Annotated in this window: 53 protein-coding genes, 2 pseudogenes and 1 riboswitch (2 of these 56 only partly in view); of the genes and pseudogenes, 23 read left to right on the plus strand and 32 right to left on the minus strand. The window is 61.0% G+C overall.

Annotated features, from left to right (window positions below; translation table 11 throughout):
• Together QA644_RS09545 and QA644_RS09550 are read left to right on the plus strand one after the other, a co-directional pair.
• Positions 1-354 carry the end of a TIGR01620 family protein gene (locus QA644_RS09545; protein ID WP_194729812.1) on the plus strand. It extends 729 nt beyond the left edge of the window, so the window shows 354 of its 1,083 coding nt (coding positions 730-1,083); its start codon lies beyond the left edge, outside the window; it ends in the stop codon at positions 352-354.
• 202 nt (positions 355-556) lie between these two features.
• Positions 557-1,108, plus strand: coding sequence for a hypothetical protein (locus tag QA644_RS09550; RefSeq protein WP_074068381.1), 552 nt, complete (start codon positions 557-559; stop codon positions 1,106-1,108).
• A 17-nt stretch (positions 1,109-1,125) separates the two neighbouring features.
• Here the strand turns inward: QA644_RS09550 and folK are convergent, their stop codons facing one another.
• From folK to folP, 3 genes are read right to left on the minus strand one after another with little or no spacing between them, the layout of a single operon-like run.
• Positions 1,126-1,611 carry a 2-amino-4-hydroxy-6-hydroxymethyldihydropteridine diphosphokinase gene (folK, locus tag QA644_RS09555; protein WP_237361835.1) on the minus strand — a complete coding sequence of 162 codons (486 nt, stop codon included), beginning with the start codon at positions 1,609-1,611 and terminating at the stop codon, positions 1,126-1,128.
• A 58-nt stretch (positions 1,612-1,669) separates the two neighbouring features.
• Positions 1,670-2,041 carry a dihydroneopterin aldolase gene (gene folB / locus QA644_RS09560; RefSeq protein WP_194729814.1) on the minus strand — a complete coding sequence of 124 codons (372 nt, stop codon included), beginning with the start codon at positions 2,039-2,041 and terminating at the stop codon, positions 1,670-1,672.
• Entirely contained in the window at positions 2,041-2,904 is an 864-nt protein-coding gene (folP, locus tag QA644_RS09565; protein ID WP_194729815.1) for a dihydropteroate synthase, read from the minus strand. The genes folB and folP overlap by 1 nt, the downstream gene beginning before the upstream one ends.
• Before the next feature lie 103 nt (positions 2,905-3,007).
• Here folP and QA644_RS09570 point away from each other — a divergent pair, with 103 nt between their 5' ends.
• On the plus strand, positions 3,008-3,634 hold the full coding sequence (locus tag QA644_RS09570; protein WP_194729816.1) for a DUF922 domain-containing protein: 627 nt from the start codon (positions 3,008-3,010) through the stop codon (positions 3,632-3,634).
• A gap of 282 nt (positions 3,635-3,916) precedes the next feature.
• Here QA644_RS09570 and QA644_RS09575 read toward each other — a convergent pair whose 3' ends face one another.
• Both QA644_RS09575 and QA644_RS09580 read right to left on the minus strand, forming a co-directional pair.
• The gene (locus QA644_RS09575; protein WP_022715198.1) at positions 3,917-4,237 is read right to left on the minus strand and encodes a 2Fe-2S iron-sulfur cluster-binding protein; all 321 of its coding nucleotides are present in this window, start codon (positions 4,235-4,237) and stop codon (positions 3,917-3,919) included.
• A 203-nt stretch (positions 4,238-4,440) separates the two neighbouring features.
• The gene (locus QA644_RS09580) at positions 4,441-4,809 is read right to left on the minus strand and encodes an Hpt domain-containing protein (protein ID WP_283072160.1); all 369 of its coding nucleotides are present in this window, start codon (positions 4,807-4,809) and stop codon (positions 4,441-4,443) included.
• A gap of 463 nt (positions 4,810-5,272) precedes the next feature.
• Between QA644_RS09580 and QA644_RS09585 the strand changes: the two genes are divergently transcribed.
• Together QA644_RS09585 and QA644_RS09590 are read left to right on the plus strand one after the other, a co-directional pair.
• Complete coding sequence (locus tag QA644_RS09585) at positions 5,273-11,434, plus strand: hypothetical protein (RefSeq protein ID WP_283072161.1); 6,162 nt, start codon at positions 5,273-5,275, stop codon at positions 11,432-11,434.
• 160 nt (positions 11,435-11,594) lie between these two features.
• Positions 11,595-11,855, plus strand: coding sequence for a hypothetical protein (locus QA644_RS09590; RefSeq protein ID WP_074068397.1), 261 nt, complete (start codon positions 11,595-11,597; stop codon positions 11,853-11,855).
• A gap of 164 nt (positions 11,856-12,019) precedes the next feature.
• Here QA644_RS09590 and QA644_RS09595 read toward each other — a convergent pair whose 3' ends face one another.
• The 5 genes from QA644_RS09595 to QA644_RS09615 all read right to left on the minus strand — a co-directional run bounded on the left by QA644_RS09595 (position 12,020) and on the right by QA644_RS09615 (position 16,767).
• Complete coding sequence (locus QA644_RS09595) at positions 12,020-12,475, minus strand: transposase (RefSeq protein ID WP_283072163.1); 456 nt, start codon at positions 12,473-12,475, stop codon at positions 12,020-12,022.
• A gap of 240 nt (positions 12,476-12,715) precedes the next feature.
• Positions 12,716-13,330, minus strand: coding sequence for an ABC-type transport auxiliary lipoprotein family protein (locus tag QA644_RS09600; protein WP_239598576.1), 615 nt, complete (start codon positions 13,328-13,330; stop codon positions 12,716-12,718).
• 32 nt (positions 13,331-13,362) lie between these two features.
• Positions 13,363-14,733 (minus strand): MlaD family protein, encoded by a 1,371-nt coding sequence (locus tag QA644_RS09605; protein ID WP_283072166.1) that lies wholly within the window; start codon positions 14,731-14,733, stop codon positions 13,363-13,365.
• Positions 14,734-14,742: 9 nt separating this feature from the next.
• The gene (locus tag QA644_RS09610; RefSeq protein WP_194729820.1) at positions 14,743-15,591 is read right to left on the minus strand and encodes an ABC transporter ATP-binding protein; all 849 of its coding nucleotides are present in this window, start codon (positions 15,589-15,591) and stop codon (positions 14,743-14,745) included.
• Positions 15,592-15,600: 9 nt separating this feature from the next.
• Complete coding sequence (locus QA644_RS09615; RefSeq protein WP_283072356.1) at positions 15,601-16,767, minus strand: MlaE family lipid ABC transporter permease subunit; 1,167 nt, start codon at positions 16,765-16,767, stop codon at positions 15,601-15,603.
• 100 nt (positions 16,768-16,867) lie between these two features.
• Here QA644_RS09615 and dgcA point away from each other — a divergent pair, with 100 nt between their 5' ends.
• Entirely contained in the window at positions 16,868-17,851 is a 984-nt protein-coding gene (gene dgcA / locus QA644_RS09620) for an N-acetyl-D-Glu racemase DgcA (protein ID WP_283072168.1), read from the plus strand.
• On the opposite strand, the gene QA644_RS09625 is transcribed toward dgcA, so the two are convergent.
• Positions 17,803-19,023: an MFS transporter gene (locus QA644_RS09625; protein WP_239598571.1), complete on the minus strand. Its 1,221-nt coding sequence runs from the start codon at positions 19,021-19,023 to the stop codon at positions 17,803-17,805. The genes dgcA and QA644_RS09625 overlap by 49 nt on opposite strands.
• Positions 19,024-19,267: 244 nt before the next feature.
• Here QA644_RS09625 and QA644_RS09630 point away from each other — a divergent pair, with 244 nt between their 5' ends.
• Positions 19,268-19,774 carry a GNAT family N-acetyltransferase gene (locus tag QA644_RS09630; RefSeq protein ID WP_283072170.1) on the plus strand — a complete coding sequence of 169 codons (507 nt, stop codon included), beginning with the start codon at positions 19,268-19,270 and terminating at the stop codon, positions 19,772-19,774.
• A 73-nt stretch (positions 19,775-19,847) separates the two neighbouring features.
• Here the strand turns inward: QA644_RS09630 and QA644_RS09635 are convergent, their stop codons facing one another.
• Entirely contained in the window at positions 19,848-20,672 is an 825-nt protein-coding gene (locus QA644_RS09635; protein WP_283072171.1) for a UDP-2,3-diacylglucosamine diphosphatase, read from the minus strand.
• 193 nt (positions 20,673-20,865) lie between these two features.
• Here QA644_RS09635 and QA644_RS09640 point away from each other — a divergent pair, with 193 nt between their 5' ends.
• Complete coding sequence (locus QA644_RS09640) at positions 20,866-23,178, plus strand: NADP-dependent malic enzyme (protein WP_074068414.1); 2,313 nt, start codon at positions 20,866-20,868, stop codon at positions 23,176-23,178.
• 126 nt (positions 23,179-23,304) lie between these two features.
• On the plus strand, positions 23,305-24,390 hold the full coding sequence (locus QA644_RS09645; RefSeq protein WP_283072172.1) for a DUF2865 domain-containing protein: 1,086 nt from the start codon (positions 23,305-23,307) through the stop codon (positions 24,388-24,390).
• Positions 24,391-24,397: 7 nt separating this feature from the next.
• On the opposite strand, the gene bluB is transcribed toward QA644_RS09645, so the two are convergent.
• From bluB to QA644_RS09660, 3 genes are all read right to left on the minus strand, one after another.
• Complete coding sequence (gene bluB / locus QA644_RS09650) at positions 24,398-25,084, minus strand: 5,6-dimethylbenzimidazole synthase (protein WP_283072173.1); 687 nt, start codon at positions 25,082-25,084, stop codon at positions 24,398-24,400.
• A 75-nt stretch (positions 25,085-25,159) separates the two neighbouring features.
• A riboswitch (cobalamin riboswitch) is annotated at positions 25,160-25,344 on the minus strand.
• An 18-nt stretch (positions 25,345-25,362) separates the two neighbouring features.
• Positions 25,363-26,193 carry a hypothetical protein gene (locus tag QA644_RS09655; RefSeq protein ID WP_283072174.1) on the minus strand — a complete coding sequence of 277 codons (831 nt, stop codon included), beginning with the start codon at positions 26,191-26,193 and terminating at the stop codon, positions 25,363-25,365.
• Between the two features lie 20 nt (positions 26,194-26,213).
• A complete protein-coding gene (locus tag QA644_RS09660; RefSeq protein WP_074070288.1) occupies positions 26,214-27,893 on the minus strand; it encodes an NAD+ synthase in 1,680 nt (559 codons plus the stop codon).
• A 179-nt stretch (positions 27,894-28,072) separates the two neighbouring features.
• On the opposite strand from QA644_RS09660, the gene QA644_RS09665 reads away from it, so the two are divergent.
• The 3 genes and pseudogenes from QA644_RS09665 to QA644_RS09675 all read left to right on the plus strand — a co-directional run bounded on the left by QA644_RS09665 (position 28,073) and on the right by QA644_RS09675 (position 31,100).
• Positions 28,073-30,007, plus strand: coding sequence for an LTA synthase family protein (locus tag QA644_RS09665; RefSeq protein ID WP_283072176.1), 1,935 nt, complete (start codon positions 28,073-28,075; stop codon positions 30,005-30,007).
• Positions 30,008-30,120: 113 nt separating this feature from the next.
• Positions 30,121-30,485 (plus strand): annotated as a pseudogene (locus QA644_RS09670) (type II toxin-antitoxin system VapC family toxin).
• 81 nt (positions 30,486-30,566) lie between these two features.
• Positions 30,567-31,100: a DUF1003 domain-containing protein gene (locus QA644_RS09675; RefSeq protein ID WP_283072177.1), complete on the plus strand. Its 534-nt coding sequence runs from the start codon at positions 30,567-30,569 to the stop codon at positions 31,098-31,100.
• On the opposite strand, the gene QA644_RS09680 is transcribed toward QA644_RS09675, so the two are convergent.
• Together QA644_RS09680 and QA644_RS09685 are read right to left on the minus strand one after the other, a co-directional pair.
• Complete coding sequence (locus QA644_RS09680) at positions 31,097-31,492, minus strand: GFA family protein (protein ID WP_283072178.1); 396 nt, start codon at positions 31,490-31,492, stop codon at positions 31,097-31,099. The genes QA644_RS09675 and QA644_RS09680 overlap by 4 nt on opposite strands.
• Before the next feature lie 191 nt (positions 31,493-31,683).
• Positions 31,684-33,057 carry a 3-deoxy-7-phosphoheptulonate synthase class II gene (locus QA644_RS09685; protein ID WP_133939814.1) on the minus strand — a complete coding sequence of 458 codons (1,374 nt, stop codon included), beginning with the start codon at positions 33,055-33,057 and terminating at the stop codon, positions 31,684-31,686.
• Positions 33,058-33,363: 306 nt separating this feature from the next.
• Here QA644_RS09685 and QA644_RS09690 point away from each other — a divergent pair, with 306 nt between their 5' ends.
• A complete protein-coding gene (locus QA644_RS09690; RefSeq protein WP_283072179.1) occupies positions 33,364-34,692 on the plus strand; it encodes a pilus assembly protein TadG-related protein in 1,329 nt (442 codons plus the stop codon).
• Between the two features lie 28 nt (positions 34,693-34,720).
• On the opposite strand, the gene gor is transcribed toward QA644_RS09690, so the two are convergent.
• From gor to rpiA, 3 genes are all read right to left on the minus strand, one after another.
• Positions 34,721-36,106, minus strand: coding sequence for a glutathione-disulfide reductase (gene gor / locus QA644_RS09695; RefSeq protein ID WP_283072180.1), 1,386 nt, complete (start codon positions 36,104-36,106; stop codon positions 34,721-34,723).
• A 111-nt stretch (positions 36,107-36,217) separates the two neighbouring features.
• Positions 36,218-36,793, minus strand: a complete 576-nt coding sequence (locus tag QA644_RS09700; RefSeq protein WP_283072181.1) for a DUF2059 domain-containing protein — start codon at positions 36,791-36,793, stop codon at positions 36,218-36,220.
• Positions 36,794-36,810: 17 nt separating this feature from the next.
• Positions 36,811-37,509, minus strand: coding sequence for a ribose-5-phosphate isomerase RpiA (gene rpiA / locus QA644_RS09705; RefSeq protein ID WP_194729834.1), 699 nt, complete (start codon positions 37,507-37,509; stop codon positions 36,811-36,813).
• A gap of 143 nt (positions 37,510-37,652) precedes the next feature.
• On the opposite strand from rpiA, the gene QA644_RS09710 reads away from it, so the two are divergent.
• The gene (locus QA644_RS09710) at positions 37,653-38,411 is read left to right on the plus strand and encodes an HAD family hydrolase (RefSeq protein WP_239598543.1); all 759 of its coding nucleotides are present in this window, start codon (positions 37,653-37,655) and stop codon (positions 38,409-38,411) included.
• Between the two features lie 359 nt (positions 38,412-38,770).
• Here the strand turns inward: QA644_RS09710 and QA644_RS09715 are convergent, their stop codons facing one another.
• A complete protein-coding gene (locus QA644_RS09715) occupies positions 38,771-40,633 on the minus strand; it encodes a murein L,D-transpeptidase (RefSeq protein WP_283072183.1) in 1,863 nt (620 codons plus the stop codon).
• Positions 40,634-41,040: 407 nt separating this feature from the next.
• On the opposite strand from QA644_RS09715, the gene fumC reads away from it, so the two are divergent.
• On the plus strand, positions 41,041-42,432 hold the full coding sequence (fumC, locus tag QA644_RS09720) for a class II fumarate hydratase (protein WP_283072185.1): 1,392 nt from the start codon (positions 41,041-41,043) through the stop codon (positions 42,430-42,432).
• Between the two features lie 740 nt (positions 42,433-43,172).
• Positions 43,173-44,780: a fumarate hydratase gene (locus tag QA644_RS09725; RefSeq protein ID WP_283072187.1), complete on the plus strand. Its 1,608-nt coding sequence runs from the start codon at positions 43,173-43,175 to the stop codon at positions 44,778-44,780.
• Positions 44,781-44,786: 6 nt separating this feature from the next.
• Here the strand turns inward: QA644_RS09725 and QA644_RS09730 are convergent, their stop codons facing one another.
• From QA644_RS09730 to QA644_RS09740, 3 genes are read right to left on the minus strand one after another with little or no spacing between them, the layout of a single operon-like run.
• Entirely contained in the window at positions 44,787-44,945 is a 159-nt protein-coding gene (locus QA644_RS09730; protein ID WP_283072189.1) for a hypothetical protein, read from the minus strand.
• A 37-nt stretch (positions 44,946-44,982) separates the two neighbouring features.
• Positions 44,983-45,906, minus strand: coding sequence for a transposase (locus QA644_RS09735; protein WP_283072191.1), 924 nt, complete (start codon positions 45,904-45,906; stop codon positions 44,983-44,985).
• Positions 45,903-46,232, minus strand: a complete 330-nt coding sequence (locus QA644_RS09740; protein ID WP_283072193.1) for a helix-turn-helix domain-containing protein — start codon at positions 46,230-46,232, stop codon at positions 45,903-45,905. The genes QA644_RS09735 and QA644_RS09740 overlap by 4 nt, the downstream gene beginning before the upstream one ends.
• A 66-nt stretch (positions 46,233-46,298) precedes the next feature.
• Between QA644_RS09740 and tnpA the strand changes: the two are divergent.
• Together tnpA and QA644_RS09750 are read left to right on the plus strand one after the other, a co-directional pair.
• Positions 46,299-46,635, plus strand: a pseudogene (gene tnpA / locus QA644_RS09745) (IS200/IS605 family transposase); the annotation flags it as partial.
• A 446-nt stretch (positions 46,636-47,081) separates the two neighbouring features.
• Positions 47,082-48,149 carry a GGDEF domain-containing protein gene (locus QA644_RS09750; RefSeq protein WP_283072195.1) on the plus strand — a complete coding sequence of 356 codons (1,068 nt, stop codon included), beginning with the start codon at positions 47,082-47,084 and terminating at the stop codon, positions 48,147-48,149.
• A gap of 24 nt (positions 48,150-48,173) precedes the next feature.
• Here the strand turns inward: QA644_RS09750 and QA644_RS09755 are convergent, their stop codons facing one another.
• Positions 48,174-48,785: a pyridoxamine 5'-phosphate oxidase family protein gene (locus QA644_RS09755; protein ID WP_283072197.1), complete on the minus strand. Its 612-nt coding sequence runs from the start codon at positions 48,783-48,785 to the stop codon at positions 48,174-48,176.
• 50 nt (positions 48,786-48,835) lie between these two features.
• Positions 48,836-49,789: an alpha/beta hydrolase gene (locus tag QA644_RS09760; RefSeq protein WP_283072198.1), complete on the minus strand. Its 954-nt coding sequence runs from the start codon at positions 49,787-49,789 to the stop codon at positions 48,836-48,838.
• A gap of 45 nt (positions 49,790-49,834) precedes the next feature.
• Here QA644_RS09760 and QA644_RS09765 point away from each other — a divergent pair, with 45 nt between their 5' ends.
• Entirely contained in the window at positions 49,835-50,302 is a 468-nt protein-coding gene (locus tag QA644_RS09765) for a MarR family transcriptional regulator (protein ID WP_283072200.1), read from the plus strand.
• 2 nt (positions 50,303-50,304) lie between these two features.
• Here QA644_RS09765 and QA644_RS09770 read toward each other — a convergent pair whose 3' ends face one another.
• Positions 50,305-51,495, minus strand: coding sequence for a low temperature requirement protein A (locus QA644_RS09770; RefSeq protein WP_283072202.1), 1,191 nt, complete (start codon positions 51,493-51,495; stop codon positions 50,305-50,307).
• Positions 51,496-51,522: 27 nt separating this feature from the next.
• Entirely contained in the window at positions 51,523-51,897 is a 375-nt protein-coding gene (locus QA644_RS09775) for a DUF971 domain-containing protein (RefSeq protein WP_239598525.1), read from the minus strand.
• Between the two features lie 133 nt (positions 51,898-52,030).
• Between QA644_RS09775 and moaA the strand changes: the two genes are divergently transcribed.
• Positions 52,031-53,077 (plus strand): GTP 3',8-cyclase MoaA, encoded by a 1,047-nt coding sequence (gene moaA / locus QA644_RS09780; protein ID WP_283072204.1) that lies wholly within the window; start codon positions 52,031-52,033, stop codon positions 53,075-53,077.
• Between the two features lie 19 nt (positions 53,078-53,096).
• Here moaA and QA644_RS09785 read toward each other — a convergent pair whose 3' ends face one another.
• The 4 genes from QA644_RS09785 to QA644_RS09800 form a co-directional block, all read right to left on the minus strand.
• A complete protein-coding gene (locus QA644_RS09785; protein ID WP_283072206.1) occupies positions 53,097-53,288 on the minus strand; it encodes a hypothetical protein in 192 nt (63 codons plus the stop codon).
• A gap of 50 nt (positions 53,289-53,338) precedes the next feature.
• The gene (locus QA644_RS09790; protein ID WP_022715159.1) at positions 53,339-53,545 is read right to left on the minus strand and encodes a CsbD family protein; all 207 of its coding nucleotides are present in this window, start codon (positions 53,543-53,545) and stop codon (positions 53,339-53,341) included.
• Between the two features lie 79 nt (positions 53,546-53,624).
• Positions 53,625-54,395 carry an SDR family oxidoreductase gene (locus tag QA644_RS09795; protein ID WP_283072209.1) on the minus strand — a complete coding sequence of 257 codons (771 nt, stop codon included), beginning with the start codon at positions 54,393-54,395 and terminating at the stop codon, positions 53,625-53,627.
• 146 nt (positions 54,396-54,541) lie between these two features.
• Complete coding sequence (locus QA644_RS09800; RefSeq protein WP_283072465.1) at positions 54,542-54,925, minus strand: hypothetical protein; 384 nt, start codon at positions 54,923-54,925, stop codon at positions 54,542-54,544.
• On the opposite strand from QA644_RS09800, the gene QA644_RS09805 reads away from it, so the two are divergent.
• The 3 genes in view from QA644_RS09805 to mobB are tightly spaced (at most 8 nt apart) and all read left to right on the plus strand, a layout consistent with a single transcriptional unit that may run on beyond the window.
• Complete coding sequence (locus QA644_RS09805; RefSeq protein WP_194729847.1) at positions 54,876-55,784, plus strand: DMT family transporter; 909 nt, start codon at positions 54,876-54,878, stop codon at positions 55,782-55,784. The genes QA644_RS09800 and QA644_RS09805 overlap by 50 nt on opposite strands.
• A gap of 8 nt (positions 55,785-55,792) precedes the next feature.
• Complete coding sequence (mobA, locus tag QA644_RS09810; protein ID WP_283072211.1) at positions 55,793-56,422, plus strand: molybdenum cofactor guanylyltransferase MobA; 630 nt, start codon at positions 55,793-55,795, stop codon at positions 56,420-56,422.
• A protein-coding gene (gene mobB, locus QA644_RS09815; RefSeq protein WP_022715154.1) for a molybdopterin-guanine dinucleotide biosynthesis protein B crosses the window boundary here: on the plus strand, positions 56,419-56,815 show its 5' portion. Its footprint extends 125 nt past the window's final position; the window shows 397 of its 522 coding nt (coding positions 1-397); its start codon is at positions 56,419-56,421; its stop codon lies beyond the right edge, outside the window. The genes mobA and mobB overlap by 4 nt, the downstream gene beginning before the upstream one ends.

Consider the following 56,815-nt stretch of genomic DNA (forward strand, 5'->3'; position numbering starts at 1 on the left):
GTGCTTTTCGAAGCCTCGCGCCTGATCCGCGCAATGGCCGAGCTTTATGGCGGCAGGCCCGGCACGCTTGGGATGATTCGCCTGATGCGGGATGTTCTGGCGCATCTCGCCGTCACCGGCTCGATCGCCGTCGGCGACAGCCTCGTGCAACAGGTCCTGGGCCACGGCCTTGCCTCCAAGCTCTCGGCCAGGTTCGGCGAAGGCATTATCAACGGGTTGATGACAGCCCGTATCGGCATAGCTGCGATGGATCTGTGCCGTCCGCTTGCGTTCCGCGCATTGAAGCGGCCGGGAATCGGCGACTTCATCGGCGATCTGGCGCCCTCCGTAGTGCCGCGCACCGGTCGCAAATAAACATTTTCGCACCTGGCGCCTTCCGTAACGGAGGGAATTGCAAAACGCAGGAAATTCATGGCACTGGCAATATGAATTGAATTTGCCGAGCCTTTGGAAAGCCCTTCGTTTCCGTGCATTTCGGCGCATTGGAAACCAAGCATTAACCATTATTCGGCAAAACTCCAGGCTAGTAACGGGTGGTGTTTGCCAAGGAAAATCCATGTATTCGCGCAAAGTTCTCTTCGTATGCGGGCTCGTCGCCGCGGCATTGTCTCCGGCGGCCGATATTGCCCCTGCTGCCACCGCCGCCACACGCGACAAGGCTTTCTTCGAGTCTGTTGCGGGCAACTGGAGAGGTCCGGGCGAAATCGTCGCCGGCAAATACAAGGGCACGAAATTTAGCTGCAACCTCATCGGTTCTGCCGTGAGCGACGGCGGCGCCGGCATCAAGCTCGACGGCTCTTGCCGCGTTGGCGTGTTCAAACAGCCGATGTCCGCCGTCATCACCCAGTCGCGCGGCGGCTATAAGGGCAAATTCCTTGATGGCGCCGCCGGTAAGGGTCTCGATGTCGTCTCGGGCACCGTCACACAGGACACCGTCGTCGTCGGCCTGAACCGCGCCAAGCTGAACGGCGCGATGATCGCCCGCGTCCGCGACGACAAGACGATGAACGTCACCGTGTCGGTAAAGGTCGAGGATCGCATGGTCCCGGTGATCGGCCTCACCCTGACCCGCCAGATCGATGAAATGACGGTCGGCTCCGTCGAGTAAGAGCTGTACGATAGCAGTCACCCAAGCGGCGGATTTTCCGCCGCTTTTTCATTTGAGGCGCTGCGCCACCACTCGCGATCGGCATCGGCGATCTCGATGCCTTGGATATCTGCTCGCGAAAGCCAATCCGCGACGGTGCGGCCCTTGACGATGAGGTCCGCGGCAAAATCTGCAAGCGGCATCAGAACGAAGCCCCGCTCGGTCATGCGCGGATGCGGCAGTTCCAGCCTCGGCGCCCCCTGTTCAATATCGTCGAATGTCAGCAGATCGATGTCGAGCGTTCGCGGTCCCCAACGCTCGATGCGCTCGCGTTTCATGTCGCGCTCGATGCCGAGACAGACGTCGAGCAACGCCTCCGGTTCGAGCAACGTATGGAGTGCCGCGCATGCATTGAAGAAGAAGGATTGGTCCGTCTTGCCCCAGGGCGGCGTGCGGTAGAGCCGCGACACGGCGGTGAGCCGGCAATCGTCACGCCCGTCGAGCTTCCGCAGCGCGGCAGCCATCGATTTCACGGGGTCACCGAGATTGCCGCCGAGACCGAGCGTGGCGGGTCTGAAACGATCAGCCGGCAAAGTGTTCAACGCTCACCTGTACGAAATCGAGAACGCCGGGCACTGGCGCATTCGGCTTGCGCACCGTGATCTTGGCGCGCCTGATCTGATGAAACTTTTCGCAGAGACCCTTGGCGATATCGAGCGCCAGCGCTTCGATCAGGTTGCGGCGCCTGCCGGTGACGATCTCCTCGATCACGGTGAAGGCAATCCCGTAGTTCACGGTATCGTCGATCGAGTCGCTTTCGAGCGCACCCGCCGCGACGACGTCGAGCTCGGCATCGACGAAGAACCGCTGGCCGAGGAACTCCTCTTCGTCGTGAACCCCGTGACGCGCAAAGAACGCGCAATTCTGCAGCGTGATTGTATATTTCGTGCCCATCAGCCTTCTCTTTGCTCGAAATCCCGGCGCGCCGCCAGCATAGCATCCGCGACCGCGAGCGCATCCCTGTTGATTGCGACATTGTGCACCCGGAAAACCGCAGCACCCTGAAGCCTGAGCAGTGCGCTGCTCGCCGCCGTTGCAACGTCGCGCTCAGCCGCATCCCGTCCTGTGACCGCACCGACGAAGCGCTTTCGCGACGTGCCCGCCAGCAGCGGCAATCCGAAACGCTGCAATTCGGCAAACCTCGCCATCAGCTCGAGGTTCTCGTCGGCATCCTTGGCAAAGCCGAATCCCGGATCAAGCACGATCCGCTCGCGCATGACGCCTGCTTCCGCGGCGATCTCCAGGGAGCGGACCAAGAAATGATATTGATCCGCAATCACGTCCGGAAGCTTCTCGCGTTCGCGGCCCGTATGCATGAGGCAGAGTCCGGCGCCGGTATCGGTCGAAACCCTCGCGATCTCCGCCTCCTTCTGCAATCCGAAGACGTCGTTGATGATATGCGCGCCGGCCCCGACGGCGAGCCGCGCCGTCTCCGCCCGGTAGGTGTCGATCGAAATCAGCGCATCGCTCCTGCCGCGCAGAGCCTCGATCACCGGCAGCACGCGGGACTGCTCTTCCGCAGGGCTGACTTCGGCAGCACCCGGGCGTGTCGACTCCCCGCCGATGTCGATGATCGCGGCTCCCTCGCTGACGGACTGAAGGGCATGCTCGACGGCGGCATCCACGCTTTCGTAGCGTCCGCCATCCGAAAAGGAATCCGGCGTCACATTGATGATCGCCATGATTACGCCGCGCGGCCCGAGTTCTATTTCGCGGCCATGCGCCACGCGCCAGAAACTGCTTCGAAGCTGTAGCATCGGGGTTTATCCCATTGATAATAAAAAAAGCCGACGCCCTGTATTGCGCTCGCGGTGGCTATGCCCCAAGCTCCGCCGAACTTCAACACGGGTAGCGTCAAGAATGCCTTCCGCATCGCGTTATATGCGTTTCGTACTTGCTTTTTCCACGACGGTTGCCCTCTGCATTCCCGCCTCGGCTCAAGTCGTTGCGACCAAAAGCTACTCCTATTTCGACATCCGAGGAAAGAGTGCCGGCGAGCTCGATGAGGAACTGAGCCGCCGCGGGCCGACGGCGAGTGGCTCCTCCGCGCGCCACCCCGGCGCCACGAAAATCCGCTTCGGCGGCGAGGCGACCTACGTGCAGAGCAACGGCCGCTGCCGCATCACCAGCGCAAAGGTGACCGTTCACACGCAGATCATCCTGCCGCGCTGGCGAAACCGCAACGGCGCCAGCAAACAGCTGTCGACGATCTGGGATGCACTCTCGAGCGACATCAAAAGGCATGAGGAGCGACACGCGGAAATCGCCCGCACACAAGCGCGTCTCATGGAGCGACGGATCCTCGCGCTGCCCGCCCAGCGCAGCTGCGGAGCCATGCAGGAGCTTGTCACGGAAGAATCTAATCGCGGAATAGAAGAACACGACAGGTTGCAGGCGCGTTTCGACCGCATCGAGGCAGTCAACTTTCAGAGCAGGATGATGCGCTTGCTCAACAAGCGAATCAGTTCGTCCGGCAGCGAAAAATAACCCAATTTTCGCAATAAGCACGCGATATCGTTAGCTGAGCAACGAAACTTGTGCGAAGCTTTCCTCCTCCAAAGCCTGTTAATGATGAAAATTAGCGATATGCGACTCAACCCGCACGCGCTAATATGAACACATTCGGAAGTTCAGGTGGGATTGACCTGATCTTCTGTTACTGGGTTCTCCTGGCGCGTTCTAAGCCGCGGGCGGTCCTCCCTCGCCCGACGGTTATGCGCCCGCCTCGCCTCGCACGTCATCCGGCGCGCGAGGCTTTTTTTGCACAGATCAGGCCTGGCGCTCGGGCACCTGGACGATAAGTCCGTCGAGCGCCGCCTTCATTCTGATCTGGCAGGAAAGCCGCGAAGTCGGGCGGACATCGAAGGCGAAGTCGAGCATGTCTTCTTCCATCGCTTCCGGCGGGCCGACGCGCTCGGCCCATTCTTCGTCGACATAGACATGACAGGTCGCACAGGCGCATGCGCCGCCGCACTCGGCTTCTATGCCTGGCACCGAGTTGCGCACGGCATTCTCCATCACTGTGGAACCTTGATCGACATCCAGATCGAAGCGCGTGCCGTCGAAGGCAACGATAGTCAGTTTGGGCATGATGCTTTCCGGTATTACATGAAGAGGGAGGATCGAAATTTTTCTTCCAACAAATCCGATGGGCAGTCAACATCGACCGCCTTCACGGTTTCATTCCATATTTAAAAGCGACGGGCTTTTCCATTTGCGTCATACCGCTGGCCACAAAAAGACCCGCTGTTCCGGAATGGAGCAGCGGGCCGAGTGGCTTAAAATGCTCGGCTCTAGCGGCTGAGCTTGAGAATGAAATTTTCGGCTTCGACGACGGCGGCTGCGACCGCGGCCATGCACGCTGCATCGCCGCAATTGTTCTCGAGCATGTCTGCCGCTTCGGATACCTGGAAGGCCCCAACCGCGCTCGCCGCCCCTTTCAGCCGGTGGGCAGCGGCTTGCATCTTCTTTGCATCGCCCGACGAAACCTCCTGCAGGCAGGCGCGTGCCTGGCGCGCAAATATCTTCAGGACCTCGACTTCAAGCGCCTTGTCGCCCATCGTCTGCTTTGCCAGATGAACAAGGTCGATCGGGCGACCCTTTGAGGGGCAAGGCCTGTTTGAATTATCCGGCGCCTCGAACGCAATACTGACTGCTGCCATGTGCCAATTCTCCCGTCTTTACCCCGCAGGTGGATTCACACTGCGGTTTGAGAGTGGCGATCGCGTTAAATTCTGGCACATTGAGGGCGGAATTCTACCGCTATGGTTAACAACCGCTTAACGCCCCTAAATTATTGGTTTTTCGACGTCCGCCTGCGTTAAATTATGTTAACAACGGATTAATGGACGGTGATTAGCAAGGCTTCATTAATTGTCTCGGAAGCCCGGATGTGTCACTACGATACTATTAGACTAGGTTTATGGTACGCGCCTTTGCTGGCCAAGTGGATAGTGGTAATGTTTTGATACCGTCCGTTTGAAAAAGCGGCTATCTACTCTGAAATGACATGCTTATCCGTCCGTCGGCTCGGATGGGAAGGTCAGAGGCAAAGGTTGGAATCCGGACGCGGCACTGTCCGGGAAATGCGGCTGAACCGGCTGAGATGTAACGAGGCGTAACCGAATGGCGAACAACAAGTACAGCGAGTCGATCGAGGACAAGGCGTTCAAAGCATTGGACGAAGCTCTCCAGATCGACTTCAGCCAGCAGAAGGCGCCGTCTCGCGGCGCTAAAACGCCTGACGCCCCGGAGGCCAAAGTGTCCGACACGCCATCTGCCCGCAGCAATCAGCAGGACCAGGATGAGAGCCAGCGCCGCCGCGGCCGCGGCTCCAGGGCGGAGCAGGTGGCTCGCGCGCCGGCGCTGGCCGCGGCGAACGATGCAAACCGCATGACGGCCGCCTCCATTCTGAAATCGCTAGACGGCGGCTCGACGCGTTCGGCCGTGCGCAACGCCACGCTCTTCTCGCTGCTGTGGATCGTCGGCGGCGTCGGCCTGATGGCCCTGCTCTACTCGCCGCAGATCTGGCAGATCCGTTCCGTTACCGATCTCGCGGCCCTCCCCGGCGTCATTGCCGGCATCATCGGCATCATCGTGCCGGTGCTTCTGTTCTATGCCTTTGCAATCATGATCTCGCGCGCTCAGGACATGCGCAACGCCGCCCGCTCCATGGCGGAAGTGGCACTGCGTCTCTCCGAACCGGAAACGATCGCATCCGAACGCATCATGACGGTCGGCCAAGCCGTTCGCCGTGAAGTCTCCGCCATGAACGAAGGCATCGAGCGCACGATCGCGCGCGCTTCCGAGCTTGAAACCCTGGTTCACTCCGAAGTTAACGCGCTTGAACGCAGCTATGCCGATAATGAACTGCGCGTGCGCGGCCTGGTTCATGAACTCGGCTCCGAGCGCGAAGCGATCGTCAATCACGCGGAGCGCATCCGCAGCTCGATCGTCGGCGTCCATGACCAGCTGAAGGAAGACCTTTCGCTCGCGACGGAAGAGATCGCCGTACGCCTTGCGACGTCAGGCGAAGCCTTCGCATCGATGATCGACACCCGGGCTGCGACGCTGACGGAAAAATCGGAAACGGCGATCCAGTCGCTCGGCTCGCTTCTCGCAGCCAAGACCGACTCGCTGCTGCAGACACTGACCTCCTCCGGTTTTGCGCTGGCACACGAATTCGACACGCGCCTGGAGTCGCTCACCTCCAACCTCAATGATCGCGGTGAGCAGTTGCTCAGCCAGTTCGAAACGCGTGCCTCCACTATGGACAGCAGCGCCGAGAAGCTGAATGCGGCGCTGAACGACCGCGCCCGCCAGCTGAACGAAATCCTGATTGCCCGCACCCGCGAAATCAACGAAAGTCTGACCGGTGGCGAACGCGAAATCACCGGCACGCTCGACGACGTGCTTGCCAAGCTCAACGCGTCGCTCGACGATAAGAGCGCAAGCTTCCGTCAAAGCCTGCAGTCCAGCGCCGACGACGCCATCATGGACCTCGACCTGCGCTCCGGCTTCTTCGACGAGCGCCTGCAGGCAACCGTCGCCCAGATGTCGACCGCGTTCGACGAGCGCGTGGCGGAATTCACAAACGCCTTCGACAAGCGCGCTGGTTCGCTCGACACCAAGCTGATGGAAAGCCTCGCGCGCATCAACGAGACGCTGGCCGGCGGCTCGGAATCGATCGACGGCATCCTCAATTCCAGCATCGAGCGCCTTGGCGCCTCGATGACCGACCAGTCCTTCGCGCTGGCGACTGCGCTGAGTACGGGTCAGGAAGTTCTCGAAAGCTCTCTCGGCAGCAAGGTCGACGAAATCTCCAACGCCCTTTCGGCCCGCACCAGCGAGATCACCTCTGCCCTGCAGTCTGCGAGCGGCGGGATTTCCGAGGCGCTCGCCTCCAGCGTTTCCGAGCTGCATGGCAGCCTTTCGGCCCGCAGCAGCGAGATCACTTCTGCCTTGCAGTCCGCAAGCGGCGAGATTTCTGAGGTGCTCGCCTCGGGCGTCTCCGATCTGCATGGCAGCCTTTCAGGCCGCACGAGCGAGCTCACCTTCGCGCTGCAGAGCGCAAAGGATGAAATTTCTGAGACGCTGGCGTCCGGCACCACCGATCTGCGGACGAACCTTTCGAGCCACACCGGCAAACTGACCTCCGCGCTCAAAAATGCTAAAAGCGAGCTTTCCGAGGCTCTCACATCCGGCACTTCTGAGCTGCAGGCGAATCTTTCGGGCCGGACCAGCGAATTGGCATCTGCTCTGCAGAACGCCACCGGTGAAATTTCGCTAGCGCTCGCAACCGGCACGTCCGAACTCCACAACAATCTCGCGGCGCGTTCGACGGAATTCCGCGAGACGCTGCTGTCGACCACGTCCGACCTCACGGCTGCCGTCTCCGCCGGCACGGAGCAGATAACCTCCGCATTCGGCCGCGCCGACGAGCTCAACAACGTAATCTCCCAGCGTGCCGCGGCGATCACCCAGGCCCTGGATTCCGCCCATGAACGCATCGACGGTGTCATGGCGGAGCGCAGCAGCGCACTCGTCAGCGCGCTCTCGAGCAATCACGACCGCCTGGCCGACGCCCTCGACGAAAAAACGATGGCGCTCGCCATATCGCTCGACGATAGCCAGAGCCGCTTCGACAGCGCACTTGAAGCCCGCACCAACGCACTCCTCGATACCGTTGCAGGTGCTGAGGCCCGGGTTGCCGGCGCCTTCACCGACAAGGCAGAGGGAATCCGCAGCGCTTATACCGACAACCAGGAACGGCTCGAACGGTCGCTCGGCGAACACGTCGCAGCGCTCTCCTCGACACTCTCCAGCAGCAACAACCGCCTTGAGTCGCTGACGGGCGAAGCAGCCGCACGCATGGAATCGCTTACCAGCGAAGCTGCCGCCCGCATCGACGGCAGCCTTGCCTCCGCCCATGATCGCATCCGCGCAACGCTGGACGACCGTGCGAACGCGATCAGCCTTTCGCTCAGCGACGCCCATGCGCAGCTCAGCGATACGCTGTCCGAGCAGACGACGACCATCGGCGCCTCGGTCGCCGCAAGCGCCAGCATGCTCGAAATGTCGCTGGAAGATCATGAAGCCTCCATCCGCCAGACGATCGACGGCAGCGCCAGGTCGCTCGAAGAGCGCCTGCGTGAAGGCGCCGGCCAGATCGCCGGCCGCTTCCAGGATGCGGCAAGCGAAATCTCGCGCTCGGCCGAAACTTTCTCCATGCACCTCGATCAGTCGATAGACGGTATGACCGGCCGTTTTGCTGAAACCGGTTCGCGCGTCGAAGCGGGCCTTGCCGCTCTCGAAAACCGCATCCGCGACGGAGTCGGCGGTGTCGCAACGCAGGTGGATGCCGCAGGCAGCCGGCTTGCGGAAACACTTAACGACAGCATTTCGCAACTGCGCGAACTCGGCGACGATGCCGCCTTGCGCGTTACGACTGTCCTGGAAAGCACGAGCGATACGCTTACCGGCGCGATCGATGAGCGCACGGCAAGCCTCGCCGGCGCCATCGATGAGCGCACAGCAAGTCTCGCAGCTGCGATTGGCGAGCGGACTTCGGCTCTGACTGCCGCTGTCGATGAACGCGCTGCAAATCTCACGATGACGATCGACGATCGTGCCGCAAATCTCGCAACGTCCATCGACGACCGCACGGCAAACCTTGCGCAGGCGATGCATCGCGGCAGCGAGCATATCGACGAACGCCTGTCCACCATGGATCGGGCGCTCACTCTTGGCCTCAACGCCGTCAATCAGACGATCGAAGGCAAGGCCGCCGGCCTCGCCTCGACGCTGCGCAGCGCCGTCGCCGATGCTGCCCAGGGCATGGATGCCGAAGCCGCACGCACGGCCGAACTGATGGCCCGCACCGGCCAGCAGTTCACCGAAGGCCTCGACCAGAAGAGCGGCGAGTTCGCGCGTGCCATGGACGAGCGCTCCGAACAGATCGTCGGCCGCGTTTCCGAGGCGCAGAACCGCCTCGCGAGCCAGGCAGCCGCCGTCGCCCAGACCTTCTCCGAGGCCGGCAATGCGATCGTCAACAAGGTCGCCGAAGCCGAAACGCTCGTCAGCGGCCAGGTGAATGCCATTTCGCAGGCTCTCTCCGAGGCCCAATCCTCGCTGGAGAACCGCGGCGACGCAATCCGCTCGACGATCGCAAGCGCCAGCGAAGGCATCGCCACGACCATGTCGAACGTCGACAGGGCTCTCGAAGCCCGCAGCAGCGCGATCCGCTCCGGTCTAGAAGAGCGCGCACGCGAAATTGATGCGACCTTGACCGATGTCGAAAAGGCACTCGAAGCCCGCGGCCATACGATCCGCTCGACGCTCGACGAGCGCACCCGCGAGCTCAACTCCATGCTCGCCGGCCGTTCTTCCGAGCTCTCGCGCCTGATCGACGAAACCGCGCATCCGATAATCGAGCGCTACACGGAAGCGGGCAAGGAGGCCGCGGCCCGCATCGCCGCCGCAGCCGAACAGAGTGCGGACCGCCTGCGCGCCGAAAACGCAGTCCTGGCGAATGCGATCGCGGCCCGCACCGAGAGCGCTTCCACGGCGGTCAATGCTATTGAAACGAGCCTGCTTGCCAACGTCAACGCACTCATCGAGCGCCTGTCCGAAAACAGTGCCTCGATGGCGATGATGATGAACAGTGCGGCCGAAGATCTTGCCACTGTCGACGGCCGCCTCGGCGAGACCACCTCGCGCTTCACCGACTCGGCGTCGAAGGCGGCGGAGATGGTTTCCGCCTCGACCCGTCTTCTCGAAGGCAAGGTCGACCGACTCTCCGACATATCGGGCCAAACGCTGGCGCAGGTCGGCGGCATCATCGGCCGCTTCGACGAGCACTCGAAGGTCCTAAGCCAGGCTTCAAACCTGCTCGCGGCTGCGCAGTCGAATCTCGTCTCGACACTCGAGGAACGCGAAGGCGCCCTGCAGAGCCTCTCCGTCGGCCTCGTCCAACGTTCCGAAGAGATTGAAAAGACGATGCGTGCCCTCTCCGGCATGGTCGAGAATGCCTTCGAGCGTGCCGAGCAGCGCTCCAACCAGGTCACCGGCAATCTGCGCCAGGGCGTGCAATCCTCCTTCGCCGATATCGGCCGCGTGCTTTCGGAGACGGAAAAGCGCGCCGAGGAAGCCGCCGAAGCGATGCGCAGCTCGATCGTCAAGGCTGGCGAAGAAGCGAGCGCAACGATCGAAGGCACCTTCGACAATGCCGAACGTCGCTCGAACGATCTGGTGAACCGCCTACGCGGCGGGCTGACCGCGTCGCTTTCGGATGTCGAGCGAATGCTCGGCGAGGCAGGCCGCGCATCGGACGGTGCTGCCCAGCAGCTCCGCGAATCGCTTCGCGAAGCCGTCGAGGAAGCGGTTGCCCGCTTCTCCGGCGCCACTGACGAAATCCGCCGTTCGGCCGGCGATATCCGCAAGGAACTCGACATGACGCGCAGCGAATTGAAGCGCGGCGCATTCGACCTTCCGGAAGAAGCCAAGGAGAGTGCGGCCGCCATGCGCCGTGCCGTTGCCGAGCAGATCAAGGCGCTGCAGGATATTTCGCAGATCGTCAGCCGTTCCACGCAGCAGCTTGAAGTCTCCGAGCCGGTCGCCCGCGCCGCCGCACAGGCCCAACCCGCTCCGCGCCCGGCGCCTGCGGCCCAGCAGCCTGGCCCGGCGCCCGCCCGCCAGCCCGTCGTCGAAGACGGCGTTGCGCTCCGCGGCACGATCGCTCCGCCGGCGGCCCCTGCGCCGCAGCGGGCCGCGCCTGTACCGGCCACGCCTGCCCGTCAGGAAACCGGCGGCTGGATCAGCGACCTGCTGCGCGGCGCCTCGCGCGATGAAGCCGCCGAGGAGGCGCCCGCTGCACGCACGGCAGCCCCGAGCGCCCAGCCCGCGCCGGCACAGCAGCGCAGCGCCGATACCCGCAATCCGCGCCACGTCGTCGAATCGCTGAATTCGCTCTCGGTCGATATCGCCCGCGCGATCGATCACGACGCCTCGGTCGATCTGTGGCGCCGTTATCAGCGCGGTGAACGCGACGTCTTCACCCGCCGCCTCTACACGTTGAAGGGCCAGCAGACCTTCGACGAGATCAAGCGCAAATACGATCGCGAACCGGAATTCCGCACCGCCGTCGACCGCTACATCGCCGATTTCGAGAAATTGCTTGCCGACGTCGCCCGCACTGACCGCGACCGGACGATTACGCAATCGTACCTGACGTCGGATACTGGCAAGGTCTACACGATGCTGGCCCACGCCGCAGGCCGCCTGAGCTAACGGAAGCAAAGCTGACGATTGCTACAGGAAGGGTCGCCCAAAGGCGGCCCTTTTCATGTGCTTTTTACGGGACGGCCGTTCTGTAGCAAAGCGGATAACGGATCGTCCAACCACACCCTGGCCTGATGGCTGAGTGTGATGGCCATGGAAGGAGAGATCTATGCGCGTCCAACTCGTCATATTTGCCGCCGCCGCGATGACAACCAGCATGGCGGAGGCAGGAAGCCAATCGTCGAACACAAGCTCGAACAGGTCATCCAACAGCGGCGTCGTGCGCGAGCGGATTGTCGATACCTACTGCGAAGACGGCTTTTGCCAGCGCTACGTCCGGCACCGTGTATATCGCGACGACTGGCAGAGTGGCCATGAACGCGAACGGCGCCGCTATCGCGACCCCTATTATGAAGATGATGACGATTGAGCTCACTGCAGACTCGAACTCATCCGTTCGATCCAGCGTATTTTCGACCGTAGTTCATGGACGCAATGTACAAAGTTTCCGGGCCGCCGATTGGTGAATCAAATGCTGGATGGATGAAGAACGAGCAGGCGAAGCCCGACACCTCCTCTTCGCAATTGTTGCCATTAACATCTTCCCCCGCTTGCAAGCGGGGGATTTCCGAGGGGGCGCGAAGCTCCGCCGATCGTTATCGCTTCAACGGAGAGCCGCTGCCCTTCCTCCACGATCATAGACGCCGTGTTCCGACGCAGGATGTTGATTGCAGCATTGTGGTCGGCATGGGCGCGCAAGCCGCATTGGCAACAGCGGAAAGACGCTTGGCTTTCGCGGCTTTCCCTGTCCACGGCTGCGCAGGCCGAACAGGTCTGCGAGGTGTGGCGGGGATCGACCTTGCACAGGTATCCGCCCCGTTCTTCGAGCTTGTAGGCCAACACGGTTTCAAAGCCGTGCCAGCCTTGTTCGAGGATCGCCCGGTTCAGGCCCGCCTTCTGGCAGACGTTGGTTCCGGGCGCGTCCATGGTTCCCCTGGCGCTGCGCGTCATGTTGCGCGTGGCGAGGTCTTCCAGGGCTGAGAACAGCATGACGGTTCCAGGCGAGCACATCCATGCTTCCGAGGTGAAGATCGATGGCGCTCAGCAAGGATATTCCGCAATCTTCACTAGCTCGGCGAACTCATCTCCAGCCTTGAGAAGATCAATGGCCTCATGCAGGTCGAGAATATGTCGCCCCAAGCAGCGACATATGATGGAGAGGTCGACCACGACATTGGAGCGTCTTCGCCGAATCGAAGGCCAATTGAACGGCCCCGAAAACCGGCTCGCTCAGATCGATCGCAGCGTCCAATCGACGATTTCGCCAGTCACCGCTGCAAATGCGCGGTCGAGCGCCTTGACGTAGCCCTGGCTCGATCCGCCGGCGGCGGGAACGGCCGCGCGAAAAACCTTCTGGGCGCGGACCGTACCATTGCGATCGTTGAGGATATTCGCGGAGATTTCGACGACCGCCTGGCCGCCGGCGCTGTTGTCAATCTCGAAGGAGCGGATGTCGGTCACGACCTGGTAGTCGATCGCAAGGCCCTGCCCCGGCTTGCCGACGCCACCGAGCTTGCCGGAGTTTTCGAAGGCCTCGACCAGCTTCGACTGCACGATGCGGGGCAGCCTGTCGCTCCATTGCGAACGCGACAGATACTGGATTTCGGAGGGCGAAACGCGGACAACGATCTGTTCGCTGTCCAGCGCCTTCAGCGCCGTCGGCGCTGGCACGAGGATCTGGCGGCGCTTGGCAGCCGGCCCATCAATGCTGACGGAGGCGGAAAGATCAAAAGTATCGTTCTTGGGCGCCGTGCCGCAGCCGGTCACTGCCAGCGCCATAAGCGGCAAAAGGAACGCCGTCCTTGCCAGCAATGAACGGCGCGCCAACACATGCGATACGGCCATATTATATTACCCCTGCTTCTCAAATATCCATGTCAACGGCGCGTCCGGCCGTCATATTGTTTCACCGTATCGCCACCAAAAATCAGCCGCTGCGGATTCTGATCGAAATTGCTGATCGCACTGTTGAGATTCTGCATGGTCTGGCGGGCATCGTCGACGAGCGACTGCACGTCGCGCAAGCCGCCGCTCGAGAATCGCTGCAGATTGTCCGCGATCGGACCGATCCGGGCGTTGAGGTTGTCCGCCATCTTCTTGAAAGATTCGAGCGTCGCGCGCGCTTCGGTAAAGAGCGACTGCGAATTGTCGGTGCCGAACAGCGCGTCGAGCTTGATCAGGATGCCATCGACGCGCGTCGAAGCCGAGTTCAGTTTGTTCGCCATCTGCGAGACGTCCTGGATCGTCTGGTCGATATCCTTCTGGCGCGCCGAAACCGTATTGGCCACGTCCCGAATGGAGGCGACCGCGACGCGCGCATCCTTCGTCGCCTGCGCAATATCGTCGACCGACCCCTTCACCTTGGCGGGATCGATCTGCGCCACCAGCGTGTCGACGCGATCGAGCGTCGTCTGCGCCTTCTTGCCGAAATCGTTGAAAGTCGTCGCCGTGTCGTTGAATCTCTGGATCGCACCCTTCAGGTCGCCGGAGGCATTCGCGATATCGCGGCTCACCTTTTCGGCATTGCTGAGGATCGTATCGATCTTCTTCGCATCCACCGCACGCACCAGCGCCTCGACGGCCTCCAGCGTAGAATCGACCTTGCCGGAAACGTTGCGCACTGTTTCGGAAAGCTGGCCGACGCTCTGTAGGAAGGAATCGATGTTCCCGGAGTTCTTCGCCAGCGCGTCGGAGAAGGTCTCGGCATTCTGCAGCGTCTTCGTCAGCGGTCCGCGCGCGTCGCGGACAAAACCCTGAACCTCTCCCACCGCATCGTTCGCCCGTTCGAGGATCCTGTCGGCCGTCGCCAGGAGGTTCGTCACGCTCGATTGATCTGCGACGATGACCGCGCGCTTGCCGGTCTCGATGGCCTTCTGCAGGATGTTCTCCTCACCCACCTTACCGCCCGAAAGCTCGATATAGGCCGCACCAGTCAGGCCCTGGATTTCAAGGATGGCCCTGGTGGAAGGATAGATCGGCGCATCGACGCGCACCTCGGTGAAAGCCAGCGAATATTGCGGGTCGTCGGCATCGATCGACAGCGAGGTCACCGAACCCACCTGGATGCCGTTGAAACGCACCGGCGACCCGACGCTGAGACCGTTTGCCGATCCCGGAATGCGCACGACGAGTTCCGCCATGGGACCGCTGCGTCCGTACTCGGCCATCCAGTAGACGAAGCCGAATGCGGCGGCGATCACCAGAACAGTGAAAAAGCCGACGATCGTGTAGTTCGCTTTGGTTTCCATCGTTTCCGGTCACTTCCCGCGGCTGTCGCCAGTGCTTTCGGCACGGCCGGCAGCTGTTTCTTCTTGCGGCACGATCGAGCGCGCGCGCTTTCCCTTGAAATAGGCCTGAACCCACGGATCATCATAGGCCAGCATGTCGTCGATCGTTCCCTCAACCATTACTCGCTTGTGTCCAAGCACGGCAATACGGTCGCAGACGGAAAACAGGCTGTCGAGGTCGTGGGTTACCATGTAGACCGTCAGCCCCAGCGTATCGCGCAGCCGGGCGATCAGTTCATCGAATTCCGCAGCCCCGATCGGGTCGAGGCCCGATGTCGGCTCGTCCAGGAACACCAGTTCCGGATCGAGCGCCAAGGCCCGCGCAAGGGCAGCGCGCTTGATCATGCCACCGGAAAGCTCGGAGGGATACTTGTCCGCCGCATCGGCAGCAAGACCCACAAGCCGGATCTTCAGCTGCGCCAACTCGTCCATCAGCGATTTCGGCAGATCCAGATATTCGCGCATCGGCACCTGGATATTCTCCCTCACCGTCAGCGAGGAAAACAGCGCGCCCTGCTGGAAAAGCACCCCGAGCCGCATGTCGAGCGCGTTGCGCTGGTTTTCATCGAGCTTGTCGAAATTCTGCCCCAGGATCTCGATCGTGCCGGAGCGGCGCGGCAAAAGGCGCAAAATGGTCCGCATCAGCACCGATTTGCCGGTACCCGATGCCCCGACGAAGCCCAGGATCTCGCCGCGGTAGATATTCAGGTTGAGCTTATCGAGCACAATCTTCGGGCCGAAGCCGACGGTCACGTCCCGCGCCGAAAGCACGATGTCCCGCTCCTTCTTCTCACCCAGATCTGACTGCTTCCCGTCCACGCTGAACCCTTAAAAATTGATGGCCGCATAGAACATGGCGAACAGCCCGTCCATGAGGATGACGACGAAAATCGACTTCACCACGGAAGCCGTCACGTGTTGGCCGAGCGATTCGGCGCTGCCTCCGACCTTAAGACCTTCCACGGCCGCGACAATACCGATGACGAGCGCCATGAACGGCGCCTTGATCATGCCGGAGAGCACCGTCGACAGCGTGATCGCCTCGTGCAGGCGCGACAGGAAGGTCGCGAAGGTGATGCCGGAATAGGCCCAGGCGACCGCGGCCGCGCCGAACAGCGAGGCGAAGTTCGCCAGCACCGTCAGAAGCGGCAGCGCGACCGTCAGTGCCACAAGCCGCGGGAAGATCAGCACGCCCACCGGATTGAGGCCCATGACCTTCAGCGCGTCGACCTCCTCACGCATCTTCATCGAGCCGATTTCGGCCGTGATCGCGCTGCCCGAACGGCCGGCGATCATGATCGCCGTCAGGAGCACGCCGATTTCGCGGAGCTGCAGGATGCCGACGAGGTCGACGACAAAGACTTCGGCCCCGAAATAGCGGAGCTGGAAGGCCCCCTGCTGCGCGATAATGGCGCCGATCAGGAACGACATCAAAAGGATGATCGGAACGGCGCGCACGCCCATGTGATCGATCTGGTTGACGATCGAGGCCGGAGAAACGCCGCTGCCGCGCCCGAACTTCATCTGCGCACCGCGCACCGCCGAGCCCAGGATATACATCGCAGCCGTGAGGTCATTCCAGAGGTCCATGGTCATCTTGCCGACCGGCGCGAAGATGCGCTCGGCAATGCCGCTTTTCATCGCAGCCTCAGTCACTTCCTCCTCCGGTTTCTCGGAGAATTCCTCGATCATCTCGTCGATGTGTGGATTGGTGCCTTCAAAACGAACCTGCCGCCCGGCCGCCTCTTCCTGCAGCTTGAGCCGGCAAAGCAGCCAGACACCGGCCGTGTCGATATCCGTGACGCCCGACAGGTCGAGCGTCAGATCACCTTTAGCACGGGTAATCTTCTCGAAGTCGTGGAGGACGAGGTGGATGTTCGCGCTGCGCCAATTGCCTTCGAGATGAACGCGGCGTCCTCCACCATCGGCTTGGTCGTCCACGTGCAGTGAGGCGGCTTTGCGGGTGTCGGGCTTCAAAATGCTTGTGTCTTTCAAGGCTTGCGGCGACATTGCCGACTCGCGAACAAATCGCTCACGCCCGGCGCGTCAATATACCGAAGACACATAGAATTTCCATGCTCGCAGGATTGCAATTATGCCACGCTCGCTCGAAATCCAGATGAATTCCTTCCCCATTGCGGGCACTTTCACGATCTCGCGCGGTGCAAAGACATCAGCGGACGTCATCACCTGCATTCTGACGGAAAACGGCAGGCGCGGCTGGGGCGAATGCGTCCCCTACCGACGCTATGGCGAAACGATGGAAAGCGTCGCCGCGCAGATCGAAGCCGCCCGGCCGCTGATCGAGCAAGGCATTTCAGGCGAAGAGCTGCTTTCGGCCTTGCCGCCTGGCGCAGCGAGGAATGCCGTCGATTGCGCGATATGGGACCTCGAAGCCAAGCTCGGCGGAAAGAGCGTTGCCGAACGCATTGGGCTTGCGTCCGCAAAGCCGCTCACGACCGCTTACACCATCTCGCTCGGCGAACCGGAGGTCATGACAGCACAAGCGCGCGAATATTCTGCAAGGGCGCTACTCAAGGTCAAAGTCGGCACCGGCGACGATGAAAGCCGCATACGCGCCGTGCGCGAAGCCGCGCCTGACAGCACCATCATCCTCGATGCCAACGAGGGCTGGCCCGAGGAAACGCTGGAACATCACTTGCGCATCGCCGCCGAGATGAATATCGCCCTCGTCGAGCAGCCCCTGCCCGCCGGCCGGGACGAAATGCTTGCCGGCATCCCGCGCCCGGTCCTCGTCTGTGCCGACGAGAGCGTCCATCATACCGGCGATCTTGCAAGCCTGCGCGACCGCTACGACGCGATCAACATCAAGCTCGACAAGACCGGCGGCCTGACGGAGGCACTCGTCATGAAACGGGAGGCTCAGCGCCTCGGCTTCCAGATCATGCTCGGCTGCATGGTGGGCACATCGCTCGCAATGGCGCCCGCCGTGCTCTTGGCGCAGGACGCGGAATTCGTCGATCTCGACGGTGCGCTGCTTCTTGCCCGCGACCGGGAATGCGGCCTGCGCTACACCGCTTCCCTTGTCTGGCCGCCCGAGGCCAGCCTTTGGGGCTGAAGGTAGTAGGCGACGAAGACCAGAGACATCCCCAGCACCGCGACGAGTGCCATGACGTAGAAGCTTGCGAGGCCGAGCCAGGCATAGATGTAGCCGGAGGCGAGCGTCATCAGCCCCATGAACATGCCGTTATAGAAGAAATAGGCGCCCTGGGCCGACGATTCCTGCGTCTCCTGTACCGTTGCCACGATCCGCCTCTGCACGCCGGTATGCACGAAGGCGAAGCTGCAGGAATGGAAACACTGCAGCACGAAAAAGCCAACGAATCCCCAGTGCATCGGGAACAGGATCCAGCGGCAGATGCAGACCGCGCAGCCGATGCGGATGAGCGTCCAGGCGTTGAAGCGGCGGTTCAAATGCTTCGAGACGAAGAACACCATGACTTCGGAAGCGACGCCCGCACTCCAGAGAATACCGACCTCCGTTCCCGAAAAGCCGAGGTGATGCCAGTAAATCGAGGCGAAGGCATAAAGAAGCGCGTGGCTCGACTGCTGGATCGCCACGCCCCAAAGCAGCACCAGCAGATGCGGCTGCCGCAGCGAGCTGCCGGTGGCAGCCGGTATGTCGACCGGCGTGCCGCGCCGGCGCGTCGGCCCGATGCGCGGACAGTAGATCGCCATCAGCATCGTCGTGACGAAACCGAAAATCATCACCGGTAGCACCATCGAGCCACCCCAATAGCCGATCATCTCGCCGCCGATCAGGGTCGATGCGATGAAGGCGATCGAGCCCCAGACGCGCATCGATCCGTAGTCGAGTCCCCATCGGCGAACGCCGGAAATGACGATCGATTCGACAACCGGCAGGTAGGGCGCAAAGGTCGCCCCCTGCATGCTGAAAACGATCAGGACTGGCCAGAAACTTGTCGTCCAGCAGAGCGCGACCGCCGTCAGCAGCGACAGTCCGCCGGACCACAACAACACGTCGGCGCGCTCCTTCATTCGGTCGGCGTACATGGCGATGATCGGCGCAACGAGGACGCGCACCACCATCGGCACCGCCAGGATGATGCCGATTTCATGATCGGAGAATTCGTGGAACGCGAGCCAGACGGGAAAGAAGGGAAGAACGACACCGTTGACAGTCAGCGGAGCGCAATAGGACAGGGCGCTGAGCAGCCGGAAACGCGGCGGCGCCCCCTCGCCTGTCGGGGCATTCTGGGCGGGAATCATCGGTGGACCTGCAGGAAACTAGACCTTGCCTAGCACATCAACCCAAGGGCGACTATGGCCAGAAATAGCCTTTCTGAAACGTTTCAAGAAAAAGCTTGTCCCCTTCGCTCACAATCCATCGTAACTAAAAGCCGCTAACGTTTGGGGCCCGCGCAGAGTGTCGTGGATTTTGAGCCAAGCGTCATGCGGCCGTTACCGTTAGGTGGTTCGGTCGCCCTTCCAAGAAAAAGAAGGGGATATACCTGTGTGCCCATATAAGATTCGCCGCCTCGACCGGAATGATGCGTCCTCTTTTAGGGAAATTCGCCTGGAGGCTCTCGCGAACCATCCAGAGGCATTTGGCGCGTCATGGGAAGAAGAGCAGAGTCAATCGGAGGCCCAATTCGCTGACAGGCTCGAGAACGGTCTTGTCATCGGAGGGCTCTCCGATGACGGAATGCTTGCCGGAACGATCGGTGTGTCGAAATCCAAAGGCATCAAGACGCAACATATTGGATCGATCTGGGGAATGTACGTCCGCCAAACGGCACGGGGCACAGGACTCTCACGCTTACTGCTGAGTGCTGCCCTCGACGAAGTTGGCACGATTTTACGCTCGCTCCGGCTCAGCGTCGTGTCGTCCAACGTTCCGGCCATCCGGCTTTACAAATCCGTAGGCTTTGAAGAATGGGCCGTCGAAATCGAAGCTCTAAAGGTGGGCGATACTTATTATGATGAAATTCTCATGCGGCTGGAACTAGGCCCGCGATAGTCGACGCCACGAGCCAGCTCGCTGCATCGCACTAGACACCGTGCTATATCGCTTCAGTATTCACAACAGAAATTCAGGCGGCCTGCGGCTCGAGTTCGCTGTCGCGGTGCTCGATCGCCAGCGGGATGGCTTGAGCGTCGGCTAACGTGCTCCAGGTGATGAGCTCGAACGTGCCGTCCTCATGCTCGGCGATCGCCGTACAGCTCTCCACCCAGTCGCCGGTGTTGATATAGCGCACGCCGTCCATGTCCTCGATCACGGCATGGTGGATGTGGCCGCAGATGACGCCGTCGGCGCCATGCTTGCGGGCTTCGTCGGCCACGACGCGCTGGAACTCGCCGATGAAATTGACGGCATGCTTCACCTGGAGCTTGGCCCAGGCGGAGAAAGACCAATAGGGCATGCCCATGCGGCGGCGGATCGCGGCCAGCACGACGTTGATCTTGATCGCCGTGTCATAGGCCCAGTCCCCGAGATAGGCGAGCAGGCGGGCATTGCGGACGACGACGTCGAACTCGTCTCCATGCAGGATCAGGTATTTCTTGCCATCCGCGCCGTCATGCATCATGCGCTCGGCGACTTCGATACCGCCGAAATGCATGCCGGGGAAGTCGCGCAGGAATTCGTCGTGATTGCCCGGGATATAGACGACCCGCGTGCCCTTGCGCGCCTTGCGCAGCAGCTTCTGCACGACGTCGTTGCAGACCTGCGGCCAGTACCAGCTGCGTTTCAGTCGCCAGCCGTCGACGATGTCGCCGACGAGGAATATCGTATCGGCGTCGTGGTAGCGGAGAAAATCGAGGAGGAAGTCCGCCTTCGCCGCCTTCGAGCCGAGATGCACATCGGAAATGAACAGAGTACGGAAGTGTCGAGTATCCATATTGTCTTTCACAAGCATCTTGCCTGCGTCCTATCGTTCATCTCGCCTTCCAAAATCAGACTCGTGTTTCAGGAAGATGACAGATGCGCGAATTGGCGCATCGCAGCGCTCACGAGTTTTCCGCCCGGATGCGAATTTCTGACTGTCCCTGCCAGCCGATTGATGTATGGAGAAGTCTTCAAAAGATGTGAGTGCGGCAGTGGAGACGGCAATGGATCATCAGGAAAAATCCAAGACGGAGAAGAACGAGACAGGCGGAAATCTCGACGAACAGGCGCTTTTCTTCCATCGTTATCCCCGTCCCGGCAAACTTGAAATCCAGGCGATCAAGCCGCTCGGCAACCAGCGCGACCTGGCGCTCGCCTATTCGCCCGGCGTCGCAGCACCTTGCCTTGCGATCCGTGACAATCCGGAGACGGCGGCCGATTATACCTCGCGCGCCAATCTCGTCGCCGTCATCTCCAACGGCACAGCGGTTCTCGGCCTCGGCAACATCGGCCCGCTCGCCTCCAAGCCCGTCATGGAAGGCAAGGCCGTTCTCTTCAAGAAGTTTGCAGGCATCGACGTCTTCGACGTCGAAATCGAGGCCCCCACCGTCGACCAGATGGTCTCCACCATCGCCTCGCTCGAGCCGACATTCGGCGGCATCAATCTCGAGGACATCAAGGCGCCGGAATGCTTCGAGGTCGAGCGCCAGCTTCGCGGGAAGATGAAGATCCCGGTCTTCCATGACGACCAGCACGGCACGGCCATCATCGTCGCCGCCGCGATCCTTAACGGACTGGAACTTGCCGGCAAGAAGATCGAGGATGTGAAGATCGTCGCCTCCGGCGCGGGTGCCGCAGCACTCGCCTGCCTCAACCTCCTGGTGACGCTCGGCGCGAAGCGCGAAAACATCTGGGTCCACGATATCGAAGGCCTCGTCTATGAAGGCCGCACCGAACTGATGGACGAATGGAAGGCTGTCTATGCACAGAAAAGTAAGATGCGTACGCTCGCCGACAATATCGGCGGCGCCGATGTTTTCCTTGGCCTTTCGGCTGCCGGTGTCCTGAAGCCCGACCTCCTGTCACAGATGGCGGACAAGCCGCTCATCATGGCTCTCGCCAATCCGACCCCTGAAATCATGCCAGACCTCGCGCGGGCCGCCCGCCCGGACGCAATGATCTGCACCGGCCGCTCGGACTTCCCGAACCAGGTGAACAACGTCCTCTGCTTCCCCTATATCTTCCGCGGCGCGCTCGATTGCGGCGCCACCGCCATCAACGAAGAAATGAAGATGGCGGCCGTCAAGGCCATCGCGGGGCTTGCCCGCGAGGAAGTGTCGGACGTCGCGGCCCGCGCCTATTCCGGCGAGACGCCTGTCTTCGGTCCGAATTACCTCATTCCTTCGCCCTTCGATCCGCGTCTCATCCTGCGCATCGCCCCGGCTGTCGCCAAGGCCGCCGCCGAGACGGGCGTCGCGTCGCGGCCGATTGCCGATTTCGACGCCTATCTCGATCAGTTGAATCGCTTCGTTTGGCGTTCGGGCTTCGTCATGAAGCCGATCTTTACCAGCGCCAAGCTTTCTGAGAAGAAACGCGTCATCTTCGCGGAGGGAGAAGACGAGCGCGTCCTGCGCGCGGCTCAGGTTCTGCTGGAGGAAAAGACCGGCGAGCCGATTCTGATCGGCCGCCCCTCGGTCATCGAGGCTCGCCTCAAGCGGTTCGGCATCCGCATTCGCCCGAACATCGATTTCGCCGTGGTGAATCCCGAAGACGACCCGCGCTACCGCGACTATGTCGAAGACTACTTCGCCCTCGTCGGCCGCGCCGGCATCAATCCGGAAGCCGCCCGCACGATCGTGCGCACCAACAACACGGTTATCGGCGCCTTGTCGGTGAAGCGCGGCGAGGCGGATGCCCTCATCTGCGGCGTGGAAGGCCGCTTCGACCGCCACCTGAAAGACGTCGGCCAAATCATCGGCAAGCGGCCAGGTGCCTGCACCTTCGCCGGTCTCAGCCTATTGATCACCCAGAAAGGGCCGGTCTTCTTCGCCGATACCTTCGTGAACTACAATCCGACACATGAGGAAATCGCCGAGATCGCCGTTCTCGCGGCCCAGGAGGTTCGCCGCTTCGGCATTACGCCGAAGGCCGCGCTGATCTGCCATTCGAATTTCGGCTCCCGAAACTCCGAGAGCGCACGCAAGATGCGCGATGCCCTGCAGCTCGTGCGCGAACAAGCACCCGATCTGGAGGTCGATGGTGAAATGCAAGCCGGTTCTGCACTGTCGGAAGCGCTGCGCAAGCGCGCCATGCCGGATAGTTCGCTTGCCGGCGAAGCCAACCTATTGCTTTTCCCGAACCTCGATGCCGCCAACATCTCGCTCGGCCTCGTCCGCACCATGATGGATGCGCTCCATGTCGGCCCGATTCTGCTGGGGACCGCACAGCCTGCGCATATCCTGTCGACTTCGGTCACCTCGCGCGGCGTGGTCAACATGGCCGCGCTTGCCGTCGTCGAGGCTTCTCAGCCGGCGTAAGTTGTCGCAAAATGCGAAAATGCGTTACAATTGCGTCGCCAGCTTGTTAACGGAAGCAGGTTAGAAAGCCGGGATGCGGCGAATGTCACGCCGTGCTCTGGCCTGACCTTGCTGCGGGATGATGCCGTGAAACGCCGAAACCTGACCCTTGCGATCCTGCTTGCCTTGGCCGCGCCTGCTGCCGCGCAGACGCATGCGATCTGTGACGACCTGCGCGGCCGCATCGCCGATCTGCCCCATGTCATCGGCAACGGCCCCGAAGTCCGCCAATATGCGAGCGCGATCGCCGAGCAGAATCTCGAGCTTCGTAAAGTCCGCAACGACCTTCGCGGCTACGGCTGCTCGATGGACAGCATGGTCGTGATCGGCGGCGAGAATGCGGATTATTGCAGCGAGCTGCAGCAGTCCGAGGCGCGCATGGTCGACAACATTCGATACCTGCAGGAGCGGCGCAACGAACTGCGCGATCAGGGCGGCGCCGATTATCGCGTGCGCCGCGAGCTGATGGCGGCGCTCGAAGACAACGGCTGCAACGACGAGCTCGACTATGCGCCGGATCCGCAGGCCTATGCGCCGGCACCAAGTCCCGAAGAACAGGCGATGCGGAGCGATACCTTCATTCCGCTTGGAGAAGGCGAACACGGCGACATGCAATATGGCGTGCCGCGCGGCGAGCTCATGTCGCATGTCAGCACCATGTGCGTGCGCACCTGCGACGGCGGCTTCTTCCCGATCACCACGAATGCAACATCGATCGATTTCAACCGCGACGCAGCGACGTGTTCGAAAATGTGCCCCGGTATCGAGACGGAGCTTTTCTATCAAGACATCTCGAATACCGAAGCCGCAAACATGATCTCGGCCTCGACCGGTGCGCCCTACAGCGCCATGCAGAATGCCTTTGCCTACAAGAACCGCGCGCCCGGCCAAAAGTCCTCCTGTTTCTGCAATCTCTCTGCCTATTACGAGAACATGCGCAAGAATCAGGCGATCAGCGAACCGCCGAGGAAAGGCTCGATCACCAGTATCAAGACGAAGCCGCCATCGGGCGCCGCATCCACGCCTGCCCCGCAGCCGCAGGTGCCGGACCGCCCTTATGACCCGGCGAACAGCAAAGTCCGCCAGGTCGGTCCGCAGTTTCTCGCCGGCGATCAGGGCGCGATCGATCTCAAGAACCCCGCAACGCCCGGACCGCAGCCGCAGCAGAACTGACGCGGCGCTACTGGCTTCCCCATCGGTCGGAGAAGACCAGTTCTTCCAGCGGCAGGCGCTGTCGCCAGCCTTTCACGGCCAGTTCCGGCGCGGTGTAAAGCTGATCGACATAACCGAGGCAAAGCCAGGCGACGATCTCGATCCGCTCCGGAATGCCGAGCAGTTCCCGAATATCCGCATCGTGGAAGATGCTGACCCAGCCGACCCCGATGCCTTCGGCCCGGGCCGCAAGCCACAGGTTCTGCACGGCGCAGACGGTCGAATAGACATCCGTACGCGGATTGTGGGTGCGGCCGATGACGACCGGCCCTGCCCTGTCCGGATCGCAGGTGACGCAGATGCTGAGCGGTGCCTTGCGGATGCCTTCGAGCTTCAGGCTTCTGTACATATCCCGCCGCTCCTCTTCAAACATCTCGGCCGCTTCCTTGTTGGCGCGCGAAAACGCCTGCCACGCGGCCTGGCGCACCTTCGGATCGCGGATCACGATGAAATTCCAGGGCTGCATGAAACCGACCGACGGCGCGGCATGCGCTGCCCCAAGCAGCCGCGACACCAGATCGTCGGGCAGAGGATCGGGCAGAAACTGGTCGCGCACGTCGCGGCGCGTTTCGATGGCTCTATAGACCGAGGCCCGGTCGTGTTCGGAGAACTCGCCGGCCGGCACCAGCGCGCGGGCGAAAGGATCAAGTTGCATCGTTAAATCCCCAACAATGCTTGAGCACCCGCACCGCAGCGCGGGAAGCGTCAAAACCTCGCCGCCGTCCGCGCGGTTCGGTCTATCTTGCCAGGCCGGTCTTCTGACTTGGCGTCACCCGCTTTCTGCAGCCTTCCCGGCAGATGCCAGTGGCCATTGTTGCAGCAAGCGTCAGCCTCACAGCGTTGGGCACGTTCCGGTCCTTCACCGGATTCCCGATTCTCCTGCTGGATGCAGGCACCTGACGGCAGTCTCTATCTCCTGAGTCGGCGCCTCGTTCAAGTCTCCGGGAAGTAACGCACATAGGCAAATTCGTCACCATCCGGTGACCAGCAGGGTACATTGATCGTGCCCTGCCCACCGAAGAGCTCGAACAGCGTAGTCAGGTTGTCGCCGTCCATGTCCATCAGCCGCAGCCGCACATCAAGGTCGCGCGGATGATCGAAGACCTCCGGATCGTAGGAAAGGATCAGCACCTTGTCGTTCTTCGGTGAAGGATGCGCAAACCAGTTGCCGTAATTGTCGTGCGTCACCTGCTCCAGGCCGGTTCCATCCGGATGGATGCGCCAGATCTGCATGAGACCGGTGCGGCTGGAGTTGAAGTAGATCCATTTCCCGTCGACCGAATAATCCGGCCCGTCGTTTCGCCCCTCGCCATGCGTCAGCCGCTTTTCGGGGCCACCATCGACGGAAATCGTATAAATGTCGAAGACGTCGTCGCGAATGCCGCAATAGGCGAGCTCCTTTCCGTTCGGCGACCAGCCGTGCCAATAGGAGGGCAGATTGTCGGTAATCAGCTGAGGCGTCCCGCCAGCCGCCGGCAGAATATAGATCGCCGACTTGCCGAATTCCGTCTTGTCCGAAATGACGATTTGTGTCCCGTCCGGCGAAATGCCGTGATCGTTATTGCACTGCGTCGCAAAATCCGTATCGACCTGCTGGAGGCCGCCGGAGCCGTCCGGCCGCAGCCGGTAAAGCAACCCGTCGCCATTCAACAGCATATACGCGCCATCGGGCGAAAAATTCGGCGCCTCGATCAGCTTTTCCGTCTGGACGACAATCCGGCTTTCCCCGGTGCGGATATTATAGATCTCGACCGAACTGCGCATGCATCCTCCAGGATTTTGGGTTACCGGTCGCGGAACCGGTTGGTGATCGGGTAGCGGCGATCGCGCCCAAAGTTCTTCTTGGTGATCTTCACGCCCGGAGCCGACTGCCGGCGCTTGTATTCGGCGAGATAGAGCAGATGCTCGACGCGGTGGACGGTCGCCACATCATGCCCACGCGCGAGGATCTCCTCGACCGCCATCTCCTTCTCGACGAGGCATTCGAGGATGTCGTCGAGCACCGGATAAGGCGGTAGCGAATCCTGGTCCGTCTGGTCCGGGCGAAGCTCGGCGGACGGCGCCTTGTCGATGATGTTCTGCGGGATCACCTCGCCGGACGGCCCCAGCGCGTCCGGCGGCACATGACCATTGCGCCAGCGCGACAGCGCATAGACCTGCATTTTGTAGAGGTCTTTGATCGGATTGAAGCCGCCGTTCATGTCGCCGTAGAGCGTCGCATATCCAACCGACATTTCCGACTTGTTGCCGGTCGTGACCACCATGGAACCGAACTTGTTGGAAATCGCCATCAGGATCGTGCCGCGCGCCCGGCTCTGCAAGTTCTCCTCGGTAATGCCGCTATCGGTTCCTTCGAACAGCGGCGAGAGCGCCGAGGTGAAGCCCTTCACCGGCTCCTCGATCGGCACGATGTCGTAGCGGCATCCGAGCGCCTTGGCGCAGTCGGCCGCATCCTTCAGCGAATCGGTTGACGTGTAGCGATACGGCAGCATCACCGTTCGGACGCGCTCCTCGCCGAGCGCATCGACGGCGATCGCCGCGCAGATCGCCGAGTCGATGCCGCCGGAGAGGCCGAGGACGACATTCTTGAAGCCGTTCTTATTCACATAATCGCGGAAACCGACCAGGCAGGCGCGATAGTCGGCCTCGTCGGGCTCGGGAATACGTGACATCGGGCCTTCGCTACAGCGCCAGCCGTTTTCGCCGCGCTTCCAGGTCGTCACCGCCAGCGCGGTTTCGAACTGGCTCATCTGGAAGGCCAGCGATTTGTCGCCATTGAAGGCGAAACTCGCACCGTCGAAGACGAGTTCGTCCTGGCCGCCGAGCTGATTGGCGAAGATTAGCGGCAGGCCGGTTTCGATCACCTGCTTGAGCGCCACCTGATGGCGCACGTCGACCTTGCCGCGATAATAGGGTGAACCGTTCGGCACCAGCAGGATTTCGGCGCCACTTTCGGCGAGTGTCTCGCAGACGCCGAGATCGTTCCAGATCTCTTCGCAGATCGGCACGCCGATCCGCACGCCGCGGAAATTCACCGGCCCCGGCATCGATCCTTCGGAAAAGACGCGCTTCTCGTCGAACTCGCCGTAGTTCGGCAGGTCGATCTTGTCACGCAGCACCAGGATCTGGCCGCCGTCGAGAACTGCAACCGAGTTATGCCGCCCCGTCTTTCCCTGCCGCGGGAAGCCGACGATGACGCCGGGGCCGCCGTCTGCGGTATCGGCCGCGAGGTCCTCGACCGCCTTCAGGCAGGCCCTCAGAAAGGCCGGTTTCAGCACGAGGTCTTCCGGCGGATAACCGGAAATGAAAAGCTCCGTCAGAAGCAGCAGATCCGCGCCTTGGCGGGCCGCATCGGCGCGTGCCTCACGAGCTTTGGCAAGGTTTCCGGCGACATCGCCGACTGTCGGGTTCAACTGGGCAACGGCAATCTGGAGCGTATTCAAAGGAGCGTTTTCCTGTGTCATGTCATCCATTTAGCGCGGGCCGCCCGCCGCTTCAATTGCCCGCGCCATGAAAAGCCGCGGGGTCTGCCGGGCGAAAAACTCAAACCATAGGGAAAGGCCGGGAAACCGAAAAGTTCATCTAGCGTTCATGACAGGCATGTGACACTTCGGTGAAGATTTTATGACGTCGGAGTATGCCGTTGATTGCGTTGATAATGAAGTCCGTACCGGCCAGAAAAGCAGCACTGCTTTCCGCCGGTTTCGGGTCGAATGTTCAGTCTCCCGCAGCGCGCGCGGCAATCGGCATCGTATTTTCGTTTTCTCTCGCTTTCCTCAGCGTTATCACCGTCGAGTGGATTGCGCGCGGCACGTTGACCGATGTCGGCGAGTTCCTGACATCGACGGTTAGGCCCGGCATGACGACCGTCGCCATGCTGACGATCGTGATGTTGACCCTCGATGCCGTATTTGGACGGCGCTACCAATCGGCATTGGTATTGATCCCGCTTTTCCTGATCCCGGCCTTTGTCTCCAATCAGAAGCAGCACTTTCTCTCCGACCCCTTCTATCCGTCCGACGTACTCTTTACCCGTCAGATCATGGAGCTGCTGCCGGTCATGGTGCGAGACAGCCCGTGGACCGCCACAGCACTTCTCGTCGGCATCGTGCTTTCCACCGCAGGCATCGTTTTCGCATGGCGTTATGCCTGGCAGAACTTCCCGAAACTCTCTCGCCAGGCGCGCCTGCGCCACCTCTGCCTCGGGTTGCCGGTGATAGCGGCCTTCGCCTCGCTCATGGACTATTCGCAATATTCCTACATTCGCGACCGCCTGCAGGTGGTACCGATGATGTGGGACCAGAAGGAGAACTACCGCAGCAACGGCTTCATACTGGCCTTCCTCTTCAACATCCCGATGGCCGATGTCGCAGCGCCCGCCGGTCTCAACGCCGATGCGCTCGACGCGATCCCCTCGCGCAACTACGGCTATCTAACCGGCCCGGAAGAAAAGCCGGACATCATCATGCTGATGAGCGAGTCCTTTTGGGATCCGATGAGGTTGAAAAACCTCTCATTCAGCGCCGATCCGATGCCGAACGTCCGCGCCGCGCAGTCCGGCTACGTCTTCTCGCCGGAATTCGGCGGCATGACCGCCAATGTCGAATTCGAGGCACTGACCGGCTTCTCGAATGCCTTCCTGCCTTATGGCAGCATTCCTTACCAGCAATATGTCCGCAGCGACGTGCCCTCGCTTGCCACCTTCTTCCGCGGCGAAGGCTATATCGCCCGCGCCCTGCACCCCTTCAGCGGCTGGTTCTGGAACCGAAACCAGGTCTACAAGGATTTCGGTTTCGAGGAGTTCCGGACCGAAGAAACGATGCCGCCGATGGAAAAGCGCGGCATCTTTGCCTCCGACGATTCCCTGATGAAGGAGATCATGCGCGAGGGCGACGGCCTCGATAAGCCGTTCTTCTTCTTCGCTGTCACCTTGCAGGGACATGGTCCCTACGAGCCGTATCGCTATGCACGCAACACGATCGGCATCCGCGGCAACATTCCGGAGGCCGACCGTGCGACGCTTGCGACCTATACGCAGGGCGTGAAGGAAGCTGACGACAGTCTCAAGATGCTGATGGATTGGGCCTCGAAGCGTGAGCGCGAAACGATCATCGTACTCTGGGGCGATCACCTGCCGCCGCTCGGCAACGTCTATATGAGCGCCGGCTACATGGCGGACCAGGTCGCGACCCGCAGGGCGCCGCTCGACGTGATGAAGCGCGAGCATGAAACGCCGCTGGTCATCTGGTCGAACAAGAAAGGCGTGAAGGAGAACGTCGGCACGATCAGCCCGTCGCTGATCTCCTACAACCTCCTCAAGTTCGCCGGTTTCGAGCATCCCTTCTACACCGGCTTCCTCGGCCGTGTGCAGAAGAAATACGACATCATCGACCGTTACCAACTGGCGGCGCGCAACAACAAGGCGACGCCGGACTGGGTGCGCGACCGGAAAAAGCTCGATCCTCTTGTGCGTGATTACGGCTACCTGCAGCACGACATCATGTTCGGCAAGGCGCGGACGCTAGAGCGCTTTTTCCCAAAGCACGACCTGTTTGCCGAGGGCTACCAGGGCCATTGAGGGCAGTCAGCGGCTGCGGATACGCGCCGCCACGCATGGCCGCTCCATGCAAGACGAAGCCCGTGACATCCTCCGCACGGCGCTGGCCGTCGTCAAGCGTCAGCTCACCGAATATGGACATCGTTGACTGGCTCGTGAGGCACTCTTCATCGGTGTTCACGACGGCGGTTACGGAAGCCGAAATCCTTTACGGGCTGCGCATTCTTGCCGAGGAGCGCCGCCGCCAGGAGCTCGAGGCCGCTATCCTGCCGATTTTGCGCGAAGATATCGGCGGGCGTGTCCTGCCCTTCGATCGGGGCGCATCAGATGTCTATGCGACCATTGCCACGAACCGTCGCAAGCCGGCCGACCGATCAGCCAATTCGACGACCAGATCGCAGCCATTGCCATCTCACGTGTGGCGTCACTTGCAACCCGCAACAAGACCGACTTCGACGGAATTGGCCTTGATGTTATCAATCCCTGGAGGATTCGGTGATGGTGGCAAAGGCGCAAGCTGAGCGCACCATCGCTGACGAAGCAGATCTTCCGCCCGTGGTGCCAAATATCGGAGCCAGTCATGCATAGTATCTCGAATTTCGTTCACCTGCATTTCGACAGGCCGACCGAGGAACTCGGCGACATCGAAAAACGCGTCCTCAGGAGGACACACGAACGCAAGGTCATCTCGACCGACGTCAACGAAGCCTTTGCCGCCGAGGCGAGTTTCGGAGCGCGCGTCGCTGACGGTATCGCAAGGGTCGGCGGCTCCTGGTCCTTCATCATCGCCTTCCTCGCTTTCCTCGCGATCTGGGCAGTAATCAACACGATTGTCCTCGCGACGCGCGCCTTCGACCTCTACCCCTTCGTCTTCCTGAACCTGATCCTCTCTATGCTCGCCGCAATCCAGGCGCCGATCATCATGATGTCGCAGAACCGGCAGGTCGAGCGCGACCGCTTCGAAGCAGCCAAGGATTATGAAGTAAATCTCAAGGCCGAGCTCGAGGTCCTGTCGCTGCACCAGAAAATCGACATGCAAGTCGTGACCGAACTCGCTGCACTGCGCGAAGAGGTCGGGCGACTGAACGCTTCGCTGGCCGCGAAAGGGGCTTAAACACCTTTGGCGTATTGCGGCGCGCCATCGTTGATCTCATAGAAATCGCCCTTGTCGGCACAGTAGATATGATAGCCGAAGGAAAGCCCGCTCGGCAGGTTGAAGGCGCCGGCCATCACGGAAACTTCTGGCGATCCCTTCCGCTGCCAGAAGAGCGCCGAGCCGCAGTTTGCGCAGAAGCCGCGCTCCGCAGTCTCGCTCGACCGGTACCAGCGGATCGAGCTCTTGCCCTCGACCGTCAGGCTATCCAGGGAGACGTCGCAAGACGCGTAGTAGAACCCCGTCTGCCGTCGGCACTGCGAGCAATGACATGCGACGACCGGACCGGGCTTGCTCTTGCTCGTAAACCTCACCGCCCCGCAGGCGCAGCCGCCCGTATATTCCTTCGTCATTCGGACCCCCGTTCTCGATGGACTGCGAGATTGGCCGCTTGCCTGGGGCTGCGTCAAATCCAATTCCTTGAAGCAGAGCGTCAGAAATTTCGATGCCGAGATTCTTGAAATGCCACGACCAGCAATCTGTGCACGTTCAATAAAAAAGCCCGGCGCTGGGCCGGGCTCTCGATTTGAGTCTTTCGGGTAGATCAGCCGTTGACGGCCATGCGCTTCTCGTCGCGGCCGCCCTTCATGCGCTCGGCGAGCAGGAAGGCAAGCTCGAGCGCCTGGTCGGCATTGAGGCGCGGATCGCAATGCGTGTGATAACGGTCCTGCAGATCCTCGGCGGAAACAGCGCGGGCGCCGCCCGTGCATTCCGTCACGTCCTTGCCGGTCATCTCGATATGAATGCCGCCCGGATGGGTGCCTTCGGCGCGGTGGATCTGGAAGAAGCTTTCAACTTCCGACAGGATGCGTTCGAACGGACGCGTCTTGTAGTTGTTGAGCGTGATCGTATTGCCGTGCATCGGATCACAGGACCAGACGACCTTGCGGCCTTCGCGCTCGACCGCACGGATGAGGCGCGGCAGGTGGTCGGCGACTTTTTCGTGACCGAAACGGCAGATCAGCGTCAGGCGGCCGGCTTCGTTTGCCGGGTTCAGGATGTCGATAAGGCTCAAGAGATCGTCCGCCTGCAGAGACGGACCGCACTTCAGGCCGATCGGGTTCTTGATGCCGCGGCAGTATTCGACATGCGCGTGATCGGCCTGGCGCGTGCGGTCGCCAATCCAGATCATGTGGCCAGAGGTCGCGTACCAGTCGCCGGAAGTAGAATCGACGCGCGTCAGCGCTTCTTCGTAGCCGAGCAGCAGCGCCTCGTGGCTGGTGAAGAAGTCCGTCTCGCGCAGGCTCGGATGGTTCTCGGACGTGATGCCGATCGCCTTCATGAAGTCCATGGTTTCGCTGATTCGGTCGGCAAGTTTGCGGTAGCGCTCGCCCTGCGGGCTGTCCTTGACGAAGCCGAGCATCCACTGGTGCACATTCTCGAGATTGGCATAACCGCCCATTGCGAAGGCGCGCAGAAGGTTCAGCGTCGCGGCCGACTGGCGGTAAGCCATGGCCTGGCGTTCCGGATTCGGAATGCGCGCTTCCTCGGTGAATTCGATGCCGTTGATGATATCGCCACGGTAGCTCGGCAGCGAGACGCCGTTCTGCGATTCGATGCCCGAAGAGCGCGGCTTGGCGAACTGGCCGGCAATACGGCCCACCTTGACGACCGGCAGTTGTGCGCCGAACGTCAGCACGACGGCCATCTGCAGGAAGGCGCGGAAGAAGTCGCGGATCGTGTCGGCGCCATGCTCGGCGAAGCTCTCGGCGCAGTCCCCGCCCTGCAGCAGAAAACCGTTGCCTTCGGAGACATTGGCGAGATGCTTCTTCAAACGGCGCGCCTCGCCCGCAAAGACGAGCGGCGGATAGCTAGCGAGCTGGGCTTCCGTTGCCGCCAAAGCGGCCTGGTCCGGATAATCCGGGACCTGCTGGATCGGCTTTTGCCTCCAACTGCTCGGGGTCCAAGTCTCTGCCATTTTAGTCACCTTTGTCTCGCCGCGATCACTGCCCGGCGCCTGTCGTCCACAATAACGGCGGCTTATAAACCTTTAGCATCCGCTTGCCTAGCGCCGTTCGACACGTTCTGAGCGGGTCGCGAAGCCTGCCGCGCTTATAAGGGAAGCCTCTGATGCGCCTTCAATCCCGCCCTCCGGTTTACGCTAAATATACCATGAATTTTTGGGGGTAATTCAGCTATCTGTGTCAAACCCGAATCTGAAACTGCACGCCATGACGGGCGCGCTTTGTCTTCGCCGATGATCGGCCCGATCCTGGGGAATGGTATGAAGAAGCTGGCGCGCCGTTTCTCGGCTGACCGTTCGGGAAACTTTGGAATAATGACAGCATTGCTGGCCGTGCCGGTCCTCGGCGCGGCGGGCATGGCAGTCGATTTTGCCCACGCGCTCAGCCTCAGGACCCAGCTCTATGCGGCAGCGGACGCAGCGGCCGTCGGTTCGGTCTCGGAAAAATCGGATGCCGTGACCGCGGCCATGGCGATGAAAGGCGACGGCAGCATTTCGCTCGGCAAGGCCGATGCACAAAAGCTCTTCTTCGCCCAGATGTCCGGAGAACTTTCGGAAATCCCCGTCGACCTCGACATCGATGTCGCGAAGACTACCAACAAGCTGAACTCGACTGTCACCTTCAGTGCCACCGTCCCGACTGCATTCATGCAGATTCTTGGCAAGAACAGTATTGCAATTTCAGGCACGGCGACCGCGGAATATCAGACCGCTTCGTTCATGGATTTCTACATCCTGCTCGACAACACGCCCTCCATGGGCGTCGGAGCGACGCCAGAGGATGTCGCACTTCTGAGAAATGCGACCAAGAATGGCAACAAGGAGGGCAAGGACAAGGATTGCGCCTTCGCCTGCCATATCGTTTCGGAGAGCGGCGTTGAGGATAAGGAAAGCTATTTCTATCTCGCCCGCAGCATCGGCGCGACCATCCGCATCGACGTCGTCGCCAAGGCGACCGAGGCTCTCATGACGACGGCCAGGAAATCGCAGGTGGCGCCGGCACAGTATCAGATGGCCGCCTACACGTTTGGCAAAAAGTCATCTGACGCCAATCTCTACACCGTTTCGGAATTGACTGACGATCTCACCGCAGTCGGTGAAGCGACGAAGAACATCACGCTGATGAGCATTCCGAGCCACAACACGCCCAACAACCAGACAAGCTATGACAACGTGCTAACTTCAATCGAAAAGAAGATCCCCACGGGCGGCAGCGGAATGACCAAGACGGATCGCGAGAAAATCCTGTTCTTCGTTGCCGATGGCGTCGGAGATAGCATTAAGCCAACTACCTGCACAAAGCGGCTCAATGGCGGCAAACGTTGCATGGAGCCGATCGACACGAGCTACTGCCAAAAGCTCAAGGACAAGAATGTCAAGATCGCCATCCTATATACGACATATCTGCCGCTTCCCGAAAATAGTTTCTATAGAGATTGGATCGCGCCTTTCCAGTCCGAAATTCCGCAGAAGATGAAGGAATGCGCCTCCCCTGGCCTCTATTTCGAAGTGACGCCGACGGAGGGCATTTCGGACGCCATGAATGCCCTCTTCTTGAAGGTCATTCACAGGCCACGGCTGACTGGCTGAGAGCCGCAGTCCGCCAATTGGCTCTGCCTCAAACCCGCTCCCCATCCCGAATTCGATAGCTCGGCACATACATCGTCACGAGCTCTTCTGCCGCCGTCGGGTGCACTGCCATGGTGCGGTCGAAATCCTCCTTGGTGCACCCCGCCTTCAGCGTGATCCCGAGAACCTGCGCCATCTCGCCGGCGTCGTGCCCGAGGATATGGGCGCCGACGACCTTGCGGCTTTCTGCATCGACGATCAGCTTCATCAGCATCTTTTCGGAACGGCCGGAAAGCGTCGCCTTGAGCGGCCGGAACTGCGCCCGGTAGACCTCGAGCTTCCTGTAGCGTTTCGCCGCCTCCTCTTCCGAAAGGCCGACCGTGCCGATCTCGGGCTGGGAGAAGACAGCTGTTGCGATCTGCTCGTGATCCGGCTTCGTCGGATTGTTCTTGTATTCCGTCTCGATGAAGCACATCGCCTCGTGGATCGCGACCGGCGTGAGCTGTACCCTGTCGGTGACATCGCCGAGCGCGTAGATGTTGTCGGCGCTCGTCCGCGAATATTCGTCGACGACGATCGCGCCGCGCTCGTTCGTTTTCACACCTGCCCCCTCAAGCCCAAGCCCGTCGGTATTCGGATCGCGTCCGAGCGCGAGCAACACGGCGCCGGCATTCAGCGTGCCATTATTCAAGGTCTCGACGGCAAGCCCTTGCTCGCCCTTCGACACCATTTCCAGGGTGTCGCGGCACAGGATGCGGATACCCTTGGCAACCATTGCCTCATGCAGGCCGCGGCGCAGATCCTGGTCGAAGCGCGAGAGGATTTCCGCCCCGCGGTAGACCAGCGTCGTCTCGACGCCCAGTCCATGGAAGATGTTGGCAAATTCCACCGCAATATAGCCGCCGCCCGCAATCACGATCGCCTTCGGCAGGTCTTCGAGATGGAACGCCTCGTTGGAGGACATGCAAAGCTCGTGCCCCGGAAGGGCCGCATGCGGGTTCGGCCGGCCGCCGGTCGCAATGACGATGGTCTTAGCCGTCACGGTCTCACCGGTCTTCACCAGCCGGATCGTATGCGCATCGACAAGCTCGGCGCGCGTCTCGAGGATTTCCGCATTCGCGCCGGAAAGCCCCTTCTTATAGAGCCCCTCCAGCCGCGCGATTTCGGCGTCCTTGGCAGCGATCAGCTTCTTCCAGTCGAAAGAGCTTTCCCCGACCGTCCAGCCGAAGCCGGCGGCATCCTCGAAATGATCGTGATATTGCGACGCATAGACGAACAACTTCTTGGGCACGCAGCCGCGGATGACGCAGGTGCCGCCGTAGCGGTATTCCTCTGCAATCGCGACCTTCTTGCCGAGCGACGCGGCAACGCGCGCGCTTCTCACGCCCCCCGAACCGCCGCCGATGACGAAGAGGTCGTAATCATAGGAAGACATGGACGGGTGCTCCGTTAGGAATCGGCAGGAATGGTTCGACGGATATAGTATCTGTGCCTGCAAAAACAAAAGCCCGGACGATGCCGGGCTCTTGCGATCACATCAGCCGTGTCAGGGCTTTGCAGCAGGAGCAGGCGCACCTGCCGGCTTGTCGCCAGCCGGCGGAGTTTCCGGCACAGGCTCTACCTTGATGACCTTGCTGAGTTCCGTATTGGCATTCTTCTGGAGATCGCGGGCAATGCCCTGCGCCCAGATATCGGCTGCCCTGTTTGTTTCCCGCGAAGCGATGGGGCCGTCCTTCAGAAGCTTCTTGCCGACCGGCGAGTTGTAGAAGTCGGCGATGGCCTTCAGCTCTTCGACCGTGAATGCCTTCGCATAGTTCGCTGCCGCTTCCTTCTCGAGATCGGAGCGGCGCGGTGCGAGCGCCAGAGCCTGCGCGTCAACCGTGGCGCTGATCACGTCTTCGTAGTTCGGCGAATCCTGAATGAGGCCGGCCTTCAGGCGTTCGGCGAGGCCGGGCAGGATATTGTCGAACTGCGCCGTTGCGCCGATGGCGGCAACGGCTGCACGCGCGGCCTTCAACTGCTCGTCTGAAATTTCCTGCGCCTGCGCAGCTGAGCCGAAAGCGATGCCGGAGAGAATAACCGTCGCGGCGGCAAAACGGCCAAGACCTGCAAATTTCTTCATGAGTTTCTGTGCTCCTGTTATCTGTTCGCCTGCAGCGTGCGCGCACCCGCTGGACCCGCGATGATCGCAAGTGACGCCATATTGAGAAAAAGCCCGTGCTCAACGACGCCGGGTATCGAATTCAGCTCGCTCGAAAGCGCGTCTGCATCAGGAATGCGGCCAAAAGATGCGTCGATGATGTAGTGGCCGCCGTCCGTGGTAAATTCTCCGTCACCGGATTGGCGAAGTGTCAGGCTGCCGGTCAGACCGAGCCTGGCAGCCTTCCTTTCGATCGCGATCCGTGTGGAAACGAGACCGAATGGATTGACTTCGATCGGCAGCGGAAACCGGCCGAGCGTCTCGACCAGCTTGCTCTCGTCGGCAATCACGATCACGCGGTCTGAAGCCGCCGCGACGATCTTTTCGCGCAGCAACGCCCCGCCGCCGCCCTTGACCAGGCGCAGGCTCGCATCGATTTCGTCGGCGCCGTCGACCGTCAGGTCGAGTTCCGGGAGTTCATCGAGAGATTTCAGCGGTACGCCGAGCTCGACGCAAAGCCGCGCCGTGCGCTCCGACGTCGGAACACCCTCGACCCTGAAGCCACCGGCAACCTTCTCCGCTAGCAGGCGAACGAACTCCTCTGCCGTACTTCCCGTCCCGATCCCGAGGCGCATTCCGCTCTCGACGTGGGTAAGAGCCGCCTCGGCGGCCTTGATCTTCATTTCGCGGGCGTCCATGCGCCGCCTACTCCGGTTGTTTCGTTGGATGTGCTGTTTACACGGCTCGTATGGCAAACGAAAGCCAAAATAATAGCAGGAAACCGAAATGCGAAAGCATCGCGCTGCGGCGTTACGGCCATAGTCTTGGCGTTGCTTTTTCAATGCCCATCACCTACTCCGGGAAGACCGGATTTCATGAAGAGGCAATTTCCTTGACCCCTGCTCTTGTCGTATTCGATCTCGACGGCACGCTGCTCGATACCCACGCCGATCTCGTCGAGAGCCTGAATCTCACGATCGCCGCGCTCGATCTCGCGCCCGTGACTTATGCCGATCTGACCCATCTCGTGGGCCACGGTGCCAAGGTGATGATCGAGCGCGCCTGCACGCTGCGCGGCCACCCGCTTTCGGAAACCGAGCTGCCGCCGCTGCTGGAACGCTTCATCGCCCATTACACCGATACGATGCCCGGTCATACACAGCCATATCCCGGCCTGATCGCTGCCATGGATACTTTAAAAATCAAGGGATACAAGCTCGCCGTCTGCACCAACAAGCTGGAATCGCTGACGCTGACGCTTCTGCGAAAACTCCACCTCACCGGTTATTTCGACGCCATCACCGGCGGCGACACCTTTCCGGTCCGCAAACCCGATGCGCAGCACCTGACCGGCACGATCGAACGCGCCGGCGGCATACTGGCACGCAGCATCATGATCGGCGACAGCCTCAACGACATCGCCGTCGCTAGAAACGCCAACGTCCCATCGATCGCCGTCCCCTTCGGCTATTCCGACGTGCCGGTCGAAACGCTGCGACCGGACCGGATCATCCTGCATTATGACGAACTGACGCCCGAACTCGTCGAAACCGTCATCCGCGATTTTGCGCGGTCGAACGCGGTGGCTGCTTCTCGCTGAAATTCCCGATCAAGCGCGCGGCAAACTCATTTGGACCGCGGCTCCGATATATGGCGAATTATTCGAACTTCCTCTCTCGCACGACTGGATCAAGAACGACCTCGTAGCTGGAAATTCTGCCGATAATCACTACGTCGGCGAATTCAACATCGTGAAGGTCGATGGCGGCTTGCATCATACATGCGCTGGCTGATCCGCCCGTAAGCATTGCGCCAAGATTCAGGAATGCAATAGGCCAAAAGCCCCGCGTCCTCATCCTCCGCTTCGGAATCACCGCAGCCCTGCTCTCGGGTCCGGCACTAGCATTTGCGCTGGCGGCGATCCCGAAGACCGCCGCCCCCATTTCGGATCGAAAACAATCAGATCTGAGCGTCCCGCGCCTTCGTCGTCGCCTCGAATGCCTTCTCGACATAGGCATCGCGGCCATAGACATCGTCGAAATATTCCACGACGCCGTCCTTGTTCGGCCATGCCGTGAAGTAGGACACGTAGACCGGAATTTTCTGCGGAACCGAGACCGCCTTGTTCTGGCCAGCAGCGATCTGCCTTGCCACATCGGCGACGCTCGTGTTGAGCACGGCCGCAGCCATCGCGCGCGGATCGGCAAGACGCACGCAGCCATGGCTCAGCGCCCGCATGTCGCGCTTGAAGAAGCTCTTCGACGGCGTGTCGTGCATGTAGATCGCATGGCTGTTCGGGAACAGTATCTTCAATTCGCCCAAGGCATTGTCGCCGCTCGGCGGTTGGCGCACGGAGACATTGGAGGTCGAACCGTACCAATCGACACTGGAAGACGGAACCGCATGGCCGTTGATCGCCACTTCATAGCCGAGGCGGTCGAGATAATTCGGGTCGGCGCGCAGCTTCGGCAGCATCTCGTTGATGATGATCGACTGCGGAACGCCCCAGAACGGATTGAACTCGACGGTCTCGATCTCGTCCTGGAAGAAATAGGTCTGGTTGGACTTCTGGCCGACCACGACGCGCATCGACAACTGTTCCTTGTTGTCGTTGTGGTAGTAGACCATAAAGGCCGGCTGGTTGATGAAGACGTAGCGCGAGCCGAGATCTTCCGGCAGCCAGCGCGCCTGCTCCATCGCGACGGTGAGCTTCTCGATCTTCGAAGCGTTGCTGTCGCCGCCGATCATGATGCGGACGGTCGCCTGGCCGATTACGCCGTCCGGCTTCAGATGGTGTTCCTTCTGGAAACCCTCGACCAGCGAAACCAGCTCGGGCGAGTAGACGAAACCGCCGCTATAGGCGGCGAGCGTTGCCGCATGCTGCGCCTTCAGCGCTTCCGAGCCGTGCTTGCCGATGGCCTTGACGATATTGGCGACTTCCGGCGAGCTGTCGCCCGGGCGCAGCAGCCGATCGAGCGAGATCGTGATGGGCTCGTCGCCAGCCGTCTCGGCCTTGAGCTTGGCGAGTTCCTCCTTGAGTGCTGCGAATTGCGGGCCGTCGGGCGTGCGGCTAGTCAGATAGGCGCCGATGTCCGGGCTCATGCGTGCAAGCTTCAGAACCGGACCGAGGTTGACCTGCTTGCGCCTGAAATCGTGGTAGCCCGAAATCTTGTTCGGATCGATGCGTCCGCGCACCGTATCCTGGACATAGGCGAGCACCTTCGAGGAAAGCTGCAGCTCGAACTGCGTAAGAGCGCGGTCGCGGGCAGCCGGATCCGGATTGGCCGGGTCGACGGCCGGCAGGTCGACGGCGTAGTCGGCCGGGTCGAGGCCGACGGAACCGACACCGGAAAGGAAACTCATCGCCGCCTTGGCACGATCGTTGATCTCTGCGCCGGTCAGCCAGACAAAGGGGTTCTTGGAGCTGCCGTAATAGGCTTCGAGAGCCTTTGCGACATTTACGTCGGCGCGAACCTTCGCTTCGGCGAGGAACTGGCGTTCGACGACGACCGGCGCCATGGCCGCTTCACCGGACGCAGACGCGATCGCGCCCGTCACCGTCGGCTCGGCAAACTTGGCGATATTGACGAAGCGCATCGCGTCCGGCTTGTAGGTATAGTAGCGCGGACCGCTGACCTTCGGTAGCGGCATGGCCGGCATTTCGCCGAACTCGCCTGGATTGGCGGGATTGATGATCGGGGTCCGCTCGCGGTGGCCGCGGATCATGTCCATCAGCGTATAAGCATGCGCCGGCGCGGCCATCGCCGCAAATCCGCAGGAAAGTGCCAGTGCGGAGACCGCACCTTTGAAAAACGATGTCATGCTTTTTTCCAGTCCCAGTATCACGCTGTCCTTGGCATGGGCAAAGCCCATTTCAAAATTCATATAGTCTGGCTTTCCCGGTCCATTGGCAGAAACCGGCTCCGAGCGCCAGAAGCACCGGCACAACTTGTGTGACGCCGTCAAAGCGTGCCGCCGGCAAGCAGTTCACACAAAATTATGAAATTATTAGTTAATTTTTTATCGAATTTCGCGCGATTGCCACAGTGGTCAAACGCGCCCTCCGGGCATAAAGTTTCAAGCGTGTCCTAAAAACCACGAAGAACACCTAAAACATGAATAATGCTTTCATATTTCGTCTCCGGCCCGGTTTTCTTGAGGTCCGTTCGGACCTATAAGACCGACCTGAAACGAACGCGCTTCGGCGCACGCGACAGGAAGGCATGGCTATGACCTCGACCCGTACCGAAACAGATACCTTTGGCCCGATCGACGTGGCGGGCGACCGATATTGGGGCGCCCAGGCGCAGCGCTCGCTCGGCAATTTCAAGATCGGTTGGGAAAAGCAGCCGCTGTCGATCGTGCGCGCCCTCGGCATCGTCAAGCAGGCAGCCGCCAGGGTGAACATGGAACTCGGCCAGCTCGATCCGGCAATCGGCAAGGCGATCGTCCACGCCGCTCAAGAAGTCATCGACGGCAAGCTCAACGAGCATTTCCCGCTCGTCGTCTGGCAGACAGGTTCGGGCACGCAGTCGAACATGAACGCCAACGAGGTGATCTCCAATCGGGCGATCGAAATGCTCGGCGGCGTCATGGGGTCCAAGAAGCCGGTGCATCCGAACGACCACGTCAACATGAGCCAGTCTTCGAACGATACATACCCGACGGCCATGCACATCGCCTGCGCCGAGCAGATCGCCCACCACCTGCTACCGGCCCTGAAGCACCTGCATGCGGCCCTCGACATGAAGGTCGTCGAGTTCAACCACATCATCAAAATCGGCCGCACGCATACCCAAGACGCGACGCCGCTGACGCTCGGGCAGGAATTCTCCGGCTATGCGGCACAGGTCGGCTCCGCCATCAAGCGCATCGAGATGACGCTTCCCGGCCTTTGCGAACTGGCGCAGGGCGGCACCGCCGTCGGCACCGGGCTGAACGCGCCGGCCGGCTTTGCGGAAAAGGTGGCGGAGGAGGTCGCGAAGATTTCCGATATGCCGTTTGTCACCGCGCCAAACAAGTTCGAGGCGCTTGCCTCGCATGACAGCATGGTTTTCAGCCACGGCGCCATCAATGCCGCAGCAGCCGCCCTCTTCAAGATCGCCAACGACATCCGCTTGCTCGGCTCCGGCCCACGTGCCGGCCTCGGCGAGCTGTCGCTGCCGGAAAACGAACCGGGCTCGTCGATCATGCCGGGCAAGGTCAACCCGACTCAGTGCGAGGCGCTGACGCAGGTCTGCGCCCACGTCTTCGGCAATCACGCCGCCCTCACCTTCGCAGGCAGCCAGGGCCATTTCGAGCTCAACGTCTATAACCCGATGATGGCCTATAATTTCCTGCAGTCCGTCCAGCTTCTCGGCGATGCGGCTATTTCCTTCACTGACAATTGTGTCGTCGGCATCGAGGCCCGCGAAGACAATATCAAGGCCGGCCTGGAGCGTTCGCTGATGCTCGTCACCGCGCTTGCCCCGACGATCGGCTACGACAACGCCGCCAAGATCGCCAAGACGGCGCACAAGAACGGCACGACGTTGAAGGAAGAAGCACTCGCAAGCGGGCTCGTCACCTCTGAACAGTACGACGAGATCGTCCGCCCCGAGCAGATGATCGGCCCGAAATAAGCTGGCGCGATCTCGTCCGCCTCCCAAACCTGTCCGGCAGGCGAAAGCTGATGGGCGGTCGCCCTGAAACCGGCTGGCCGAAAATAAAAAAGGCTCGCAGAGCTCGATCGCGAGCCTTTCGCCTCGTGATCGGTGTTACGCTCGATTACCAGATCGTCGACAACCTTTCGACGAAGCTGACCGCCACCTAGGTCAGCCGTGATCACGAAGCCGCCGACGACATCGACTTCGTGCAAGGCTTCTTCCGCCTGCAGCGTGCGTTCTAATCTGATCTGACAGGATTCGCCCGGCTGCGGGCCGGGCGGGTTTTTACTGACGTGCTGCCGGAAGCTCCGGCCGCTTCAAGGAACCGGCATAGAAAACCTCGGCAGGATTAAGCCTTGCAAGGCGCCGGTCAGATAACCGCTGCCTTTGCTGAAGGCGATTGCAGCGCTACTGACGATGACGAGAGCCATCGTTAACGACAAAAAATGATGATGCTGAGACCTTTGCATCGTCGTATCTCTTTGCTCGGCCTGTTCGGCGTTCTGCCCGGCCGGCTTACTGATATCTGTGCTCGCTGAAGTCCGGTTTAAAGCCCGTATAATCACAGCTGATCATGCATGAACGCCGAATAATCATGCCGCTGTGGTCGTCATTCGATGGGGGCAACGATGCCTGCTTGACGATTGCATTTGCCGTTCGCCCGATTTAGATCGGTTCCAAACTCTGCGATGCCAATCTCAAGAAAGGTCACTTCGATGGCTGACGATCTCTTCCCGCTCGGCAAGGACACCACCCCTTACCGCAAGATCAGCAGCGACCACGTCTCTGTCGACAGCTTCAGGGGACAAGAGATCCTGACGGTAGAACCCGAGGGCATGCGGCTGCTTGCCGAAACTGCCTTTGCCGACATCAACCATCTGCTGCGGCCCGGCCACCTGAAGCAGCTTGCCGCCATCCTCGACGATCCGGAAGCAACCGAAAACGACCGTTTCGTCGCCTACGACCTTCTGAAGAACGCCAATATCGCCGCAAGCGGCATCCTCCCCATGTGCCAGGACACCGGTACTGCGATCATCATGGGCAAGAAGGGCCGCCGGGTGTGGACCGAAGGCGGCGATTACACAGCGCTCGCAGAGGGCGTGATGGACGCCTACGAGAAGAAGAACCTGCGCTATTCGCAACTCGCGCCTCTCAAGATGTTCGAGGAGAAAAACACCAAGAACAACCTGCCTGCCCAGATCGACATTTATGAGGAAGGCACGGATTCCTACGATTTCCTCTTCGTCGCCAAGGGCGGCGGTTCGGCCAACAAGACCTTCCTCTATCAGGGCACGCCGTCGCTTCTGACGCATGACCGCATGATCGACTTCCTCAAGGAAAAGATCCTGACGCTAGGGACGGCAGCCTGCCCCCCCTACCATTTGGCGATCGTCATCGGCGGCACCTCGGCCGAAATGAACCTCAAGACCGTCAAGCTCGCCTCGACACGTTACCTCGACGGCCTGCCGACGGAAGGCTCCGAGAGCGGCCATGCCTTCCGCGATGTCGAGATGGAAAGGGAAATCCACAAGCTGACGCAGCAATTGGGCGTCGGCGCCCAGTTCGGCGGCAAATATTTCTGTCACGATGTGCGCGTCATCCGCCTGCCCCGCCACGGCGCATCGCTGCCGATCGGCCTCGGCGTCTCCTGTTCCGCCGATCGTCAGGCCAAGGGCAAGGTCACCCGCGAGGGCATTTTCGTCGAACAGCTGGAAACCGATCCGTCCAAATATATGCCGGAGATCGACGAGACGAAGCTGTCGGAATCGATGGTCCGCATCGACCTCAACCAGTCGATGGCCAACATCCTTGCCGAATTGACCAGACATCCGGTCAAGACACGCCTGTCGCTGACGGGAACGATCATTGTTGCGCGCGACCTTGCCCATGCGAAAATCCGCGAACGCCTCGAAAAGGGTGAAGGCATGCCGGACTACATGAAGAACCACCCGGTTTATTATGCCGGTCCGGCAAAGACGCCAGCCGGCTACGCCTCGGGCTCCTTCGGCCCGACCACCGCCGGCCGCATGGACAGCTATGTCGACCAGTTCCAGTCTTTCGGCGGCTCGATGGTGATGCTTGCCAAGGGCAACCGTTCCCGCGCCGTGCGCGAAGCCTGCAAGGCGCATGGCGGCTTCTATCTTGGCTCGATCGGCGGTCCGGCCGCCCGCCTGGCGCAGGATTGCATCAAGAAGGTCGACGTCCTGGAATATCCGGAACTCGGCATGGAGGCCGTCTGGAGGATCGAGGTCGTGGATTTCCCGGCCTTCATCGTCATCGACGACAAAGGCAACGACTTCTTCCAGGAGCTCAATCTCGGCTGAGTGCCATCAATGAACCACGGCGGTCTTGCGCGGATCGATCTGCTGGGTGCTGGCCAGGCTATTCAAAGCCTGAAAATCGGCAGCGCCCAGCGATTCTTCGGCCCTTACGCTGGCGAGGATATCGGTGCGCAACGCGCCGTCGAAGAAGCCGCTGTCCTGCAGCAATAATGCCGAGCCGGCGACGACAATGGCGGCCGCAAGATTAACATCTTCCCCCGCTTGAAAGCGGGGGATTTCCGAGGGGGCGCGAAGCTCCGCCGATCGTTATCGCTTCAACGGAGAGCGGCTGCCCTTCCTCCACGATCATAGACGCCGTGTTCCGACGCAGGATGTTGATTGCAGCATTGTGGTCGGCATGGGCGCGCAAGCCGCATTGGCAACAGCGGAAAGACGCTTGGCTTTCGCGGCTTTCCCTGTCCACGGCTGCGCAGGCCGAACAGGGCTGCGAGGTGTGGCGGGGATCGACCTTGCACAGGTATCCGCCCCGTTCTTCGAGCTTGTCGGCCAACACGGTTTCAAAGCCGTGCCAGCCTTGTTCGAGGATCGCCCGGTTCAGGCCCGCCTTCTGGCAGACGTTGGTTCCGGGCGCGTCCACGGTTCCCCTGGCGCTGCGCGTCATGTTGCGCGTGGCGAGGTCTTCCAGCACGACCGTTGCGAAGCGACGGGCGATATCAAGACTGGCCTTGTGCCGCCAATCCTGCCGGATGCGGGCAGCACGGGCCTGCAAGGCTGCAACGCGGCGGCGGGCCTTGGCGTGGCGACGCGACCCGCGCTTGCGCCGCGCCAGAACGCGCTGGGCCCGGCGCTTCCTGGGCTCGATCTCCGCAAGGCCGGCAGGCATCCACCAATGCTCCCCGGTCGAAAGCGTCAGCGTGTTCGCCACGCCCCGGTCGATCCCCACGGCGGGCAAATCGTTTTGCGGGACGGCATGGTCGATTTCGCAGGCGAAGGCGATGTGCCAGCCGTTCGCCGCCAGGCTCACCGTCACATTCATGGTCTTGCCACGCAGGCGCCGCGTGTCGCGGAACTTCACCCAGCCGATCTTGGGAAGGCGCGCGGCGGACCACTTGCCGTTCAGGCGCTTGACCTCGATCTCCCGCCCCTGAAAGCGGAAGGCGCCGTTCACGCCCTTTTTGCGGGGCGCGAGGGATATCCTGCGCGCCCGGCCAAGAAGTTGGCATACGCCTTATCCAGATCGCGCAGGGCCTGCTGCTGGGGCGTCACATGCACGGCGGCAATCCAGTCGAACGCGGCCCGCAGTGCGGTCAATTCCCGCGCCTGGGCGATGTCGTTCAAGCGGTTCCCGGTCTGCCGCCGGTAATGCCGCCACCAGTCCCTGCGCTGCTCCAGCGCCAGATTATAGACCAGCCGCACAACACCCGCGAACTGCCGCAACAGGACTTCCTGTTCGGCGGTCGGAGCGAGCTTGTAGCGGAAAGCGCGGTGGATCATGTTACGATTCTATCAATTGCTCCAAGGAGCGCAACCGTGGATCGCACCGGCAGGCATGTCGTCTACATGCTCCATGGTCATTTGGTCTTTGTCACGAAATACCGCCGTGACGTTCTGTCAGAACCGGCAATCCGCCACCTGCGGCGCATCTTCGCCAAGCTGTGTCGCGACTTCGAGGCCGAATTGATCGAATGCGACGGCGAGGACGATCATGTTCACCAAGATCGCCCTGTCGAAGCTGGTCAACAGCCGCAAAGGCGTATCCAGCCGACTTCTGCGCGAGAGCCACCCGGAAATCACCGGGCGCTACCACAAGGGCGTTTTGTGGTCGCCGTCCTCCTTTGCGGCAAGCTGTGGCGGCGCACCGCTCTCGGTGATCGCCGAATATGTCAAATCCCAGCGGGAAGCGGCCCAAGGCCGCTCTCGCGTTCCCCTCGGCCTGAACGCCGGGGTATCCCGCGAGGTTCACGATGAGCGGGAACGTATGACGAAAGGTTTCCATAATCTCATGCCTTCTGCAGGACCGCTCTAGGTCCTTGAGAAGGAATGTGCGCCTCGTCCACCGTTTACAAAAGGGCACACTTTCGACACCAACTGTCAACAAATCGAAGACGATTAAAAACAATCGCCAGAGGCCCTCATAATTTGCGGGTTTTCGCCGCAAAATGCGCCCAAAATGTGAGGAAGACTCAGGTTATCGTCTGATTTCCATTGCCTAGTATTTCATCGCCCGGGGGGTCCAGAATACTCACATCTAATCTTTAGTATATATGCCTTTAATCCTTTCCCAACGAATTTAAGCTAGTCAATAGAAGATTGCCTTCGAAATCTCATTGAGGAGTATGCCGAATGACTGCGGCTGCAGCGCCAAAGGCGCAGGTTCCCGACGTGGCAGGTCAGATCACCTATGCCATGCGCTCGATGGGGGTCGCGCCAATCCCGCGCAATTACGAGCTCTTCTATGAGGCCTATATCGGCTCCAACCCCGCCTTAACGCGCGACCTTGCTGCCCTTGGCAGTCAGGCAACCCAGGTAGAACTCGACGCGCTCGGCGCACAGCACTTCACCCATTCGCCCGCCCGTGTCTTCGACGACGCCCACACGCGCATCGCCGCCGAGCTCGAAGGGCTCCTGCGCGTCCTGCGCCAGGAGCAGACCTCGCTCGAAAGCTACAACAAGCTGCTCGGCGAAACCTACAAGCGCATCAATTCCAAGAGTGCCGCCAGCGTCGAACTCATCGAAAACGCCATCACTATTCTCACCGAGGCGACCGGCGATACGATGGCGCATGGCGAAAGGACTGTCGAGAACGTCGCCCAGCGCTCGCAGGAGATGGACCGGGTCCGCAAGGAACTCGATGAATACAAGCGCATAGCCAATACCGACTCGCTGACGCGCCTTTCCAACCGCCGGGCCTTCGACGATCGCCTCGCCGCCGTCTTCGACAATCCGGCACTGAAGCCCATCACCGCGCTGGTACTTGCCGATATCGACAATTTCAAGAAGATCAACGACACTTACGGCCATCCGGTCGGCGACAAGATCCTCGCGACCGTCGCCTCCGTCATCCGCGCCAATGTCCGCCGCGATATCTTCGTCGCCCGCACCGGCGGTGAGGAGTTCGCGCTGATCGTCGACGGCAATACGCCGGAGGAAGTGATGGGCATGGCGGAGCGCATCCGCCGCACGCTCGAGGCGACTCCCTTCAAGAATTCCCGCACTCGCGTGAATTATGGCCCCGTGACCGTCTCCATGGGTGTCTGCATGGCATCGAACGCCGATGATCCGGGCGAGCTTTACCACAAGACCGACATCGCTCTCTACGGAGCAAAGAATGCCGGGCGCAACTGCTGCATCCTCTACCAGGATGGTATGCAGAAAGACTTCAGCAAGAGCTGGCTGATCTACAAGTCGTAACAGTCACCATTCGGTGACGGCTGCCTACCACATCGTCTTTGCCGCACGGCCCGCCCACTCCCGGTCGTAGGTTTCGTGATCGAAATCTTCCGCCGCCGCCTTGAGCATCAGGCCGGGCGTCGGCAACTTCGCCGGATCGGCAAAGTTCTCCGGGTTCCAAAGCTGCGCTCGTATAAGAGCGCGGGCGCACTGGAAATAGACCTCGTCGATGGTGATCACCACGATGGTGCGCGGATGCTTACTATCCATCTCGAAACTTTCGAGCAGCGCCTCGTCGTTCGACACCACCCCGCGGCCGTTGATGCGCATCGTCGTGTTCGAACCCGGCACCAGGAACATGAGCGCAAGGCGGGGATCGCGCACGATATTTGAAAGCGAATCAATGCGGTTGTTGCCGCGCCAGTCGGGCAGATGCAGCGTCTTTTCGTCGATCACCCGCACGACACCGCCGATGTCGCCGCGCGGCGAGCAGTCGAGCCCTTCCGGCCCGACGGTCGCCAGCGCCATGAAGGGCGAAGCTTCGATCATCTGGCGGTAGAGCGGCGTCAGCACCCTGGTCACCTTGGCAACGGACGCCTGCGTCAGGCCTCCCGCATAGATTTTGCCGAGTTCCTCAACCGTCCTAATGACTTTCATGATCGTCCTGCCACGTTTCAAAGACCGCCCACTAGCCGCCCGAAATGACGCTACAATGACGCCCGTTTGCCCGGAAGCTCAAAAAGCGGAATGATCTCAGCATCATTTTTGATGGGATCATCGGCAAGGAAACGGTGGATCTCCGCAAGCACCGGCTCGGCGCTGACGATCCGCCGGTGGCCGAAGCCGTTGGCCCAGAAGAGGCGCACGCTCCTGCCCGAGGCGGCGTAGCGCCGCGCATGATTAGCGCTGACTTCCTTGTCGTCTTCGGCGTGGATCACCAGCATCGGGCGCGCCATTGTTGCAGCAGCCTCCCCCGCATCGAAATCCTCCAGTCTCCGGCCGGTCAGCCGATGCACCTCACCCTCAAGCGCCGCCTGTGCCGCCTTATCGAGGCCGACCATCCTGCCGAAGCCGGCAAACAGCCATTTCATCTCGCTCGGCGAGCCGATCGTGACGATCTTTCCGGCCGACAGCGCTTCGATTTCAGGTAGCAGGCCGGCGGCCGAAACCATCAGGGCCGCGCCGCCGAAGGAATGGCCGACTGTCGCGTCGAATGGCCCAAACCGCGCCTCGGCTGCGGCGATCGTCTCTACAGCAAGCCCCATATGCAGGAAGCGTCCGCCTGCGCGCCCGTGGCCCGGAAAATCGACGCCGATCACCTCCGCGCCGCTTGCGGCAAGCGCACCGATCAGATCGGTCATGTATTCCATGCTCGATCCCCAGCCGTGCGTCACAAGGTAACGCTGCCGCCTGCCGGCAGCACCGCCGTTGATCCGGTAGGCATGCGCCCGCCGCCCACCCGCAAGGCGAAACTCGATTCGCTCCGCCGATTGCAGGAAAGCCCGGCCGGCCGCATGCGCCGCTCTGGCCTTGGCGCCCTTTGGCTTTGCGGACGGCGTCAGGCAGAACAGCTGGAATGCCGTCTTGCCCGCAAGAAGCGGTGAAACCGCCTGCAACAGCGAAAATCCGAGGCGGGTGACCTTCAGTGCAAAGTTTGGCATAGTGGGAATCCAATAATGTTCAACACTGAACAATAAAGTACAACGATGAACAAAAATCAATCCCTTCCTTGGGATCATCCGCGTTTTCGCAGCTGGATCGCCGTCGCCCGCGCCTGCCAGTTGATGCAGCAATCCTTGGGCCGCTCGCTGGCAGAGCTCGATATCAAGACCCCGCATCTCGATATTCTGATCAATCTTTATCGCTTCGAGGGCATCTCGCAGCAGGAGCTTGCCCGCAAGCTCCTCGTCGGCCGCTCCAATATGAGCATGCTGCTGCCACAGATGGAAAAACGCGGACTGATTAAGCGCCGCGGCGACGACAAGGACAAGCGTGTGCTGCGGCTCTACCTGACACCCGAGGGCCGCAGCGTAACCGAGCGCGCCATGGTGATCCAGACCGACCTGATCGAGCGCGTGCTGTCCCCCGAGCCGATCGAGCAGTGCATGGCCATGGCAAGCTCGATGGAACGCATCATCGGCGTGCTGCAGCAGGATCTGCGCGACGAGGATTGATGTCAGTGCAGCGTGCGCCCGGCCGGCCGCCCGGCAAGCGATCTGTATTCCCATGCGGCAACGACGATCAGCACCAGCGTCGCCAGAATGCCCATCACATAGACTTCGAGCACCGGTGCCAGGAACGCCAAAAGGACTAGCAGCACAAGACCCGCGATATGCGAAAGCGGCGCTCGCCCGCTCGTTGCGCCCTTGAACCAGAGATTGCCAACAAGGAAAAGCCCCGAGCCACCGAGGATCGCAGCCATAACGCCGACATCGCCGCTGTCGTGGGGATGCGAGAACATGAACTCGACGGCCACCGCATGCACGATGATGCCGGCGAGAATCGGAATATGCGCATAGGTGAAAGCCTGCCGCGCAAGGCGGCCCGGCGTCTCGTCATGCTCGATCCGGTGTGCGGCCCGCTGATGCCCGAAACGGAAATAGAGCCACCACATCGCGACGGTTCCAACAAAGCCCGTGACGAAAACGACGGTCGTTAGACCGGAAAACGGCAGTTCCGAAAATGTGCGGCCGGAAACGAGGATCGCTTCGCCGAGGCAGATGATGATGAACAGCGCGCAACGCTCCGCCATATGGGCGCCCGAGACATCCCAGTCCGCCGCCGTCGACTTGCCCAGCCCCGGCACGAAGAAACCTGAGGCCGGCCCCGCATATTCGATGAGGAGCGCGATAATCCATGTAATCAACCGCCCCTCATGCTCCAGAAAACCGCCGGCGATCCAGAAAACGCCGGCAACCGCAAGCCATGTGCTGATGCGGATGAAGTTCAAATAGTTCGAGCGGCCGGCATCCTTCATCGCATAAAGCGCAAAAAACGACCGTCCGACCTGCATCAGCACGTAGGCAGCGGCAAAAAGCAGTCCCTTGTCGCCGAAAGCTTCGGGAATCGAAGCCGAAAGCACCAATCCGAGCAGCATCAGAGCAACGAGCATGCCGCGCACCGGCATCTTTTCCGGATCGAGCCAGTTCGTTACCCAGGCGGTAAAGACCCAGACCCACCAGACGGCGAAGGTCATCAACGCCGCTTCGACTGCGCCGAGCAGCGTGTAGTGGGCCGCCAGCGCGTGGGAAAGCTGTGAAATGGAAAAGACGAACACCAGGTCGAAGAAGAGCTCGAGAAAGCTGACCTTGCTGTCGGCCGGACTTCCTTTCGAACGCAGCCAGCTTTTACCTGTGGTTCCCGCCATTTTCCCCCCTTTATGGCTGTTGATCGCTCAGCGCGGCTTTTCCGCGACGTCGCGGCTCATGCCCTTCTCGCCGAGTTCCCTCTCGTATTCCGCAAAAAGCTCCTCCCCACGCTCACCGAGCTCGCGCAGATAGACCCAGGTGAAAATGCCCGTATCGTGCATGTCGTCGAAGCCGATGCGCACGGCATAATTGCCGGTCGGCGTCATCGAGATGATTGCGACGTTGCGCTTGCCGGGAACCGTCAACTTCTGCCCCGGCCCATGGCCCTGTACTTCTGCAGAGGGCGAAAGCACGCGTAACATTTCGGCCGAAAGATCAAAGCTCTGGCCGTCGTTGAAGGTCACGGTCAGACGCTGCCGGTCCTTCGAGACACGCAGTTCAGTCGGCCAGATATCGCTCATCGCTCTCTCCAATTGTCACAGAGCAGTAGGCAATCGAGCATTTCGAGGCAAGCTCAATTTACCGTGCGTCCCCCGCCTTTCCCTTGACGGTGCAGCCACATCTGTCCACATTACCATGACGACGGAGGTATTGGTGAACAGCAACGTTGGAACGATAGCAAGCGCATCGCCTCTAGTGGCAGATGCAGCCCCGATGATCGACCCCTTTGGACGGGCGGTCACTTATCTGCGCGTCTCCGTCACCGACCGCTGCGATTTCCGCTGCACCTACTGCATGGCGGAAAACATGACATTCCTGCCGAAGAAGGACCTTCTGACGCTGGAAGAGCTGAACCGGCTCTGTTCGGCCTTCATCGCCAAGGGCGTGCGCAAGATCAGGCTGACCGGCGGCGAGCCGCTGGTGCGCAAGAACATCATGTTCCTCGTCCGCGAGCTCGGAAAGCGGATCGGCTCCGGCCTCGAGGAACTGACGCTGACGACCAACGGCTCCCAGCTTGCCCGCCATGCGGAGGAGCTCTACGACTGCGGCGTGCGCCGCATCAACGTCTCGCTTGATACGCTGGACCCCGACAAGTTCCGCAAGATCACCCGCTGGGGTGATTTCGCCAAGGTCATGGAAGGAATCGACGCGGCGCAGAACGCCGGCTTGAAGATCAAGCTCAACGCGGTCGCGCTCAAGGATTTCAACCAAGCCGAGATACCGGACATGCTGCGTTTCGCCCATGGCCGCGGCATGGACCTCACCGTCATCGAAACCATGCCGATGGGCGAGATCGACGAGGACAGAACCGACCAATATCTGCCGCTCTCCCAGCTTCGCGCCGATCTCGAACGTGAGTTCACGCTAACCGATATCGGCTACAAGACCGGCGGTCCGGCACGCTATGTCGAAGTCGCCGAAACCGCCGGCCGCCTCGGCTTTATAACGCCGATGACGCATAATTTCTGCGAAAGCTGCAACCGCGTCCGCCTCACCTGCACCGGCACGCTCTATATGTGCCTCGGCCAGAACGATGCCGCCGACCTCCGCTCTGCACTGCGCGCCACGGACGACGACGGCCTGGTCTACGCCGCGATCGACGAAGCGATCACCCGCAAGCCGAAAGGCCACGACTTCATCATTGACCGCACCCACAACCGCCCGGCGGTCTCCCGCCACATGAGTGTCACCGGCGGGTGAGCGCTTCCACTTGAGTGCCTCAAGCAGTCCCGGCGGGATCGCCGATCGGCAATAGTGCCGGATCGAGGGGCGACGGATCGTTGGGATTCTTGTCGTCCGAGGGGTCGTGAGCCGGTTTTAACGGCGGCCTTTCCTGAACGCGATCGGGCGCGTCCGGTGTCGGTGTGGGACCACGCGGCGGTTCAGTGGAATTTGGAACATCTTCCGGCATGATGTGTCTTCTTTTTTCTGGAGGAAGCCCGGCGAGAGCCGGGCTCATGCTCAATGCCAGGTCTGGCGCTCATACCAGTCGTCGACCTCGCGATGGATGCGATCCTTGGCAATGCCGTAGCGCTCCTGAAGCTTGCCTTCAAGCTGCTCGCGGCGGCCCGCAATCTGGTCGAGATCATCGTCAGTGAGCTTGCCCCACTGTTCCTTGATCTTACCCTTCATCTGCTTCCAGTTCCCTTCGACACGATTCCAATCCATCTTCCTTCTCCTCGTTACTTGGACATGAATGGAAAACGCCAACAGCCCGGATTTGTTCAAATTTTTTGAACGGGGGACGTTATGTGCGATTGATCGAAGCGCCGCCGTCGGCGAGCATTGTCGAACCGGTGACGAAGCTCGCCATATCCGAGCCCAGGAAAAGCGCCACCTTGGCGATCTCTTCCGGCTGGGCGACCCGCTTTAGCGCGTGCAAGTCTTTGACGAAGGCGATCGTCTCCGGCGTGGCGTCCGGGAAGTTGATCGGATTTGCCTGTGTGTCGACGCCGCCCGGAAGCAGTGCGTTCACGCGCACATTCTTCGGCCCCAATTCAACCGCCAGCACCTGCACGAGCCCCACCAGCCCCGCCTTCGCCGCCGCATAAGCGCCCATGCCGGGCATGCCCACCGTATGGCCGACAAAGGTCGAGGTAAAGATGATCGATCCGCCGCCGCGCTCAGTCATCGCCGGCGCCTGATGCTTGGCGGCGAGAAATCCGCTTGTCAGGTTGAGGTCGACGGTATCGCGCCAATCGCCGAGCGAGATATCGGCAAGCGAGCCATAGGTGCCGGTGCCGCCCGCATTATTGAAGGCGATGTCGAGCCCCCCGAAACGCCTTGACGCCGTTTCCACGAGCGATCGATGCAGTCCCTCGTCGCGTATCTCGCCTGCAACGGCAACCGCCTCTCCGCCGACTGCCTCGATCTCCTCGACGAGCATTCCCAATGCTGCCTCACGCCGTGCTGTGACGACGAGTTTCGCGCCCTCGGCGGCAAAGAGTTTGGCCGCGGCTCGGCCGATACCGGCGCTGGCGCCACTGACGATTGCGATCTTTCCATTCAGGCTGTTCATGCCGGACTCCGTTCATTGCTGAAGATCAAGTTCGGCACTCAGATCGCAAAACCGTGCGGCTGCAGCCACCCGTTTCCTGCGTCTGCTCGAAGAAAAGAAAAAAACACGGTCGAGGGCGGGTTCCAATTCTGCCGGTGGCGATCTTATCAGGCGGCCCGGCCGCGTCCCCAGCCAGAGATCACTTCGCTCTCCGGCACACACGTCCGGAACCGCTCGATCTTGTCCGAAAGCATGTCGAATAGAAGGACTTTCGCGACAATGCGGCGGCTCTGGCGTGTCCAATACTCCAACACGCCACTGCAATGAAAGGATTTACCTTTGAAAACCGTGGTTTGAGCAAAGCCGCGGCCACCAAACTCGGTATCGGCGCCGCTTATTGTGCACCGCGCAATCGATTTATTTTGGATGTGACTTTCATTCGATTCCCTTGATGCGCGATCCCCTCTAAAAGGACGGCACGACAATCGGGAATCTCTTTTCATGCCGCGGTCTCGCAATACCCAGGGCGCAATCTTCATGAGCTTGGCCATGGCCGGCTTTTCCTCTAGCGACGCCCTCTCCAAGTCGGTCATCAGCTATATGAACGCTGGCGAAATCATTTTTATCCGTGGCATCTTCACCAGCATTCTCGTCTATCTGATCGCCCGACATCTAGGGGCGCTCCGCTCCTGGCGCATCGTGCTGAAGCCGATTATCATCCTGCGCGTCATCTGCGAAGTGCTTGCCGCGGTCTTCTACATCACGGCGCTGGGCATGATGCCGATCGCCAATGCCTCGGCCATCCTGCAGTCCCTGCCGCTCGTCGTGACCTTCGGAGCAGCACTCTTTTTCCGCGAGCCAGTCGGCTGGCGGCGCTGGTCGGCAATCCTGGTGGGCCTCCTCGGCGTCATGATCATCATCCGTCCCGGTCCCGAAGGGTTCACACCCGCAGCCCTCCTCTGCGTCGCCAGCGTCCTGGTGACGGCGGGGCGCGATCTTGCAACCCGCTCCATCGATCCAGAAATCCCCTCGTTAATGGTGACCGTCGTCACCGCGATGTCGGTCGCCTTCTTCGGCGCGCTCCTCATGCCGGCGCTCGGCGGCTGGCAGCCCGTCAGCCTCACTTCGCTTTCGCACCTGCTGCTCGCTTCCGTCCTGGTGCTGATCGGCTATCAATGCGTCATCCTCGCGATGCGCACCGGCGAAGTCTCCTTCGTCGCGCCCTTCCGCTATACCAGCCTGATCTTCTCCGCACTTCTCGGCGTCTTCTTCTTCGCCGAGGTGCCCGATTTCTGGACGCTCTGCGGGGCTGCGGTTGTCATCGCGTCCGGCCTTTATACTTTCTATCGCGAGGCCAAACGCCGCGTGCCGCCGATGGCGCAGGAATCCGAGCCCAGAAGCCCCGTCTGAGAACCGCCATGGCCGATTTTTCCCTGCAGAACACCAATATTCCCGGCGTCATCCTTGCCGGCGGCCGCTCGACGCGCATGGGGCAGGACAAAGCCTCCGTCATGCTCGGCGGCCGCTCACTGCTCGATCATGCCATCGCGCGGCTGGCCCCGCAGGTCTCTACAATTGCGGTGAATGCCGACAGCGAGCCGCAATGCGGCCTGCGCTTCATTCCGGATATCATCCCCGGCAAAGCGGGACCGATGGCCGGCATCCATGCCGCCATGGCGCATGCGGCCACGCTTCCGGGCGTCAGCCATGTCGTGACCGTTTCGATCGACAGTCCCTTCTTCCCGGCGGAGCTTGTCGCAGATTTCGCCGCCGTAATCGATTCCCCGGAAAAGATCGCGATCGCCGCCTCCGAAGGCCGCCCTCATCCCGTCTTCGGCCTTTGGCCGGTTTCGCTGGGGGACGAACTCGCCGGCTGGATCGCAACGGACGAAAAGCGGCGCGTGCGCGACTTCCTGTTACGGCATAACGTTGCGGAAGTTGCCTTCCCGCTGCATCCGACGCGCGCCAGCCTGCTCGACCCTTTCTTCAACATCAACACGCCCGACGACTTGGTGGAAGCCGAGCGCTGGCTGCAGGTGCTGTCATGACCGGACCACGGATATTCGGAATCGCCGGCTGGAAGAATTCGGGCAAGACGGGACTTGCCGTACGTCTCGTCGAGGAGTTCACCCGCCGCGGCTACCGCATCTCGACGATCAAGCACGCCCACCACGATTTCGATATCGACAAGGTCGGCGCCGACAGCTACCGCCACCGGCAGGCCGGCGCGCATGAGGTGACGATCGTCTCCGGCACCCGTTATGCCATCATGCATGAGTTGCGCGGCGCCCCCGAACCGGCCTTCGAGGAAATCCTCGCACGCCTCGCTCCCTGCGACCTGGTACTGATCGAAGGCTACAAGCGCGAACCGATCCCGAAGATCGAAGCCCGCCGCCTGGAAGCGGCCAGGCGCGATCTGCTGGCGCCGACCGATCCGCATA

The sequence above is a fragment of the Rhizobium sp. CC1099 genome, from assembly GCF_029714385.1.
Taxonomy (GTDB): Bacteria; Pseudomonadota; Alphaproteobacteria; order Rhizobiales; family Rhizobiaceae; genus Rhizobium.

Bases quoted from the DNA above. Each gene is read 5' to 3' on its own strand.
- QA644_RS09550 (WP_074068381.1), top strand. From the start codon at position 557: ATGTATTCGCGCAAAGTTCTCTTCGTATGCGGGCTCGTCGCCGCGGCA.
- folK (WP_237361835.1), bottom strand. From the start codon at position 1,611: ATGGCTGCCGCGCTGCGGAAGCTCGACGGGCGTGACGATTGCCGGCTC.
- folB (WP_194729814.1), bottom strand. From the start codon at position 2,041: ATGGGCACGAAATATACAATCACGCTGCAGAATTGCGCGTTCTTTGCG.
- folP (WP_194729815.1), bottom strand. From the start codon at position 2,904: ATGCTACAGCTTCGAAGCAGTTTCTGGCGCGTGGCGCATGGCCGCGAA.
- QA644_RS09570 (WP_194729816.1), top strand. From the start codon at position 3,008: ATGCCTTCCGCATCGCGTTATATGCGTTTCGTACTTGCTTTTTCCACG.
- QA644_RS09575 (WP_022715198.1), bottom strand. From the start codon at position 4,237: ATGCCCAAACTGACTATCGTTGCCTTCGACGGCACGCGCTTCGATCTG.
- QA644_RS09580 (WP_283072160.1), bottom strand. From the start codon at position 4,809: ATGGCAGCAGTCAGTATTGCGTTCGAGGCGCCGGATAATTCAAACAGG.
- QA644_RS09585 (WP_283072161.1), top strand. From the start codon at position 5,273: ATGGCGAACAACAAGTACAGCGAGTCGATCGAGGACAAGGCGTTCAAA.
- QA644_RS09590 (WP_074068397.1), top strand. From the start codon at position 11,595: ATGCGCGTCCAACTCGTCATATTTGCCGCCGCCGCGATGACAACCAGC.
- QA644_RS09595 (WP_283072163.1), bottom strand. From the start codon at position 12,475: ATGCTGTTCTCAGCCCTGGAAGACCTCGCCACGCGCAACATGACGCGC.
- QA644_RS09600 (WP_239598576.1), bottom strand. From the start codon at position 13,330: ATGGCCGTATCGCATGTGTTGGCGCGCCGTTCATTGCTGGCAAGGACG.
- QA644_RS09605 (WP_283072166.1), bottom strand. From the start codon at position 14,733: ATGGAAACCAAAGCGAACTACACGATCGTCGGCTTTTTCACTGTTCTG.
- dgcA (WP_283072168.1), top strand. From the start codon at position 16,868: ATGCCACGCTCGCTCGAAATCCAGATGAATTCCTTCCCCATTGCGGGC.
- QA644_RS09625 (WP_239598571.1), bottom strand. From the start codon at position 19,023: ATGATTCCCGCCCAGAATGCCCCGACAGGCGAGGGGGCGCCGCCGCGT.
- QA644_RS09635 (WP_283072171.1), bottom strand. From the start codon at position 20,672: ATGCTTGTGAAAGACAATATGGATACTCGACACTTCCGTACTCTGTTC.
- QA644_RS09640 (WP_074068414.1), top strand. From the start codon at position 20,866: ATGGATCATCAGGAAAAATCCAAGACGGAGAAGAACGAGACAGGCGGA.
- bluB (WP_283072173.1), bottom strand. From the start codon at position 25,084: ATGCAACTTGATCCTTTCGCCCGCGCGCTGGTGCCGGCCGGCGAGTTC.
- QA644_RS09655 (WP_283072174.1), bottom strand. From the start codon at position 26,193: ATGCGCAGTTCGGTCGAGATCTATAATATCCGCACCGGGGAAAGCCGG.
- QA644_RS09660 (WP_074070288.1), bottom strand. From the start codon at position 27,893: ATGACACAGGAAAACGCTCCTTTGAATACGCTCCAGATTGCCGTTGCC.
- QA644_RS09675 (WP_283072177.1), top strand. From the start codon at position 30,567: ATGCATAGTATCTCGAATTTCGTTCACCTGCATTTCGACAGGCCGACC.
- QA644_RS09680 (WP_283072178.1), bottom strand. From the start codon at position 31,492: ATGACGAAGGAATATACGGGCGGCTGCGCCTGCGGGGCGGTGAGGTTT.
- QA644_RS09685 (WP_133939814.1), bottom strand. From the start codon at position 33,057: ATGGCAGAGACTTGGACCCCGAGCAGTTGGAGGCAAAAGCCGATCCAG.
- QA644_RS09690 (WP_283072179.1), top strand. From the start codon at position 33,364: ATGAAGAAGCTGGCGCGCCGTTTCTCGGCTGACCGTTCGGGAAACTTT.
- gor (WP_283072180.1), bottom strand. From the start codon at position 36,106: ATGTCTTCCTATGATTACGACCTCTTCGTCATCGGCGGCGGTTCGGGG.
- QA644_RS09700 (WP_283072181.1), bottom strand. From the start codon at position 36,793: ATGAAGAAATTTGCAGGTCTTGGCCGTTTTGCCGCCGCGACGGTTATT.
- rpiA (WP_194729834.1), bottom strand. From the start codon at position 37,509: ATGGACGCCCGCGAAATGAAGATCAAGGCCGCCGAGGCGGCTCTTACC.
- QA644_RS09710 (WP_239598543.1), top strand. From the start codon at position 37,653: ATGCCCATCACCTACTCCGGGAAGACCGGATTTCATGAAGAGGCAATT.
- QA644_RS09715 (WP_283072183.1), bottom strand. From the start codon at position 40,633: ATGACATCGTTTTTCAAAGGTGCGGTCTCCGCACTGGCACTTTCCTGC.
- fumC (WP_283072185.1), top strand. From the start codon at position 41,041: ATGACCTCGACCCGTACCGAAACAGATACCTTTGGCCCGATCGACGTG.
- QA644_RS09725 (WP_283072187.1), top strand. From the start codon at position 43,173: ATGGCTGACGATCTCTTCCCGCTCGGCAAGGACACCACCCCTTACCGC.
- QA644_RS09740 (WP_283072193.1), bottom strand. From the start codon at position 46,232: ATGATCCACCGCGCTTTCCGCTACAAGCTCGCTCCGACCGCCGAACAG.
- QA644_RS09750 (WP_283072195.1), top strand. From the start codon at position 47,082: ATGACTGCGGCTGCAGCGCCAAAGGCGCAGGTTCCCGACGTGGCAGGT.
- QA644_RS09755 (WP_283072197.1), bottom strand. From the start codon at position 48,785: ATGAAAGTCATTAGGACGGTTGAGGAACTCGGCAAAATCTATGCGGGA.
- QA644_RS09760 (WP_283072198.1), bottom strand. From the start codon at position 49,789: ATGCCAAACTTTGCACTGAAGGTCACCCGCCTCGGATTTTCGCTGTTG.
- QA644_RS09765 (WP_283072200.1), top strand. From the start codon at position 49,835: ATGAACAAAAATCAATCCCTTCCTTGGGATCATCCGCGTTTTCGCAGC.
- QA644_RS09770 (WP_283072202.1), bottom strand. From the start codon at position 51,495: ATGGCGGGAACCACAGGTAAAAGCTGGCTGCGTTCGAAAGGAAGTCCG.
- QA644_RS09775 (WP_239598525.1), bottom strand. From the start codon at position 51,897: ATGAGCGATATCTGGCCGACTGAACTGCGTGTCTCGAAGGACCGGCAG.
- QA644_RS09785 (WP_283072206.1), bottom strand. From the start codon at position 53,288: ATGCCGGAAGATGTTCCAAATTCCACTGAACCGCCGCGTGGTCCCACA.
- QA644_RS09790 (WP_022715159.1), bottom strand. From the start codon at position 53,545: ATGGATTGGAATCGTGTCGAAGGGAACTGGAAGCAGATGAAGGGTAAG.
- QA644_RS09795 (WP_283072209.1), bottom strand. From the start codon at position 54,395: ATGAACAGCCTGAATGGAAAGATCGCAATCGTCAGTGGCGCCAGCGCC.
- QA644_RS09805 (WP_194729847.1), top strand. From the start codon at position 54,876: ATGCCGCGGTCTCGCAATACCCAGGGCGCAATCTTCATGAGCTTGGCC.
- QA644_RS09800 (WP_283072465.1), bottom strand. From the start codon at position 54,925: ATGGCCAAGCTCATGAAGATTGCGCCCTGGGTATTGCGAGACCGCGGC.
- mobA (WP_283072211.1), top strand. From the start codon at position 55,793: ATGGCCGATTTTTCCCTGCAGAACACCAATATTCCCGGCGTCATCCTT.